At 55.2% G+C, this 56,677-nt stretch carries 54 protein-coding genes and 1 riboswitch (1 of these 55 cut by a window edge); of the genes, 29 read left to right on the forward strand and 25 right to left on the reverse strand.

All coding sequences use genetic code 11. From position 1 onward, the window contains the following. Window positions 1-18: 18 nt before the first annotated feature. Window positions 19-1,611 carry an ABC-F family ATPase gene (locus ACQ3G7_RS03755; protein WP_263097403.1) on the reverse strand — a complete coding sequence of 531 codons (1,593 nt, stop codon included), beginning with the start codon at window positions 1,609-1,611 and terminating at the stop codon, window positions 19-21. A gap of 207 nt (window positions 1,612-1,818) precedes the next feature. On the opposite strand from ACQ3G7_RS03755, the gene ldtB reads away from it, so the two are divergent. Further along, a complete protein-coding gene (gene ldtB / locus ACQ3G7_RS03760; RefSeq protein ID WP_263097404.1) occupies window positions 1,819-2,739 on the forward strand; it encodes a L,D-transpeptidase in 921 nt (306 codons plus the stop codon). Window positions 2,740-2,846: 107 nt separating this feature from the next. Here ldtB and ACQ3G7_RS03765 read toward each other — a convergent pair whose 3' ends face one another. From ACQ3G7_RS03765 to mntR, 9 genes are all read right to left on the reverse strand, one after another. Beyond that, on the reverse strand, window positions 2,847-3,563 hold the full coding sequence (locus ACQ3G7_RS03765; RefSeq protein ID WP_430888904.1) for a GntR family transcriptional regulator: 717 nt from the start codon (window positions 3,561-3,563) through the stop codon (window positions 2,847-2,849). Window positions 3,564-3,580: 17 nt separating this feature from the next. Beyond that, window positions 3,581-4,900 (reverse strand): PTS sugar transporter subunit IIC, encoded by a 1,320-nt coding sequence (locus ACQ3G7_RS03770; protein ID WP_430888905.1) that lies wholly within the window; start codon window positions 4,898-4,900, stop codon window positions 3,581-3,583. A gap of 27 nt (window positions 4,901-4,927) precedes the next feature. Then, window positions 4,928-6,304, reverse strand: coding sequence for a glycoside hydrolase family 1 protein (locus ACQ3G7_RS03775; protein ID WP_430888906.1), 1,377 nt, complete (start codon window positions 6,302-6,304; stop codon window positions 4,928-4,930). Window positions 6,305-6,500: 196 nt separating this feature from the next. Further along, the gene (locus ACQ3G7_RS03780; RefSeq protein ID WP_430888907.1) at window positions 6,501-7,541 is read right to left on the reverse strand and encodes an aldo/keto reductase; all 1,041 of its coding nucleotides are present in this window, start codon (window positions 7,539-7,541) and stop codon (window positions 6,501-6,503) included. 100 nt (window positions 7,542-7,641) lie between these two features. Continuing rightward, entirely contained in the window at window positions 7,642-9,162 is a 1,521-nt protein-coding gene (locus tag ACQ3G7_RS03785; protein ID WP_430888908.1) for an efflux transporter outer membrane subunit, read from the reverse strand. 2 nt (window positions 9,163-9,164) lie between these two features. Then, window positions 9,165-10,736 carry a DHA2 family efflux MFS transporter permease subunit gene (locus ACQ3G7_RS03790; protein WP_430888909.1) on the reverse strand — a complete coding sequence of 524 codons (1,572 nt, stop codon included), beginning with the start codon at window positions 10,734-10,736 and terminating at the stop codon, window positions 9,165-9,167. Then, on the reverse strand, window positions 10,733-11,836 hold the full coding sequence (locus ACQ3G7_RS03795) for an HlyD family secretion protein (protein ID WP_430888910.1): 1,104 nt from the start codon (window positions 11,834-11,836) through the stop codon (window positions 10,733-10,735). Before ACQ3G7_RS03795 ends, ACQ3G7_RS03790 begins: the two co-directional genes overlap by 4 nt. A 101-nt stretch (window positions 11,837-11,937) precedes the next feature. Continuing rightward, a complete protein-coding gene (locus tag ACQ3G7_RS03800) occupies window positions 11,938-13,047 on the reverse strand; it encodes an anion transporter (protein WP_430888911.1) in 1,110 nt (369 codons plus the stop codon). After that, window positions 13,044-13,514, reverse strand: a complete 471-nt coding sequence (mntR, locus tag ACQ3G7_RS03805) for a manganese-binding transcriptional regulator MntR (RefSeq protein WP_088237136.1) — start codon at window positions 13,512-13,514, stop codon at window positions 13,044-13,046. The genes ACQ3G7_RS03800 and mntR overlap by 4 nt, the downstream gene beginning before the upstream one ends. A gap of 187 nt (window positions 13,515-13,701) precedes the next feature. On the opposite strand from mntR, the gene mntS reads away from it, so the two are divergent. Next, a complete protein-coding gene (mntS, locus tag ACQ3G7_RS03810) occupies window positions 13,702-13,833 on the forward strand; it encodes a manganase accumulation protein MntS (RefSeq protein WP_263097413.1) in 132 nt (43 codons plus the stop codon). Window positions 13,834-14,113: 280 nt separating this feature from the next. Continuing rightward, on the forward strand, window positions 14,114-15,703 hold the full coding sequence (locus ACQ3G7_RS03815) for a phosphoethanolamine transferase (RefSeq protein ID WP_430888912.1): 1,590 nt from the start codon (window positions 14,114-14,116) through the stop codon (window positions 15,701-15,703). Between the two features lie 67 nt (window positions 15,704-15,770). Here the strand turns inward: ACQ3G7_RS03815 and ompX are convergent, their stop codons facing one another. Next, window positions 15,771-16,283: an outer membrane protein OmpX gene (gene ompX, locus ACQ3G7_RS03820; protein ID WP_263097415.1), complete on the reverse strand. Its 513-nt coding sequence runs from the start codon at window positions 16,281-16,283 to the stop codon at window positions 15,771-15,773. A 361-nt stretch (window positions 16,284-16,644) separates the two neighbouring features. Between ompX and rhtA the strand changes: the two genes are divergently transcribed. The 6 genes from rhtA (at window position 16,645) to ybiO (ending at window position 23,280) form a co-directional block, all read left to right on the forward strand. Next, a complete protein-coding gene (rhtA, locus tag ACQ3G7_RS03825) occupies window positions 16,645-17,532 on the forward strand; it encodes a threonine/homoserine exporter RhtA (protein ID WP_430888913.1) in 888 nt (295 codons plus the stop codon). Window positions 17,533-17,831: 299 nt separating this feature from the next. Further along, window positions 17,832-18,335 (forward strand): DNA starvation/stationary phase protection protein Dps, encoded by a 504-nt coding sequence (dps, locus tag ACQ3G7_RS03830; RefSeq protein WP_061494566.1) that lies wholly within the window; start codon window positions 17,832-17,834, stop codon window positions 18,333-18,335. Window positions 18,336-18,697: 362 nt separating this feature from the next. Further along, window positions 18,698-19,444, forward strand: a complete 747-nt coding sequence (gene glnH / locus ACQ3G7_RS03835) for a glutamine ABC transporter substrate-binding protein GlnH (RefSeq protein WP_430888914.1) — start codon at window positions 18,698-18,700, stop codon at window positions 19,442-19,444. 86 nt (window positions 19,445-19,530) lie between these two features. Then, window positions 19,531-20,190 (forward strand): glutamine ABC transporter permease GlnP, encoded by a 660-nt coding sequence (glnP, locus tag ACQ3G7_RS03840; RefSeq protein WP_061494564.1) that lies wholly within the window; start codon window positions 19,531-19,533, stop codon window positions 20,188-20,190. Continuing rightward, window positions 20,187-20,909 (forward strand): glutamine ABC transporter ATP-binding protein GlnQ, encoded by a 723-nt coding sequence (glnQ, locus tag ACQ3G7_RS03845; protein WP_263097418.1) that lies wholly within the window; start codon window positions 20,187-20,189, stop codon window positions 20,907-20,909. The genes glnP and glnQ overlap by 4 nt, the downstream gene beginning before the upstream one ends. Window positions 20,910-21,036: 127 nt before the next feature. Then, window positions 21,037-23,280: a mechanosensitive channel protein gene (ybiO, locus tag ACQ3G7_RS03850; protein ID WP_430888915.1), complete on the forward strand. Its 2,244-nt coding sequence runs from the start codon at window positions 21,037-21,039 to the stop codon at window positions 23,278-23,280. Here the strand turns inward: ybiO and rlmF are convergent. Continuing rightward, entirely contained in the window at window positions 23,270-24,205 is a 936-nt protein-coding gene (rlmF, locus tag ACQ3G7_RS03855; protein ID WP_430888916.1) for a 23S rRNA (adenine(1618)-N(6))-methyltransferase RlmF, read from the reverse strand. The two genes, ybiO and rlmF, sit on opposite strands and share 11 nt — an antisense overlap. Before the next feature lie 96 nt (window positions 24,206-24,301). On the opposite strand from rlmF, the gene ACQ3G7_RS03860 reads away from it, so the two are divergent. The 3 genes from ACQ3G7_RS03860 to ybiJ all read left to right on the forward strand — a co-directional run bounded on the left by ACQ3G7_RS03860 (window position 24,302) and on the right by ybiJ (window position 25,779). Continuing rightward, entirely contained in the window at window positions 24,302-24,916 is a 615-nt protein-coding gene (locus ACQ3G7_RS03860; protein WP_430888917.1) for a flavin reductase family protein, read from the forward strand. 50 nt (window positions 24,917-24,966) lie between these two features. Next, window positions 24,967-25,233 carry a DksA/TraR family C4-type zinc finger protein gene (locus ACQ3G7_RS03865; protein WP_430888918.1) on the forward strand — a complete coding sequence of 89 codons (267 nt, stop codon included), beginning with the start codon at window positions 24,967-24,969 and terminating at the stop codon, window positions 25,231-25,233. A 285-nt stretch (window positions 25,234-25,518) separates the two neighbouring features. Beyond that, a complete protein-coding gene (gene ybiJ, locus ACQ3G7_RS03870) occupies window positions 25,519-25,779 on the forward strand; it encodes a DUF1471 family protein YbiJ (RefSeq protein ID WP_061494558.1) in 261 nt (86 codons plus the stop codon). A 115-nt stretch (window positions 25,780-25,894) separates the two neighbouring features. Here ybiJ and ybiB read toward each other — a convergent pair whose 3' ends face one another. From ybiB to ACQ3G7_RS03885, 3 genes are read right to left on the reverse strand one after another with little or no spacing between them, the layout of a single operon-like run. Continuing rightward, complete coding sequence (ybiB, locus tag ACQ3G7_RS03875) at window positions 25,895-26,860, reverse strand: DNA-binding protein YbiB (protein WP_430888919.1); 966 nt, start codon at window positions 26,858-26,860, stop codon at window positions 25,895-25,897. 25 nt (window positions 26,861-26,885) lie between these two features. Then, window positions 26,886-29,027 (reverse strand): ATP-dependent DNA helicase DinG, encoded by a 2,142-nt coding sequence (dinG, locus tag ACQ3G7_RS03880; protein WP_430888920.1) that lies wholly within the window; start codon window positions 29,025-29,027, stop codon window positions 26,886-26,888. Between the two features lie 31 nt (window positions 29,028-29,058). Continuing rightward, window positions 29,059-29,400 carry a hypothetical protein gene (locus ACQ3G7_RS03885; protein WP_430888921.1) on the reverse strand — a complete coding sequence of 114 codons (342 nt, stop codon included), beginning with the start codon at window positions 29,398-29,400 and terminating at the stop codon, window positions 29,059-29,061. On the opposite strand from ACQ3G7_RS03885, the gene licT reads away from it, so the two are divergent. The 4 genes from licT (at window position 29,357) to ACQ3G7_RS03905 (ending at window position 35,042) form a co-directional block, all read left to right on the forward strand. After that, complete coding sequence (licT, locus tag ACQ3G7_RS03890) at window positions 29,357-30,196, forward strand: BglG family transcription antiterminator LicT (protein ID WP_430888922.1); 840 nt, start codon at window positions 29,357-29,359, stop codon at window positions 30,194-30,196. The two genes, ACQ3G7_RS03885 and licT, sit on opposite strands and share 44 nt — an antisense overlap. Before the next feature lie 122 nt (window positions 30,197-30,318). After that, window positions 30,319-32,157, forward strand: coding sequence for a beta-glucoside-specific PTS transporter subunit IIABC (locus ACQ3G7_RS03895; RefSeq protein ID WP_430888923.1), 1,839 nt, complete (start codon window positions 30,319-30,321; stop codon window positions 32,155-32,157). An 11-nt stretch (window positions 32,158-32,168) separates the two neighbouring features. Next, window positions 32,169-33,641, forward strand: a complete 1,473-nt coding sequence (locus tag ACQ3G7_RS03900; RefSeq protein ID WP_430888924.1) for a glycoside hydrolase family 1 protein — start codon at window positions 32,169-32,171, stop codon at window positions 33,639-33,641. 9 nt (window positions 33,642-33,650) lie between these two features. Continuing rightward, window positions 33,651-35,042 carry a glycoside hydrolase family 1 protein gene (locus ACQ3G7_RS03905; protein ID WP_430888925.1) on the forward strand — a complete coding sequence of 464 codons (1,392 nt, stop codon included), beginning with the start codon at window positions 33,651-33,653 and terminating at the stop codon, window positions 35,040-35,042. Between the two features lie 94 nt (window positions 35,043-35,136). Here the strand turns inward: ACQ3G7_RS03905 and rhlE are convergent, their stop codons facing one another. Further along, window positions 35,137-36,603: an ATP-dependent RNA helicase RhlE gene (gene rhlE / locus ACQ3G7_RS03910; RefSeq protein ID WP_430888926.1), complete on the reverse strand. Its 1,467-nt coding sequence runs from the start codon at window positions 36,601-36,603 to the stop codon at window positions 35,137-35,139. A 56-nt stretch (window positions 36,604-36,659) separates the two neighbouring features. On the opposite strand from rhlE, the gene ACQ3G7_RS03915 reads away from it, so the two are divergent. Genes ACQ3G7_RS03915 through ACQ3G7_RS03940 form a run of 6 tightly spaced genes read left to right on the forward strand, consistent with a single transcriptional unit; the run spans window position 36,660 to window position 42,475 of the window. Continuing rightward, complete coding sequence (locus ACQ3G7_RS03915) at window positions 36,660-36,869, forward strand: hypothetical protein (RefSeq protein ID WP_263097431.1); 210 nt, start codon at window positions 36,660-36,662, stop codon at window positions 36,867-36,869. Beyond that, on the forward strand, window positions 36,838-37,512 hold the full coding sequence (cecR, locus tag ACQ3G7_RS03920; protein WP_430888927.1) for a transcriptional regulator CecR: 675 nt from the start codon (window positions 36,838-36,840) through the stop codon (window positions 37,510-37,512). Before ACQ3G7_RS03915 ends, cecR begins: the two co-directional genes overlap by 32 nt. Beyond that, entirely contained in the window at window positions 37,512-38,504 is a 993-nt protein-coding gene (gene hlyD, locus ACQ3G7_RS03925) for a secretion protein HlyD (RefSeq protein WP_430888928.1), read from the forward strand. Before cecR ends, hlyD begins: the two co-directional genes overlap by 1 nt. Continuing rightward, the gene (locus tag ACQ3G7_RS03930; RefSeq protein ID WP_430888929.1) at window positions 38,497-40,236 is read left to right on the forward strand and encodes an ATP-binding cassette domain-containing protein; all 1,740 of its coding nucleotides are present in this window, start codon (window positions 38,497-38,499) and stop codon (window positions 40,234-40,236) included. Before hlyD ends, ACQ3G7_RS03930 begins: the two co-directional genes overlap by 8 nt. Continuing rightward, entirely contained in the window at window positions 40,226-41,359 is a 1,134-nt protein-coding gene (locus ACQ3G7_RS03935; RefSeq protein WP_430888930.1) for an ABC transporter permease, read from the forward strand. The genes ACQ3G7_RS03930 and ACQ3G7_RS03935 overlap by 11 nt, the downstream gene beginning before the upstream one ends. 9 nt (window positions 41,360-41,368) lie before the next feature. Continuing rightward, entirely contained in the window at window positions 41,369-42,475 is a 1,107-nt protein-coding gene (locus ACQ3G7_RS03940) for an ABC transporter permease (protein ID WP_263097436.1), read from the forward strand. Window positions 42,476-42,511: 36 nt separating this feature from the next. On the opposite strand, the gene ACQ3G7_RS03945 is transcribed toward ACQ3G7_RS03940, so the two are convergent. Further along, window positions 42,512-42,949 (reverse strand): YbhQ family protein, encoded by a 438-nt coding sequence (locus ACQ3G7_RS03945; RefSeq protein ID WP_430888931.1) that lies wholly within the window; start codon window positions 42,947-42,949, stop codon window positions 42,512-42,514. Between the two features lie 132 nt (window positions 42,950-43,081). On the opposite strand from ACQ3G7_RS03945, the gene ACQ3G7_RS03950 reads away from it, so the two are divergent. Genes ACQ3G7_RS03950 through ACQ3G7_RS03960 form a run of 3 tightly spaced genes read left to right on the forward strand, consistent with a single transcriptional unit; the run spans window position 43,082 to window position 46,043 of the window. Continuing rightward, entirely contained in the window at window positions 43,082-43,843 is a 762-nt protein-coding gene (locus tag ACQ3G7_RS03950; RefSeq protein WP_430888932.1) for an endonuclease/exonuclease/phosphatase family protein, read from the forward strand. Further along, on the forward strand, window positions 43,840-45,078 hold the full coding sequence (gene clsB / locus ACQ3G7_RS03955) for a cardiolipin synthase ClsB (protein WP_263097439.1): 1,239 nt from the start codon (window positions 43,840-43,842) through the stop codon (window positions 45,076-45,078). Before ACQ3G7_RS03950 ends, clsB begins: the two co-directional genes overlap by 4 nt. Next, window positions 45,078-46,043: a lysylphosphatidylglycerol synthase domain-containing protein gene (locus tag ACQ3G7_RS03960; protein WP_430888933.1), complete on the forward strand. Its 966-nt coding sequence runs from the start codon at window positions 45,078-45,080 to the stop codon at window positions 46,041-46,043. The genes clsB and ACQ3G7_RS03960 overlap by 1 nt, the downstream gene beginning before the upstream one ends. Window positions 46,044-46,047: 4 nt before the next feature. On the opposite strand, the gene ACQ3G7_RS03965 is transcribed toward ACQ3G7_RS03960, so the two are convergent. The 7 genes from ACQ3G7_RS03965 to moaA all read right to left on the reverse strand — a co-directional run bounded on the left by ACQ3G7_RS03965 (window position 46,048) and on the right by moaA (window position 50,344). Continuing rightward, the gene (locus ACQ3G7_RS03965; protein WP_430888934.1) at window positions 46,048-46,770 is read right to left on the reverse strand and encodes a Bax inhibitor-1 family protein; all 723 of its coding nucleotides are present in this window, start codon (window positions 46,768-46,770) and stop codon (window positions 46,048-46,050) included. A 104-nt stretch (window positions 46,771-46,874) separates the two neighbouring features. Further along, entirely contained in the window at window positions 46,875-47,582 is a 708-nt protein-coding gene (locus tag ACQ3G7_RS03970; RefSeq protein ID WP_430888935.1) for a Bax inhibitor-1/YccA family protein, read from the reverse strand. 59 nt (window positions 47,583-47,641) lie between these two features. After that, window positions 47,642-48,094: a molybdopterin synthase catalytic subunit MoaE gene (gene moaE, locus ACQ3G7_RS03975; RefSeq protein WP_263097443.1), complete on the reverse strand. Its 453-nt coding sequence runs from the start codon at window positions 48,092-48,094 to the stop codon at window positions 47,642-47,644. Window position 48,095: 1 nt separating this feature from the next. Next, window positions 48,096-48,341 (reverse strand): molybdopterin synthase sulfur carrier subunit, encoded by a 246-nt coding sequence (gene moaD, locus ACQ3G7_RS03980; protein ID WP_263097444.1) that lies wholly within the window; start codon window positions 48,339-48,341, stop codon window positions 48,096-48,098. Beyond that, on the reverse strand, window positions 48,334-48,819 hold the full coding sequence (gene moaC / locus ACQ3G7_RS03985) for a cyclic pyranopterin monophosphate synthase MoaC (RefSeq protein ID WP_430888936.1): 486 nt from the start codon (window positions 48,817-48,819) through the stop codon (window positions 48,334-48,336). The genes moaD and moaC overlap by 8 nt, the downstream gene beginning before the upstream one ends. Before the next feature lie 3 nt (window positions 48,820-48,822). Next, on the reverse strand, window positions 48,823-49,335 hold the full coding sequence (moaB, locus tag ACQ3G7_RS03990; protein WP_263097446.1) for a molybdenum cofactor biosynthesis protein B: 513 nt from the start codon (window positions 49,333-49,335) through the stop codon (window positions 48,823-48,825). 19 nt (window positions 49,336-49,354) lie between these two features. Then, a complete protein-coding gene (gene moaA / locus ACQ3G7_RS03995) occupies window positions 49,355-50,344 on the reverse strand; it encodes a GTP 3',8-cyclase MoaA (RefSeq protein WP_430888937.1) in 990 nt (329 codons plus the stop codon). Next, window positions 50,332-50,479: riboswitch (molybdenum cofactor riboswitch) on the reverse strand. Its footprint overlaps the gene before it by 13 nt. A 227-nt stretch (window positions 50,480-50,706) precedes the next feature. On the opposite strand from moaA, the gene yvcK reads away from it, so the two are divergent. The 4 genes from yvcK (at window position 50,707) to pmrB (ending at window position 55,123) form a co-directional block, all read left to right on the forward strand. Further along, window positions 50,707-51,615: a uridine diphosphate-N-acetylglucosamine-binding protein YvcK gene (yvcK, locus tag ACQ3G7_RS04000; protein WP_263097448.1), complete on the forward strand. Its 909-nt coding sequence runs from the start codon at window positions 50,707-50,709 to the stop codon at window positions 51,613-51,615. Between the two features lie 113 nt (window positions 51,616-51,728). Continuing rightward, window positions 51,729-53,366: a phosphoethanolamine transferase EptA gene (gene eptA, locus ACQ3G7_RS04005; RefSeq protein ID WP_430888938.1), complete on the forward strand. Its 1,638-nt coding sequence runs from the start codon at window positions 51,729-51,731 to the stop codon at window positions 53,364-53,366. Next, the gene (pmrA, locus tag ACQ3G7_RS04010) at window positions 53,363-54,034 is read left to right on the forward strand and encodes a two-component system response regulator PmrA (protein ID WP_263097450.1); all 672 of its coding nucleotides are present in this window, start codon (window positions 53,363-53,365) and stop codon (window positions 54,032-54,034) included. Before eptA ends, pmrA begins: the two co-directional genes overlap by 4 nt. 3 nt (window positions 54,035-54,037) lie before the next feature. After that, complete coding sequence (gene pmrB / locus ACQ3G7_RS04015) at window positions 54,038-55,123, forward strand: two-component system sensor histidine kinase PmrB (RefSeq protein ID WP_430888939.1); 1,086 nt, start codon at window positions 54,038-54,040, stop codon at window positions 55,121-55,123. A 194-nt stretch (window positions 55,124-55,317) separates the two neighbouring features. Here pmrB and uvrB read toward each other — a convergent pair whose 3' ends face one another. Then, on the reverse strand, window positions 55,318-56,677 hold the 3' portion of the coding sequence (uvrB, locus tag ACQ3G7_RS04020; RefSeq protein ID WP_263097452.1) for an excinuclease ABC subunit UvrB. The gene runs 662 nt beyond the window's last position; 1,360 of the gene's 2,022 nt are visible here — the last part of the coding sequence; its start codon lies off the right edge, out of view; it ends in the stop codon at window positions 55,318-55,320.

Raw genomic sequence — 56,677 nt, forward strand, 5'->3', positions numbered from 1 at the left:
CGGGGTGAGGGTAAAAAATTACTCAATCCCCTGACTACGCAGGTAATCTTCATAATTCCCGGAGAAATCCACCACGCGCTGCGGCGTAATCTCAATCACACGCGTTGCCAGTGAACTCACGAACTCGCGATCGTGAGAAACAAAGATCAACGTACCCTGATACATCTCCAGCGCCATGTTCAGCGACTCGATGGATTCCATATCCAGGTGGTTGGTCGGTTCATCCATCACCAGGATATTCGGTTTTTGCATCATCAGCTTACCGAACAGCATGCGACCTTTCTCGCCCCCGGAAAGCACCTTCGCCGGTTTTTTGATATCGTCCTGGCTGAACAGCAATCGACCGAGGATGCTGCGCACCGCTTGCTCGTCATCACCTTCCTGTTTCCACTGGCTCATCCAGTCAAACACGCTCAGATCGTTATCGAAATCTTCCGCGTGATCCTGCGCGTAGTAGCCAATCTGCGCATTTTCGGACCATTTCACCGTGCCGTTGTCGGCTGGCAGTTCGCCCACCAGCGTTTTCAGCAGGGTGGTTTTACCCACGCCGTTCGCCCCCAGAATGGCAATCTTCTCGCCCACTTCCAGCAGCAGATTGAAGTTTTTAAACAGCGGACCTTCATCAAAGCCTTTGGTCAGCGCTTCTACTTCCAGCGCATTACGGAACAGTTTCTTGTCCTGCTCGAAGCGGATGAACGGGTTTTGGCGGCTGGACGCTTTCACTTCTTCCAGTTTGATCTTATCAATCTGGCGAGCGCGAGAGGTGGCCTGACGCGATTTAGAGGCGTTAGCGCTAAAGCGGCTGACGAAAGATTGCAGGTCAGCAATCTGCGCCTTTTTCTTGGCGTTATCCGCCAGCAGACGTTCACGCGCCTGGGTCGCCGCGGTCATGTACTCGTCGTAGTTGCCCGGATAGACGCGCAGCTCACCGTAGTCGAGATCCGCCATATGCGTGCACACCATGTTGAGGAAGTGACGGTCGTGCGAAATGATGATCATGGTGCTGTCACGCTCGTTCAGCACTTGCTCCAGCCAGCGGATGGTGTCGATGTCCAGGTTGTTGGTCGGTTCATCGAGCAGCAGAATGTCCGGGTTGGCGAACAGCGCCTGCGCCAGCAGGACACGCAGTTTCCAGCCGGGCGCGACTTCGCTCATCGGGCCGTAATGCTGTTCAACCGGGATGCCAACGCCCAGCAGCAGTTCGCCCGCGCGCGCTTCGGCGGAGTAACCGTCCATTTCGCCATACTGCACTTCGAGATCGGCGACTTTGTAACCGTCCTCTTCGCTCATTTCCGCGAGGCCGTAAATACGGTCGCGTTCCTGCTTCACCGCCCACAGTTCAGCATGGCCCATGATGACTGTGTCGAGCACGCTGAACGCTTCAAAGGCAAACTGATCCTGACGCAGCTTACCAATGCGCTCGTTAGGATCGATAGAGACGTTACCCAGCGTCGGTTCTAAGTCGCCGCCGAGGATTTTCATAAAGGTGGATTTACCGCTCCCGTTGGCGCCGATCAGGCCGTAACGGTTGCCGCCGCCAAATTTGACGGAAATATTTTCAAACAGCGGCTTGCTGCCGAACTGCATGGTGACGTTGCTGGTGACTAACACGGAAGTATCCTGAAATATGTGACAAACACCCTATTATGTCACAAATTCGAGTGAGATTCCTGTTCACTGTCAGCCTGCTAAACTGCAACCAAAGGGAAAAAAGTGTGATTTCGTACACATCTGAATTCCCTGGACGGTGGAATGCACATATAATGCGCTTCCTGCATTCTCAACCCAATGGCCTGTGTGGCAAAAATCTCGCACAACATGAACATGAAATTAACAACCCTTTTCGCGGCGGCCTTTGCCGTCGTGGGATTTTGCAAAAGCGCGTCTGCTGTTACTTATCCGCTGCCGACTGATGGCAGCCGTCTGATTGGCCAGAACCAGATCGTGACTATCCCGGAGGGCAATACACAGCCTCTGGAATATTTTGCGGCGGAATACCAGATGGGTCTGTCCAACATGCTGGAAGCCAACCCGGGCATTGATGCTTACCTGCCGAAAGGTGGCACCGTCATGAACGTTCCGCAGCAGTTGATTCTGCCGGACACGGTTCACGAAGGGATTGTCATCAACAGCGCGGAAATGCGTCTCTACTACTATCCGCAAGGCACTCACACGGTGATCGTGCTGCCAATCGGTATCGGTCAGTTGGGCAAAGATACCCCGATTGCCTGGACCACCAAAGTTGAGCGTAAGAAGAACGGCCCAACCTGGACGCCGACCGCAAAAATGCACGCGGAATACGCAGCAATGGGTCAACCGCTGCCGCCTGTTGTCCCGGCTGGCCCGGATAACCCGATGGGTCTGTACGCGCTCTATATTGGCCGCCTGTACGCGATCCACGGTACCAACGCCAACTTTGGTATCGGTCTGCGCGTAAGCCACGGCTGTGTGCGTCTGCGTAACGACGACATTAAATTCCTGTTCGAAAACGTGCCGGTCGGTACGCGCGTACAGTTTATTGATGAGCCGGTAAAAGCCACTACCGAACCGGATGGCAGCCGCTACATCGAAGTACACAACCCGCTGTCCACCACCGACGCCCAATTCACTGGCGGCGAGATCGTGCCGATTGCGCTGACCAAAGCGGTACAAACTGTTACCGGTCAGTCTGATGTTGATCAGAACGTGGTTGACCAGGCGGTGCAGAACCGTTCCGGTATGCCGGTTCGTTTGAACTAATCCCGGTTTGCTGGCCTGCCAGGCGGGTGACGCGACGCGTATCCGGCCTGGAGAATAAGGCTCAGCTGACACCGGCAGAAAAAGCGGAGATGATTCTCCGCTTTTTTTTATCCGTTATTGACCACAATGACCCCGCCGTGATCGTAACGATAATGGCAGTGGGCGTACTCCAGCGGCGTGCCATCTTCCAGATAGATCACCTGCTCCACCTCCAGAACCGGATCGGTGTCATCGCAGTTAAGGTACTGCTTATCTTCCGCGCCGGGCTTCAAGGCCCGCACAATGCGATATGAGCCCATGATCTTCAGCGCCAGCGCTTCCTGCACGTAACGAAACACCGAGCTTTCCAGGTGCCCGCGATTGAGTCCCGGTACCAGATTGACCGGCATCAGGGTAAATTCCAGCGACACGGGCTCACCTTCCAATAAACGCAAGCGATTAAAGTCATAGACCGGGTCGTCCGGCCCTACCAGCAAAGAGGCCTGCTCTTTTTCCGTCGGGAAACGTAATTCAAAGCGGATAATTTTACTGGTGACTTCACCGACGTTTTCCCAGGTTTTGGTCGCCCCAAAGTAATCACTGCCCGGCAGGTCCCAGCGTGACAGTTGCAGGAAATTCTTGCGGATAAAGGTGCCCTGCCCCTGGCGGCTGTAGACCAGCCCCTCCACAATGAGCTGCCGCATCGCCTGCTGAATGGTCATCCGGCTGGTGGCAAACTCGGCCGCCAGTGCAAACTGATCCGGCAACGGCGCACTGGCGGAGTACTGCTGGCTGAGAATGCGGCGCTTCATTTCCCGCGCAATAGTGATGTATTTTGCCGCCATATCCCTTCCTGCTGTTTTTAGTCTATCCCGTTGTTTCTTAAGGCCACTCGCTCAGAGATTTTGAGGAAAGGCAGGTAGAAGAATACACCAAAGATGATGATCAGCAACTGCACCACCACCGCCCGCCAGTCCCCTGCCGTTGCCAGCCAGGCACTCAGCACCGGCGGCGTTGTCCAGGGGATCATCACCACGCAGCGCGACATCCAGCCGAGCGTGGTGCAGAGCCAGGCAAACCAGATGCCTATCGCCGGAAGTAGCACAAAGGGGATCATCAACGGCAGGTTGAACACAATCGGTAAACCGAAGATCACCGGTTCATTAATATTGAACAGACCTGGAGAAATAGCGAGCCGCGCCACCTGCTTCGACGATTTCTGTCGGGCGAAAATAAAGATCGCCAGCAGCAGCGAAATCGTACTGCCGGTACCGCCAATCATGCCGAATGTCGGCACGAAAATACTGTTGATGATGTGCGGGATAGGTTGCCCGTTGGCAAAGGCCAGCATGTTCTCATTGGTGTTGATCAATAAAAACGGTTCGAGGATCACCCCATTGACCACCGTCTGGTGGATCCCCAGCGTAAACAGGAAGTTGCCAAAACTGTAGATGAACAGCGTCCCCGGCAGGCTGGTGTTGATTTGCCGTAACGGTTGCTGAATCAGTGTGGTGATCAGGTGGATCAAATCCGTGTTCAGCAGGTTGGCCAGCAGCGCCGCCACAATGGCAAATACCGATAACGTAATGATGGTCGGAATTAGCGCCGAGAAGGATTTCCCCACCGCCGACGGCACATTATCCCCCAGAGAAATAGTGAATTTCTTCACACTGGCCACGCGGATAAACAACTCCGTTGACAGCAGACCGATAATCACCCCAGCGAAAATTCCGGTGGAACCAATATTGGTGAAAGAGAGCATCTGGCTGACAGTTACGCTGGCTTTACCGCCCACGGGTAACACGTCGAGGTGCATTGGCATCATCATGATAAAGCTGCACAGAGCAATGACCACGGCGGAGACCGGGTTATCAAAGTTCTTATTGCGCGCCAGTGACCAGGCCGTCATCGGTGCAATCAATAACGCCGCGATATTCAGCGTGCCATTGATCACCGCTTCGCCCCACACCTTAAAGCGCGCCAGCGTTTCCCCCTCGAATACCCAGGGAAAGATCACGTTATTGATCAGCACCGCCAGCCCGGCGAGGATAAAAATGGGCATCACAGCAGCAAAAGCGTCGCGCAGGGAACGCAAGTGCACCTGATTTGCCAGGCGGGCGGAGAAATCGACAAACTTATCGACAAACGACTGCATGTTGGGCGTGATTTTCGTATCAGACATCGCGATGCCTCCCTCAATCCGTCACGTTTACATATCGCGGCCGTTGCTGCGGATCACCTGTTGCAGCCAGCGGTAGCTCTTTTTCGGTACGCGTTGCATATCTTTCAGATCGTGATTTTCCCGGTTCACATACACCACGCCGTAGCGCTTACGCATATCGCCCTGCGAACTGAGAATGTCGATCAGCCCCCAACCGAGATAACCAATGACCTGAGCGCCGTCTTCAAAGATGGCGTCCTGCATCGCTTGCAGATGATCGCGGTGGTAGGCAATACGGTAGTCGTCATTAATCGGGTTTACGCCATCCCACTCTTCAATCACGCCGATACCGTTTTCAATGGGAAACACCGGCAGCCGCCAGTCGTTGTAATAGCGGGTGATAATGGCGCGGAAGCCCAGCGGATCGATTTGCCAGCCCCACTCCGTGGCCGCAAGATGCGGGTTGGCTTTATCACCCTGCTGCAGGTAGTCGTTCACTGACGTACCCGGCGCAATGGCGTCGCTGTCCAGTGTTTTGCTGGCGTAATAGCTAAAGGCCATAAAATCGTTTTTCACCCGCGCGATGTGCGCCAGGTCTTCGTCGCGATAGATATCGCGAAAACCTTCGCGATCCACCACCGCCAGCACGGCCGGGCTGTAACCCTGGCCGGCGTAAACCCGTAACAAATTTTGGTTTATAAACTCGTCATATTGCGTGGCGCAGAACACATCGCAGGGTTTGCAGGTCGCCGGATAGACTAACTGGTGCGCCAGCATACCGCCCATCAGCTTGCCGGGCTGCGTGTCGTGCAGATAATGGGTCAGCAGCACATGCGACATCATCACATGGTGTTGGATCTGGTACAGCTCGCGCAGGGTTTTCTCCCCCTTGAGGTAGCCGCCAACCTGAAACGCGCCCGGCATGTGGTAAATATTCTGCTCGTTAAACGTCAGCCAGTACTTCACCCGGCTGCCGAAGCAGTCAATCATCTTTTTGCCATAACGAACAAAAGCATCCTGCACACGTCGGTCGACAAAACCGTTGTACTGCTGCGCCAGCGCCAGCGGCATATCGAAGTGATAGAGGCAAACCATCGGCTCAATGCCGCGCGCCAACAGATCGTCGATAAAGCGGTCATAAAAAGCGATGCCCTCTTCATTAAACGCGCCATCGCCCTGCGGGCAGACACGGCTCCAGGAGATCTGAAAACGGTAGCAATTCATCCCGAGATCCTGCATCAGATCGAAATCTTCGCGATAACGGTGGTAAGAATCGGTGGCGACTTTCCAGTCGGAGGCAAATTCACTGGCTTCGCGAATATCGTAGACCGACATCCCTTTTCCGCCCTCATTCCATGCCCCTTCAGTCTGCATGCTGGAGACAGAGTTTCCCCATAAAAAACCGGTCGGTAATGTTTTGCTCATCGCGCTTTCTCCATGACTAGTCATTTAATACATATGACTAGTCATATAGGCGATGGCGAAAAAGCAGGCAAAAAAAGAGTGCAGTTTTGTGACGGTTTTCGAAAGAATTTGCGTTATGGCGGCGTTGTCGTATCTGGTGGCAGGATAAGCAGGCCCGGTGAGCGAAGTGCTACCGGGCAACTGTAGAAGGGATAACTTACTGTTGTTTCAATTGATTACGGCGGTATTCACCCTGACGCTCCAGCATCCAGCCGGGGTATTCGCGTGGCAGTGCGCTCACGGCATCCAGCTGTTGCAATTCGTCGTCGCTCAGGCGAACAGCGGTAGCGGCAATGTTGTCATCCAGTTGCGCGTCACGTTTCGCGCCAATGATCACGCTGCTCACCACCGGCTGGTGCAGCAACCAGGCGAGTGCGATTTGCGCCACCGATACCCCTTTGCTGTCGGCGATGGCGCGCATCACATCCACACAATCAAAAGCCCGGTCTTTATTCACCGGCGGGAAGTCAAACGTCAGGCGACGACTCCCCGCTTCGCCCTGGCCGTCACGACTGTATTTGCCGCTCAGCAAACCACCCGCCAGCGGGCTCCAGACCATCAGCCCCACGCCTTCGCTTTGCATCATCGGCACCAGTTCGCGCTCCAGATCGCGCCCGGCAATAGTGTAATAGGCCTGTAGCGAGGCAAAACGCGCCAGCCCCAGCCGCTCTGAAATACCCAGCGCTTTGGCGATTTGCCATGCCGCCCAGTTCGACACACCGATGTAGCGCACATAACCGTGCTGCACCAGATTGTCCAGCGCGGCGAGCGTTTCCTCCATCGGCGTGGCAGGGTCGAAACCGTGCAACTGATAGAGATCGATATGATCCAGTTGCATACGGCGCAGGCTCTCTTTCACGCTATGAATAATGTGATAACGGGAGCTGCCGCGCGAGTTCACCCCGGCTGTGCCCGTTTCACCGAACACTTTGGTAGCGACAATGACATTTTCACGTGGCACTTTCAGGTTCTTCAGCGCCTGGCCGGTGATCTCTTCCGAGCGCCCATTGGAGTACACGTTAGCGGTATCAATAAAGTTAATCCCGGCATCCAGCGCGCGGCCCAACAGCCTGTCGACTTCCGCTTGCTGCAACTGGCCGATTTGGCCCCACATGCCCTCTTCACCGCCAAAGGTCATGGTGCCGAGGCATAATTCAGAAACAAACAGTCCGGTATTGCCCAGTTTTTTGTAGCGCATGTTGGCGTCTCCTCATCTGTTAGTTGACGCAGACAGTTATACGCAATCCCCGGTGGCGGCGAATGTGAGGATCCTGCCTGTTTCTTGCCCAATTCTCTGATTATCCGCGAGGTGCGTCGCCAAACACTGGATAATCAGGGAGTTGCACGTTTTGATAAGGTTCCCAGCCGCCGCCTAATGCTTTGTAGAGCGCCACCAGATCAAGGCTGCTTTGCACCCGCGCCTGTTCGCGCTGTTGGCTGGCCTGCGCCAGTTGGCGCTGAGCGTCCAGCACATCAATAAAGCTGGCGAGCCCCTGCCGATAGCTGTCGCTGGCCAGTGAGAACGCGTTTTGCAACGCGCTGATGGTTTTATCCAGCCCGGCCTCACGCTGCTGATCGGTGCGATAGCTAACCAGCGCGTTTTCCACATCGCCCAACGCTGTCAGCACCGTTTGACGATAATTCAGCACCGCCGCGCCCTGCTGCGCCCGGGCCAGTTTGACGCTGGAGACCAGACGACCGCCCTGGAAAATAGGGATCGATACCTGCGGGCCAAAACTATAGAAGTGACTGCTCCAGTCGGTCAGCCAGTTGGTTTCGCTATTACGCAGGCCAAACTGGCCGCTCAGACTCAGGCTGGGGAACAACTGCGCAACCGACACTCCAATCTGCGCCGTTGCAGCATGCAGGCTGGCTTCCGCTTCCCGCACATCCGGGCGACGTCGCGCCAGCGTGGACGGAATACCGGTCGGCACGCTGTCCGGCAACACCGGTAAGGGCTGCGGATTACGCAATTCGCTATCCAGCGCACCGGGCGGTTTACCAAGCAGGATCGCCAGCGCATTCATCGCCTGACGTTCCTGCGCCTGGTATTGCGGAAGCTGCGCTTCAAGGTTGCCGACCTGGGCGCGGGCGTTTTCCACGTCCAGTTGCGGTGACAAGCCGCCTTTCTGCCGGTTATCGGTCAGCTCGAACGTTTGCTGCGCGCTGTCGATCTGGGTTTGCAGCGTGGCAATAATGCGTTGCGCGCCGCGCAGTTGCAGCCATGTGCGCGCCACTTCCGCCTCCAGCGAAACCAGCGCATCATTACGTTGTTCAATTGCTTGTTGCTGCAGCGCCTGCGCGCTTTCCACCTGGCGGCGCACTTTGCCCCACAGATCCAGTTCCCACTGCGCATCAAAACTGCCCTGATACAGATTCACCGGCTGCGTTAATGCACCCAACGCGCTGGCAATGGCCGGGTCCGCATCCTGCAATTGCCCTTCCACATCATGGGATTTCAGCTCCCCTTCAATGCCTAACTGCTGACGGGTGGCTTTCAGCGTACCGTTGACCGAGGGCAGAAACGCGCCGCCCGCCTGATTTGTTTGCTCCCGTGCGCCCGCAATACGCAGTACCGTCTGCTGTAGCGACAAATTCCCGGCGATAGCCCGTTCAATCAGGCTATTCAGTTGCGGCGAGCGGAACGTGGTCCACCAACGGGGATTGATCGCCTGCGTAGAGGATTGCGAGCCGACCGACGCATCCCCCGGATCGTTCCAGCGCGTCGGGGTTTGCGGCCTCGCGACCTGGTAATCCGGCCCTACAGCACAACCTGCAAGCCAGACAGAGAGAAAGATAACGCAAAGACGTCCCGGCATAGTTAATGTGCTCCTGCGCTGCCTTCGCTTTTGATCGGCGACAGCAATAAACAAAAGGGGATCAGTAACAGCGCCACCACACTCAGCAGCGTGAAGACATCGATATAGGCCAGAAACCGCGCCTGGGCGATCATGGCTTTGTACATCTGCCCGCTGGCCGTGGAGAGGGGATCCCCCGCCAGGGCAGTGAAATTGTGAATAGCCTGCGCCGACGCACGCAATGCCTGCTGGAAGGGTTCGCTAAACGACGAAGTATGTTCCGCTAAATGCGCACTGTGCGCCTGCGCACGTTCGGTGATCGCCGCCGTCGACAGCGAAATACCTACCGAACCCGCGACATTGCGGAACATGGTGAACAGCGCGGCGGCATCGGCATTGAGCTGGCGCGGGATAGTAATAAATGCAATGGTGGTGAGCGGCACGAACAAAAATCCCAGACCAATAGACTGCGCGCTGCGAAACAGCATCAGCGTTTCGAAGTCGATATCCGGCGTTAAGGTGCGCGACCACCAGAACGACGCCGCCAGGCAAAAGAAACCAAAAGCAATGATCCAGCGCGTTTGCACCACTGGCATCAGCTTCAGCACCAGCGGAATGGTCAACACAATCAACACCGCGCCAGGCGAAAGCACCAGCCCGGACCAGGTGGCGGTATAGCCGAGATCCTGCTGAGCCAGCTGCGGGATCACTACCGAACTGCCATAGAGGATCATCGCCATACCCGCCATCAGCAGGCTGGAGATCGCGAAGTTTTTATCCGCCATCGTGCGCAAATCCACCACCGGTTTTTTGGCATACAGCAACCAGTAAATGGCCCCGACAATACCGATTGCCGTCAGCACGGCAAAGATGCGGGTAAAGTCGGAATTGAACCAGTCTTCATCTTCACCGCGATCGAGCATCACTTGCAAACAGCCCAGTCCAAGGGCAATAAGCCCAATACCCGGCCAGTCGATGGTCAGTTTCTGCTTCGATTTTCGTTCCCACGGCGGATCTTCCAGTAACTGATAAATCGCCAGCACGGTCACAATGCCGACCGGAATATTGATAAAAAACACCCAGCGCCAGGAGTAATTGTCAGTGATCCAGCCGCCCAACGTTGGCCCCATCACCGGAGCGACAATAATGGCGATAGACGAGAGGCCGAAAGCTTTACCGCGATCCTCCGGTTTAAAATAATCCAGCAAGACCGACTGCTGCGTCGGTTGCAGCCCACCGCCGAAAAAGCCCTGCAGAATGCGAAACAGGATGATCTGCCACAGTTCCGTGGCAATCCCGCACAGAAATGAGCAGAGGGTAAACATCACAATACAGATCAGAAAGAACTGTTTGCGACCAAATACGCGGCTCAGAAAAGCCGAAATCGGCAATACGATACCGTTCGCCACCAGATAACTGGTGAGCACCCAGGTTGATTCGTCATAGCTGGCAGAGAGCGACCCGGCAACATGCGGCAGCGCCACGTTGACGATGGTGGTGTCGAGGATCTCCATAAACACCGCAAGGGTGACCACCCACGCCACCGCCCACGGATTGCTGGCTGGTCGCCAGTTATCGTGGCTGTGATCGGTCATTCCAGCGTCACCTTCGGTTCGACGGAGAGGCCCAGCGGCAGCGGTTTATTCGCATCCAGCCCTTTATCAATGACGATTTTCACCGGTACGCGCTGCACGATTTTGACAAAATTACCGGTGGCATTTTCCGACGGGAATGCAGCGAATTTCGACCCACTGCCCTGCTGGATGCTGTCGATATGCCCTTCCAGTTCCATATCCGGCCAGGCGTCCACTTTGACGCTCACTTTGTTGCCCGGACGCATACGCGCCAGTTGCGACTCTTTAAAATTCGCCACCACCCACACGTCTGGTGAAACCAGCGAAAACAGTGCGGTGCCTGCCTGCACCAGCGTACCGTTTTGCACATTGCGTTTGGTGATAAAGCCGTCGAACGGCGCGCGCACTTCCGTCCACGACAGATTAAGCGTGGCGGTTTCTAACTGCGCTTTGGCCTGTTCAACCTGCTGCTGGCGGGCTTCAACATTGGTTTCCTGCTGGCGGATCTGTAACTGCACCTGATCCGCCACTTCCAGTTGTGCCTGAGCGCTGGCGAGTTGCGCCTGAGCGCTGCGTAACTGGGCGTTGGCGCTATCGATGTTCTGTTGCGTGGTTGCCCGGGGATCGACGCCACGCTGGCGACGGTATGCGGCTTCGGCGTTCGCCAGGTCAGCTTTGGCTTTCAGCACTTGGGCGCGGGCTTCATCACGCTGCGCCGGGTACTGCACTTTTGACAGCGCCAGTTGCGCCTGTGATTGATGTAGCTGCGCCGTTGCCAGCCCCAGTTGCGCCTGCGCCTGATCGCGCTGGGCTTTTGCATCACGAGGATCGATGACCACCAGCAAGTCGCCCTTTTTCACCCGCTGATTATCTTTCACCCGCAGTTCGGTGACATAACCAGCGACTTTCGGTGCAACGGTTACCGCATCGCCATCGGTAAAGGCGTCGTCGGTCGTCTCTTCATTGCGGGTTAACAACCACCATACCAGCGCAACGATCACCATGACGCCAACCACGATGGCGAGAATGATCAAGGGCTTCTTTCCGGGGCGTTTACGTGCGTTGTTATCGTCTTTGTCATTGTCCTGAACAGCGTCAGGATGCGTTGTGTTTTCTGCCATAGTATCGCAACAGTCCTGTCAGGTAACGGCGCCAGGGGTGCGCCGTTACCTAAAGTTAGGCGGTTGCTATACATTTGCCAGGATAAACTGACAAATCAGCACTATCTGAATAAGAATAATCCGTAGCCGACCAGCGCGGCCCACAGCAGCATAGGAAGGGAATAGAGATGGAAGCGCCACCAGATACGGCGGTCATTTGCCATCCGCAAAGCAATCAGATTGGCCAGCGATCCGGGCAGTAAACCGAAACCACCGACGTTAACCGCCCAGGCCAGTAAGGTGTCTGGCGGCACATAGTTGAGCAGCAAAATGGTGGCCGGTACGTTACTGATAAATTGCGACAGACCAATCGCCGTCAGCCACAAGCCCGGGGGCGAAAGCTGACTGGCACTGGTGAGCACACTGTGTAGCGCGGGGAGCTGGATCAACAAATGCACATCAATAAACATGGCGATAAACACCAGCAGCAGGGTCCAGTCCACGCTCAGCACAACCCTGCGCGCCAGCAGCAAGAACCCTGCCGCTACCAGCACCAGCCCCCACAGCTCCTGCTTCAACTCCAGTGCGGTAATAAAGATGAGATAAAAACCGAGGCAGCTCCATACCAGTTTTGGCTGCCAGTCCGCCGTTTTGCTGCCGCTATGGTAGTTCAGCGCTTTTGCGGAAAAACAGAACCAGCACAGCGCCAGCAGGGTCACCATCATCGCCAGCGCCAAGGGTGTCATCTGCCAGATAAACGCCGGGAAAGAGAGTCCGGAACGGCCCCAGATGAGAATATTTTGCGGATTGCCAATCGGGGTTAACAACGATCCGGCGTTAACCGCCAGTGCTTCAAAAATGATCAGCCTGTTGACCGGGATCTCACACAGCTTTTTTAGCGTGATGGTCAGCGGTACGACGATAAACAGCGCGACGTCGTTGGTCAGAAAGGTAGAGAGCAGCGCGGCCGCCAGCACCATAAACATGGCCAGTCGCCGTTCCGTATGAAAACGGCGCACCATTCGCCGCCCAATCACATCAAAATAACCGCTCAGCTCCACCCCTTTGGTCAGCAACATTAAGCCGCTAAGGGTGATAATCGTGTGCCAGTCGATGGCACCTGGCCAGGTTTTTGGCGCAAAGGGAACGGCAAAACAGAGCACAATGCCGATGAGCAGTAAAAGGTGTAAAAAGCGGTCGTGCGCCAGGGCGCGGAAAAACGGCATGCTCATTCAGGAGATTGCTCATGTTGCAGCGTAAAGCGGCGGAAACAGTCGAGTGTTTCCTGGCTGACGTGATGTTCCATGCCTTCGGCATCGCGGCGGGCGATTTCCGGGCTGACCCCAAGCACCAGTAAAAAGCTCTCAACGATTTGGTGACGTTCGCGACTCTCCTGCGCCAGCTTTTCCCCTTCAGGTGTGAGGAACACGCCACGCCAGGGGATCTGCTCAATCAGACCCACCGTCGCCAGCCTTTTCAGCATCTTGGCAACGGTGGGCTGCGAGACGCCAAGACGCGCCGCCATATCGACCTGGCGGGCTTCGCCCACTTCGCGGATCAAATCAGAAATCAGTTCGACATAGTCGTCAATCAACTCACGACGATGCGCTTCGCGCACCTGGCGAAAGCCTTCAACATGCTCTTCAACATTTACCAGCGTCACTTTTTTTATTGTTTGCTTACCTGCGCGACGGTTCATTGTGCTTCCTCTGACAGTGTGACGCCTGTGCAGCATCATATAAGAGAAGCGCCATTGTAAACCATCCGTGAACCAGCACAAAAAATTAACGTGATAGCCATAGCTATACAACATAGCCTGTGCTATATCTGTATGTAATGTACTCACCTTTCACGGATGGAAAGGGGGCAAACGTAAGGAGGAGAAGATGAATGAGTTCAAGAGGTGTATGCGCGTGTTTAGTCACTCTCCCTTTAAAGTGCGTTTAATGCTGCTGAATATGCTGTGCGATATGATTAACGGCAAACCGCAGCAAAACCACGATAACCCTTCACACTAATGCGGCGTCGCGGTACGCCGCTTCATTTTTCTGTCACAATTCCCCGTCATACTGGCTAATTCATCTAAAAATCCGCCTGTTTTTGTTGGATTTGCAATCATTCTCTCAAAACAACCGCTTAGCGGGTGTTGACCTTCTTAGTGCCTCGCTTTATCTTTGCGCTGCCCTGCACAAATTGCGGCTCGCAGATGCGGACCCCCTCCCCTCTTCACACGCACTGTCCGGCAGGTTTTGACCCTTACGCCAGGGTGAGCACATGGCGTTTTCGCGATAGTCATCAATGAGCCTAATTCTTAAAGAATCCGTTGCGTTCCGCAGCCATACGATTAACCCGTGGACGGGTTTCTATTTTCTCCAGTCAATGGTGATCAATTCTGCTCTTGGTTACGAATTTAGCGTACTGTACGCCATCGTCTTTACCTGCGCCTTGCTGGTGCTGTGGCGTCATGCACCCCGCGCGCAAAAAATATTTATCGTTATAACCTCGCTGGTTGCCGCCTGCTATTTCCCGTTTGGCCGCGCGTATGGCGCGCCAAACTTTAATACCCTGCTGGCGCTGCACTCGACCAATATGGAAGAGTCGACGGAAATTCTGACTATCTTTCCGTGGTATCACTACGCGATTGGCGTGTTTATTTTCGCGCTCGGTATCGTATCGTTGCGCCGCCGGGTGACCACACCGTCAACACCGTGGCTGAAATGGGACACGATGGGCGTGATTTTTTGCGTCGGCTCCTACTTTATCGGCCCGGTGCAAAACCACTTTCGTGGCTTCGAGTTTCGCTTATACGATACCGGCGTTCCGGTATTGCGCTTTGTGCGCGATGTGGCGGTGAACAACTACGAAGTGGTGAAAGAGCAGGAGAACATGACGCAACTCTCGCGCATGAAAGACACCTGGAATGTGCTGGCGGTAAAACCGAAATACCATACCTATGTTGTGGTGATTGGCGAAAGCGTGCGCCGTGACGCCATGGGTTCTTTTGGCGGCCACTGGAACAACACCCCTTTCTCCAGTCAGGTGAACGGCAACCTGTTCACGGATTACATCTCCGCCAGCGGTTCAACGCAAAAATCCCTCGGTCTGACGTTAAACCGTGTGGTAAATGGTGAGCCCCAGTATCAGGATAACTTTGTCACACTGGCGAACCGCGCCGGTTTCCAGACCTGGTGGTTCTCGAATCAGGGTCAGATTGGCGAATATGACACCGCCATTGCCAGCATCGCGAAACGCGCCGATGAGGTGCAATTCCTGAAAAACGGTGATTTTGAAGCGAACAAAAACGCCCGCGATGAAGATCTGCTGAAGATGACCGCGCAGGTCTTTTCAACTGCCCGCAAACAACCGCAACTGATTGTGCTGCATTTGATGGGTTCGCATCCGCAAGCCTGCGACCGCACGGGCGGAAAATACAACGAGTTTGTGCAATCGAAAGAGACCTCCTGCTATCTCTACTCCATTACCCAGACCGATGATCTGCTCGGTAAACTGTACTCACAACTGGTGAATACCGGCGACAGCTTCTCTATGGTCTACTTCTCCGATCATGGACTGGCATTCAAAGAGCGCGGCAAAGAGGTGCAGTATCTGGCGCATGACGACCATTTTCAGCAAAACTTCCAGGTGCCATTTATGGTGCTGTCCAGCGATGATAAAACGCATCGGGTGATTAAAGCGCGTCGTTCGGCGAACGACTTTTTGAGTTTCTTCTCGCAGTGGACGGGGATCACCACCGAGCAGATTAAAAATTCTTACCGTTTTATTTCCGAGCAAAAAGCCAGCCCAGCCTACATTACCAACTTTAAGTTACAGAAAGTTGACTACAACCATCTGGGCACGGATATCTTCGAAACGCGCAGTCGCCGTTAAGCTTTTACGTTTACTGCAGACAAAAAAAATCCGCCCGATGGGCGGATTTTTTATATCGCCGAAGCGATTAGAAGCGGTAACCAACACCGGCAATCCAGGTGCCAACGTCAACGCTACGGATACGGCTCTGCTCGTAGGAGAAGTCCAGAGCAACGTTTTCCATCGGGTTGAACTGCAGACCAGCGCCGTAAGAGAAGCCGTAATCGCTGGTGTCAGAGGTTTTAGCCACTGCTTCAGTCTGCTGGAATTTACCGTAGCCAACACCGACAACACCGTAGATGCTTGCCCAGTCGTTGATGCGGTAAGCCGGACCCGCAGTGATGCCGTAGTACTGAGCTTTGTTGTAAACGCTGTCTTCGGTGCGGTCTTTTTCAGTGTACGTAAAGGAACCGATCACACCCAGCGGGCTGTTGTCTTGCTCGTAACGGTATTTCAGGTTGAAACCGTTAGTTTTGTTCGCGATGCCCTGCGCGTCGCTCTGAGCATAACCACCGGTTACGGTAGATGTAGCTGCAACTGCAGAACCTGCGGATACCGCCAGAAGTGCGGCCAGTGCTGAAAGACATGCAATTTTTTTCATAACCACCTCAAATGTGCTTCAAGTAAATCCTACGTCCTACGTTTTTAATATATCAAAAAATGTTAAGAAACTCTTTGCGCGAAACGATGTCTAAAGCGTCATTTCATGTAACAGAACGTTTCCGCTCTTGACCAACTCTTTCAAAAAACAGCCGTTTCTCCGCACAACGCACCATTATGATGACTTACAAACGGCACGTTCATCCGGATAATTCCTAAAATGACAGGTTAATTAACCACCAGACACGATCTATTCTACGGATATTCCGCCCGCTTTTTTCAACAAACGCTCAACCGGCCGGGGGTAATTCAAGTAGACTGACGGTTTTACTTTCAGTTGACATAAATTGACGGGAGAAAGGATGCCAGGGCTGTCTCGTAACATGCCGGTATGGCTACCGGTTATTGTGCTTCTTATTGCGATGATCTCCATTCAGGGCGGCGCATCGCTGGCGAAATCGCTGTTTCCTCTGGTGGGCGCGCCGGGTGTAACGGCGCTGCGACTGGCGCTGGGCACGTTCATCCTGGCGATCATTTTCAAACCCTGGCGACTGCGTTTCACGCCGGAACAGCGCCTGCCGCTGCTGTTTTATGGGCTGTCGTTGGGCGGCATGAACTATATGTTCTATCTCTCGATTCAGACCGTACCGTTAGGCGTTGCCGTTGCACTGGAGTTCACCGGCCCGCTGGCGGTGGCGTTATTCTCTTCCCGTCGCGCGGTGGACTTTATCTGGGTGGTGCTGGCGGTGCTCGGCTTGTGGTACTTATTGCCGCTGGGCGACAACGTCTCCCACGTAGATTTAACCGGCGCCGCATTGGCGCTGGGCGCGGGTGCTTGTTGGGCGGTGTACATTCTTTCCGGTCAGCGCGCAGGCGAAGAACATGGTCCGGCGACCGTGGCGCTGGGTTCATTGATTGCCGCGCTGATTTTTGTCCCCCTTGGCGCATTCCAGTCCGGTGAGTTGCTGTGGCACTGGTCAGTATTACCATTGGGTATCGCCGTGGCTATTTTATCGACAGCATTGCCCTACTCGCTTGAGATGATTGCCCTGACCCGTTTGCCGACCCGCACCTTCGGTACGCTCATGAGCATGGAACCGGCGCTGGCGGCAATATCAGGCATGATTTTCCTCGGCGAGACGCTCACCTTCCAGCAGGTACTGGCGCTGATGGCGATTGTCATTGCCTCGATGGGATCAACGCTCACGCTGCGACGGGAAGGTAAAATCAAAGAAGTGGATATCGGCTAAATAATTATTATTCAGCGTGGGATAATCCTCACGCTGAATAACGACATGGTTAAACAGACATTATTTCTTACCTTTATGTACATTTCTCATTAATTAGAGTTAATGAGAAACCACCGCCTACCAATTAATTTAATTACTCATAATATTCATAGAATTAACATTAAATTCTCACAAATCCATCCGTTATATAGCTTTTGCTATTGAACCGATAGGCATAGCCAAATCAGAAAACCTTAATCTGGTGCTATACTTAGTTTCGGTAATTACCTGGGACACAAACATCAAGAGGATATGAGATTATGAGTACCGCTAAACTGGTAAAAACGAAAGCGTCTAATCTGCTTTATACCCGTAACGATGTATCGGATAGCGATAAAAAAGCGACGGTTGAGTTGCTGAATCGCCAGGTGATCCAGTTCATTGACCTGTCGCTGATCACGAAACAGGCCCACTGGAATATGCGCGGTGCTAACTTTATTGCCGTTCATGAAATGCTGGATGGCTTCCGTACTGCGCTGGTCGATCACCTTGACACCATGGCGGAACGCGCCGTGCAGCTGGGCGGTGTAGCGCTCGGCACCACACAGGTGATCAACAGCAAAACGGCGCTGAAAAGCTACCCGCTGGATATTCACAGCGTGCAGGATCACCTGAAAGAGCTGGCTGACCGTTACGCCATTGTGGCGAATGATGTGCGTAAAGCCATCAGCGAAGCAAAAGACGAAGACACCGCAGATATCTTCACCGCGGCGTCACGCGATCTGGACAAATTCCTGTGGTTCATCGAATCCAACATTGAATAATCCATAAGCATTATCAATGACCCCCTCGCTTTCATACGAGGGGGTTTGCACTTTCATGGTGCACACTTTTCCCCTCCCCCTCGGCATAAGTTATTGTTACGTAATAATCACATCACAAAATTGTTAACAACAGATTGTTTTACGTGCGGATTGCGCGCTAAATAGAAGCTAAACAGGCCGCTTCGCTTAATTGCACCAAATTAGTGACTCAAAATGGTGCATAACAGCGATGTTGCTACACTTATTGTGCAACCGCGTAAAGCTTCGCCTTTACAAAACAATAGGTTGTAAACCTGGCATGATTTTTTCATACTGCGTTCATTCTCGCAGGGGTTCGCTCCCCGGATACAAAAGGAAAAACTATGAAGTCTGTATTGAAATTTTCCCTTGCTGCACTCGCTCTCGCCTTTGCCGTTTCTTCTCAGGCTGCTGACAAAAAACTGGTTGTTGCAACCGACACCGCTTTCGTTCCCTTCGAGTTCAAACAGGGCGATAAATACGTTGGTTTCGACGTGGACCTGTGGGCTGCTATCGCTAAAGAGCTGAAACTGGATTATGAACTGAAGCCAATGGACTTCAGCGGCATTATCCCTGCGCTGCAAACCAAAAATATCGACCTGGCGCTGGCAGGCATCACTATTACCGAAGAGCGTAAAAAAGCGATCGAATTCTCCGACGGCTACTATAAAAGCGGTCTGCTGGTGATGGTCAAAGCCAACAACAACGACGTAAAAAGCGTGAAAGATCTTGATGGCAAAGTACTGGCTGTGAAGGGCGGTACCGGTTCTGTTGATTACGCGAAAGCCAACATCAAAACCAAAGATCTGCGTCAGTTCCCGAACATCGATAACGCCTATATGGAGCTGGGTACCGGTCGCGCTGATGCAGTACTGCACGATACGCCGAATATCCTGTACTTCATCAAAACAGCGGGCAACGGTCAGTTCAAAGCGGTAGGCGAGTCTCTGGAAGCGCAGCAGTACGGTATCGCTTTCCCGAAAGGCAGTGATGCGCTGCGTGAAAAAGTGAACGGCGCACTGAAAACTCTGCGTGACAACGGTACGTACAACGAAATCTACAAAAAATGGTTCGGTACAGAACCTAAATAATTATTATAAAATTTAAAGCGTTACACCTCAGGGGCGGCTTTCGCCCCTGATACATTTGTTATAACCACGGTATACAGGAACACATCATGCAGTTTGACTGGAGCGCCATCTGGCCCGCCATTCCGCTTCTGATTGAAGGGGCGAAAATGACGTTGTGGATCTCGGTCCTCGGCTTAATTGGCGGGTTGATTATCGGCCTTGCGGCGGGTTTCGCACGCACCTTTGGCGGCTGGATCGCCAACCACATCGCACTGGTATTTATTGAAGTTATCCGCGGCACGCCCATTGTCGTGCAGGTCATGTTTATCTATTTTGCCCTGCCGATGGCGTTCAACGATTTGCGTATCGACCCGTTTAGCGCCGCGGTCGTGACCATCATGATCAACTCGGGCGCCTACATAGCGGAAATTACCCGCGGCGCCGTACTCTCGATCCATAAAGGCTTCCGTGAAGCGGGCCTGGCGCTGGGTTTATCGCGCGGTGAAACCATTCGCCACGTGATTCTGCCGCTGGCGCTGCGCCGTATGCTGCCACCGCTGGGTAACCAGTGGATCATCAGCATCAAAGATACGTCGCTGTTTATTGTTATCGGCGTCGCTGAACTGACCCGCCAGGGGCAAGAGATCATCGCCGGCAACTTCCGCGCACTGGAGATCTGGAGCGCCGTTGCGGTGGTTTATCTGATTATTACTCTGGTTCTGAGCTTTATTCTGCGTCGTCTTGAAAGAAGGATGAAAATCCTGTGATTGAATTTAAAAACGTTTCCAAGCACTTTGGTCAGACCCAGGTGCTGCACAACATTGATCTGAGCATTACCCAGGGTGAAGTGGTGGTGATTATCGGGCCTTCCGGCTCCGGTAAATCGACGCTGCTGCGCTGCATCAATAAGCTCGAAGAGATCACCAGCGGCGAACTGATTGTCGATGGCTTGAAAGTTAACGATCCGAAAGTGGATGAGCGCCTGATCCGCCAGGAAGCCGGCATGGTGTTCCAGCAGTTTTATCTGTTCCCGCACCTGACGGCGCTGGAAAACGTCATGTTCGGCCCGCTGCGCGTACGCGGCACGAAAAAACAGGACGCCGAAAAACTCGCTAAAGAGCTGCTGGCGAAAGTGGGTCTCGCAGAGCGCGCCCACCACTATCCGTCAGAGCTGTCCGGCGGCCAACAGCAGCGTGTGGCGATTGCCCGCGCGCTGGCGGTAAAACCGAAAATGATGCTGTTTGATGAGCCAACCTCTGCGCTCGACCCGGAACTGCGCCACGAAGTCCTGAAAGTAATGCAGGATCTGGCGGAAGAAGGCATGACCATGGTGATCGTCACTCACGAAATCGGCTTTGCCGAGAAAGTGGCTTCCCGTCTGATTTTCATTGATAAAGGCCGCATTGCCGAAGATGGCAACCCGCAGCAACTTATTGAAAATCCGCCGAGCCCGCGCCTGCAGGAGTTCCTGCAGCACGTCTCCTGATAGCACCGGCCCCTCTTCATGAGGGGCTTTTTTTTACCCCTCTCTCCTGGATTTATCCCAATTCCTCTGCGCGGCATTACGGCATCTATACTTATCATTTTGCGGGATTTTCTCACCGGAGGAGCCTATGCCGTGGATGTTATTACTGATTGGCCTGCTGTGCGCGCCGCTTCATGCGGCGACAATTCCCGGTATGACAACGGCGACAACCAGCACGCCATCAACCGCCCAGACGACTGAACCGAATATCGAGCAGAAAAAAGCGGCCTATGCTGCGCTGGCAGATGTGCTGGAAAATGACGACTCACGCAAAGAACTTATCGATCAGTTACGTAAAGTCGCCACAACGCCGCCGCAGGAGCCTGTGCCGGTCATCACCCCGCCCGAGGTGAAAGAGCAGAAAACCGTGCTGGAGAATGTCACCGACATTAGCCACTATTATGGTGATGCGCTGGCGTCGCGCTTTGCACAGCTCTACCGCAATATCACAGGCTCTCCGCATAAATCCTTCAACCCGCAGACCTTTACCCATGCAGCGACCTATTTCCTGCTGCTGGCGGCACTGGTGTTCGCGTTCTGGTTACTGGTACGCACCTGTGTCTCGCCGCTGTATCGCAAAATGGGCGCATGGGGACGCAAGAAGAACCGCGAGCGCAGCAACTGGCTGCAACTACCCGCGATGATCATCGGCGCGTTTATTATTGATTTGCTGTTGCTGGCGCTGACGCTGTTTATCGGGCAGTTACTCAGCGCCAGTCTCAATGCCGGCAACCGCACCATTGCTTTTCAGCAGAGCCTGTTCCTGAACGCCTTTGCCTTGATTGAGTTTTTTAAAGCTATATTACGGCTGGTGTTCTGCCCGCGCATTCCGGAGCTGCGCCCGTTTCGCATTGCCGATGAGACAGCCCGCTACTGGCATCTGCGCCTGAGCGCGCTAAGCAGCCTGATTGGTTACGGTTTACTGGTGGCCGTGCCGATTATTTCAAACCAGGTGAATGTGCAATTTGGCGCGCTGGCGAACGTGGTGATTATGCTGTGTATCACCGTCTGGGCGCTGTATCTGATTTTCCACAATAAAAAGACCATCCAGCACAATCTCACCGTGCTGGCCGATCACTCGCTGGCCTTTTTCAGCCTGTTTATTCGTGCGTTTGCGCTGATCTGGCACTGGCTGGCCAGCGCCTACTTTATTGTGCTGTTTTTCTTCTCGTTGTTCGATCCCGGCAATAGCCTGAAATTTATGATGGGCGCGACCGTTAACAGTCTCGCGATCCTCAGTATTGCCGCGTTTATCTCGGGCGTATTATCGCGCTGGCTGAATAAAACCATCACCCTCTCGCCGCAGGTGCACCGCAACTATCCGGAACTGCAAAAGCGGCTTAATGGTTGGTTATCCGCCACGTTGAAAACCGCGCGCTTTCTGGTGGTCTGCGCCACGATCATGCTGCTGCTCAATGCATGGGGATTGTTTGATGTCTGGCAATGGCTGACCTACGGCGCGGGGGAGAAAACGGTCGATATTCTGATCCGCATTGCGCTGATCCTCTTCTTCTCCGCAGTAGGCTGGACGCTGCTGGCAAGCCTGATAGAAAACCGTCTGGCTTCAGACATTCATGGTCGCCCGCTACCCAGCGCGCGTACCCGCACCCTGCTGACCCTGTTTCGCAACGCGCTGGCAGTGGTGATCAGCACCATTACGGTGATGATTGTGCTGTCGGAAATTGGCGTTAACATCGCGCCGCTACTGGCGGGTGCCGGGGCGCTGGGGCTGGCTATCTCATTTGGTTCGCAAACGCTGGTGAAAGATATTATTACCGGGATTTTTATCCAGTTCGAAAATGGCATGAACACCGGCGATCTGGTCACCATTGGCCCGCTCACTGGCACCGTGGAACGAATGTCGATTCGCTCCGTTGGCGTACGCCAGGATACCGGCGCGTACCATATTATTCCGTGGTCATCGATCACCACCTTCGCGAACTTCGTGCGCGGAATTGGTTCCGTGGTGGCGAATTATGATGTTGACCGCCATGAAGACGCAGACAAAGCGAACCAGGCGCTGAAAGAGGCTGTTGCCGAGTTGATGGAGAAAGAGGATATTCGCGGGCTGATTATCGGCGAGCCATCCTTTGCCGGGCTGGTCGGGCTGAGCAATACGGCCTTTACCCTGCGCGTGACCTTTACCACGCTGCCGCTGAAACAGTGGACGGTGCGTTTTGCCCTCGACACGATGGTGAAAAAACATTTCGATCTGGCGGATGTGCGCCCGCCGGTGCAGACCTATCAGGTACTGCCTGCGCCAGGCAGTACCCCACACCCGCAGCCAGCCGCACCCGCTGGCCCGCAACCGCCCGTCGAACCTACGCTTTAAAACGCGTCTGCGCCCAGCGTTGACGCTGGCTGTCATCGAGGAAGGTCCAGGCAATAAAGCGACTCTGCTTTTGCCCCTGGGCCATCTCTTTTTTCATCACTTTCACCGCACCAACCTGAGTCAGGGCGCGGTACAACTCAGGCAGGTTATCGCCACGCGACACCAGCGAGGTAAACCACAACACCTGGCGCGCGAACTGCGGGCTTTCAGCAATCATTGTACGGATAAAAGCCACTTCCCCGCCTTCGCACCAGAGTTCCTGCTGCTGACCACCGAAGTTGAGCGCGCCCTCAGCAGACTGCCCGAGGTTACGCCGTTTACGTTCGCTACCCGCCTGCGCGCTTTGCGCAGAGTCGTGGAACGGCGGGTTGCAGATAATGGCATCGTACTGCTCATTTTTATGAATGATACCGCTAAGGATCGCCGTCGGATCTTTCTGGCGGCGCAAACGCACCGCACGGCTGAGCCCCGGATTGGCGCTGATAATCGCCTGTGCGCTGGCAAGGGCGGCGTCATTGGTTTCGCTACCGGTAAAACGCCAGCCGTATTCATGCGCGCCAATCAGTGGATAGATGCAGTTTGCGCCCGTGCCGATATCCAGCACGCTGGCCTGGGTCGGAATCTGCCCCTGATGGCTTTCGGCAAGTACATCCGCCAGATGATGCAGGTAGTCGGCGCGCCCGGGAACGGGCGGGCAAAGAAAACCGTCCGGAATATCCCACTCACGCACACCATAAAATTGTGCCAGCAGCGCCTTATTTAAGGCTTTCACCGCCTGTGGCCGGGCAAAATCAATTGTCGCCTCGCCGTTGGGGTTGGCGATGATAAAGTCGCGCAATGACGGGGTTACGGCGCACAGCGCATCGAGATCGTAGCGACTGTGGTGGCGGTTACGCGGGTGCAGACCCGGCTTCTGGGCATTCATGGCATTCTCCTGTTAACAGCGGCGTAAGATACCCGTTGACGTTGGCCGGGTAAATAAGTGAGGCTGAAGAAACTTTTTCCATCACCCGGAAGTGCTATGTACTTTTATGAACCGGCGAAAGGCCACGGCCTGCCGCACGACCCGCTGAATGCAATTATTGGTCCCCGCCCTATTGGCTGGATTGCGTCTCTGGATGGCCAGGGCCGACGTAATCTTGCGCCATACAGTTTTTTTAACTGCTTCAATTATCGTCCGCCCATTATCGGCTTCGCCAGCAGCGGCTGGAAAGATAGCGTACGCAATATCACTGAAACCGGAGAGTTTGTCTGGAATCTGACCACCCGCGATTTAGCCGTGCGCATGAACGAAACATCCGCCTCGCTGCCGCATGGCGAAGATGAATTTGCCCGGGCAGGTCTGACGCCTGTAACAGGCCGTCTTGTCAGTGCTCCGCGCGTGGCAGAGAGCCCGGTTAACTTTGAATGTCGCCTGTCGCAGTGCATCCAACTAACCGCTGCCAACGGCACGGCACTGGATACCTGGCTGGTGCTGGGGGAGGTTGTCGCGGTGCATATCGATGAATCACTGCTGGAAGACGGTGTTTACCAGACGGCAAAAGCCCAGCCAGTACTGCGCGCAGGTGGCCCATCGGCCTATTACGGCATCAGTGAAGCGTTGCGCTTTGACCTGATTCGCCCGGATAACCGGTAAGCCGCTTCTCCGGCCTGAGTGACTATACTTACTCTACGGAGGGCAACATTATGGCTTCAGGTTGGGCAAACGACGATGCAGTACAGCAACAGATCGACAGCACCATTGATGACGCGGTCGCCCGCGCCCGTCGCGACATACCGACAGGCGAAAGCCTGACGGAGTGCGAGGAGTGCGGTGAACCGATCCCGGAAGCGCGTCGCAACGCGATCCCTGGGGTACGTTTATGCGTGGCCTGCCAGCAGAAGAAAGATTTACATAACTCTACATTTTCAGGATATAATCGTCGCGGATCGAAAGATAGCCAGCTTCGTTGACCTTTCCTGACGGTTGTAACCAGCGCAAGCGCTTGCTTTTACATCCACAGATTTTCCCCTGCCACGTAGCAAAATGTGCCGCAAAATTGTTCGCCACGCGCCTCAACCGCAAAACGCCGGTTTTTCATCAATAAATCTGTTTAAATTCAAAAGATTACTTCTTGTTCAATTTTTTAGAATAAGGCTGTCAATTCTCTTCGATTTTATCTCTTGCGAAAAACCGTGATACTTATCACATCGACGGAACATCGTCCCATACACAGAATAACCTGCGAGAGATTAACTATGAAAACCATCAAATATGCTGTTGCTGCCATCGCCCTGTCCACCCTCTCTTTTGGTGCGTTCGCTGCGCAATCCGTAAGCCCGGCTCAGGCCGAAAACCTGAACAAAATCGGCGTCGTGTCTGTCAACAACGCTGACACGCTGGACGGCCTGGAAGCCAAACTGGCTGAGAAAGCAAAAGCGGCTGGCGCATCCAGCTACAGCATTACGTCCGCTAACGGCAATAACAAAATGAGCGGCACTGCGGTTATCTACAAATAACCTCCCCTGTTCTACCCCCTGGCGAACTAACCCTCCGCCGGGGATGCTCCACCCTCATTGACCCTGTTGTTACCCTGTTGTTTGCCCGTCCAGGAATGTGACGGGCTTTTTTTTGTCAAAAACTTGCCGCCACTCGCGCAAGACCCGCTTCCAGCGTCTCCGCTTCACCCGTAGCGACCAGGCAGCAGGCCAACTGAATCTTCAATGATTCTGGCACCGCTTCACGCCCGGCAATGCAGCGCTCAATCCAGCGGGCGGTGCTCTCGGCGTCTTTCGCCACGCCTTCAGGCGACACCTGTTCAGGCGCATCATTGCGGGTAAACAGCACGCGCTCGCCCTGCGCATCGATCAGCGTAATCTGCGGGCAGCGCTGCGGATTCGCATAAACTTCCCCTTCCGTCCCGTGCATCAGCAAGCCACGCCCACCGATATCAGCAAAAAATTTGCCAACGCGGGTGATATATTCCGGGTGCGAAACGCTGGACAAACGCAACGCTGCTGCTTTTTCAAACGGTGTCGCCAGTTTCGCCAGCGTGTGCGCACTGTTGCGCACGCCCATACGCCAGCGCATCGCCAGCTGTTTTTCCAGCGGCGGACAGAGTGCGCTCACCGGAATATAGACTGGCTGATGCCCTTCCAGGCGCGCCTGCGCCTGACCTGCGTGCAGCGTGGGGTTAATGCCCAACAAAGTGAAAATCGTTTCAGTGACCACGCGGGTAGGATCTTCGCTCACACCGTGCACCAGCACCGGAAAGCCGAGCTTCGTCAACAGAATGGCCAGCAGCGGAGTTAAGTTGGCCTGTTTGCGCGCGCCGTTGTAGCTAGGAATCACAATCGGCATCGGTTTTGCCACCGGGGGCGTCAGTTTGATGGTGTGATGCTGCATTGCGTCGTAAAAGCCGCGCATTTCCGCCTCACCTTCCCCTTTAATGCGCAGGGCAATCAGGATACCGCCCATTTCCAGATCCGGCACATCGCCATTAAGCATGTGCGTGTACAAACCACGAGCGGTGTCAACATCGAGATCCCGGGCGTGATGCTTTCCCCGGCCGATCTCTTTAATGATGGTGCGGTAATCCATGGGAACTCCTTGCGTGCTCACATCGTTAACGGCGCCTGCGGCGCTTTTGTTCTGGTTTCTTCACTATAACGTCCGGCATCGCCGGTTGTGAAATAGGAAACACCGGCAGCGCATCGAGAAGGCGTTTACCATAGCTTTTGGTCAGCAGGCGCTTGTCGTAAATCACCACTTCACCATGGCAGCCGTGGCTACGGATCAGTCGCCCCACCTGCTGGATCAAATTGAATGACGCGCTGGGCAGGCTCTGGACCTCAAACGGGTAGCGATTCAGGCTTTTTAACCATTCGCCTTCGGTGATCACCACCGGGCTGTCGATGGGCGGAAAGGCAATTTTATGAATGTGCACCTGCGTCAGGTAATCGCCTTTTAAATCCAGCCCCTCGGCAAAAGATTGCAAACCGACCAGCACGCTACGTTCACCGCCATCAATGCGTTTACGGTGCAGCTCCACCAGTCGATAACGGGGTTGATCACCTTGCACCAGTAACAATAAACGCAGATCGGTCACGTAACTCAAAAAGAGCTGCATCGCCCGCTGACTGGCGAACAACACCAGCATCCCCGGATGGGCTTTACTTTCCACCTGCTGACGAAACCAGGTTGCCATTTCGGCAATATGCTGCTCTTCATTTTCGATCAGCGGCTCATAGCGCATCTGCGGGATGACAATTTTGCCCTGCTCCACATGGTTAAACGGCGAATCCAGCGTGACAAAACGGTCTCCGGCCTTCTCTTTCAGGCCGCTCATCTCCTGCAAACGATTAAAACTGTTCAGCGAACGCAGGGTGGCGGAGGTCACCACAATATGCGGTATGCTGCGCCACAGCAGCTTTTCCAGCTGATCACTCACGCGAATGCCAACGCAATGAAACAGCATATGCAATTGCCCATCGCGCACTTCCCGCGTGGCCCACTTAGACACTGGCGCGCCGGAAGCTTGCGCCATGGAAGCCAGCCGCCATAGCTTACTCTGGCTTTCAAACATGCCCAGTGCACGGTTCATTTGCAGGATCACGCGATGCAAGCGGACGATATCGTGGCTGCCGGTCTTCTCGCTTAAATCATTCAGGAAAAGCTCCGCCAGGCCGCGCAGCATCTCGGTCAGTTTCGCCAGCCGCTGGCAGATAGCCATCACCTCATCCGGCAGTTCGCCCATCGCAAAACGGTGTTCGGCTTCCTGGCCTGCAGGAAGATAGAGATTGAGTATGTTGTTCAGCGACGCGATCAGTTCATACAGCTCTTCGCAGTGGGCGTTAAGACGCTCCGGGGTTGCCAGCGGCGGTGTGGTTTTTGGCCGGAACTGCTCCAGACAGGTTGCCACCAGTTTGCAGAACAGATCGAGCTGGAGGCGGTACCAGGAGGCCGTAATTTCCGCGCTCATCTCCAGCGCGTCCCGCGCGACATCCGGCAAATGGTGGCCTTCATCCAACACCAGCAGCAGGTTTTTCGGCTCCGGCAATACCGCTTCGCTCTCCATGGCCGCCATCACCAGCGCATGGTTCGCTACCACCACTTCCGCTTCCTGAATTTCACGACGCGCGACAAAAAACGGGCATTCGCGGTAGTAGTGGCAGTTGCGGTTAAGGCAACTGGCTTTATCGGTGCTGAGACGCCGCCATAAATCATCACTGATGGCTTTGTCGGTATGATCGCGCAGGCCGTCCCATTTATAACTGTCGAGATCGGCTTTCAGCGCCGCGCAGTGCTTCTGTTCTTCCTGATTCCCCGGCGTCAGCTCATCATCCAGAAACGCCAGCAGATCCTGCTGATTCGGCTCAGAGCTGGCCAGCGCGGTGAGATTGCGTGGGCACACGTAGCGACCGCGACCGAAGGCGGCGGTAAAGCGCAAATCGGGGATAATTTTGCGCAGCAGCGGCAGATCTTTGCTGAAGATTTGATCCTGCAAGGCAACGTTAGCGGTGCTGACCACCAGCGTTTTTTGCTCTTCGCGGGCAATGGCGATGCCGGGAATCAAATAAGAGAGGGTTTTCCCGACGCCGGTTGGCGCTTCAATCGCCAGATGCCGCCCTTCATCGCCCGCCAGCGTTTTCGCCACATCGGCAATCATCTGCCGCTGCGGGGCGCGGGGAATAAAGTCCGGGATCTGTTGTTGCAACGCCTTATACCAGGCGGCAATCTGCGCTTTTAGCGCGGCGGTAAGGGCCATTCGACAACCTGAAATACTGTATAAACAGCCACTATTGTGGCATTTTTAGCGCCCCGGGGGTAACGGTTTTTGCAATGCCGGAAGCCGTCGCCAGAAAATATCCCTCCGGTTGCAAATACAGGATATTTTTCGCAGCGCCGATCACAATTTGGCATATCAGGTCATCAATGCCCTGAGTGACGCGTTGATCATTTATTCGGGCAATGCTAGTTTTTACCTGCATTACGCTTGTTACCGAATATCGGGCAAAACCTAAATGCAGACTATGAGGACAAATCCGTCCGCGGCTGTATTTACGTTTTGCCCGTTTTTGTTTGCAGGAGTTGGCGATGCTGGTCAAACAAATATTAAATAATAACGTTGTCAGCGCCATTGATGAGCGTGGGCTTGAGGTTATTCTTACCGGCCGCGGTCTTGGGTTTAATACCCACACCGGTGCCAGCGTGGATACCCAGGCCATCGAAAAAATATTCCGTCTGCAGGATTCGCAGGTCTCCGCCCGATTCAAAGATTTGATCAGCGAAGTGCCGGTAGAAATACTGCAACTGACCGATGATATCGTCGCCCTGGCGCGCGCAACGCTGCCGCATAAATTAAGTGAAGGCCTGTACGTTACTCTGGCCGATCATCTTCATTTCGCCCTACAACGCAGCCAGAACAGCGAAGTGCTGCCCAATCCGCTGGAGTGGGAAGTGCGCCATTTCTATACCGCAGAGTATGGCATCGGCCGGCAGGCGCTTGGCATGGTGGTAGCGCGTACCGGTACCTTATTACCCGATAGTGAAGCCTGTAGCATCGCCCTGCATATTGTGAACGCCGGGCTGAACGACACGATGGGTAAAACCACGCAGATTACGCGCCTTATTTACCAGTTGCAGAATATCGTTAAATATTTTTTCAGCCTGCCGCTCGATGAGCACAGTCTGAATTATCAACGCTTTATTACCCATTTAAAGTTTTTCGCCCAGCGGGTGATTGATGGTGTGGTGTTAAATAATGACGACGAGGAATTATTTGCCATGGTGCAGCGTCGTTATCAGACAACCCTGAAGTGCGTTGACGCCATTAATGAGTTTGTCGGTAAAAATTATCACCACACCATGAGCAACTCGGAAAAGCTCTACCTGACCGTGCATATCGAAAACGTCGTGCAACGGGCAGAGTCGTAAAAAATATTCTTTCCAGGCTTGTTACTGTTAAATCAGGCAAACCCCAGAAGAACAAAGCGCCGGTTTATCACCGGTAATTGTTATGACACCTGCAATGCAGGCGTCAGTCTGGAGGAATGACCATGAACTATCAGGATACCGCGCAGCAGATCATTACCCGGATCGGCGGCAAGGACAATATTCTGTCGCTGTTTCACTGCATCACCCGTCTGCGTTTTTTACTGAAAGATCACGACAAAGCTGACCGTGCGGCGCTGGAAGCCCTGGATGGCGTGATAGGCGTGAATATTTCAGGCGACCAGTATCAACTGATTATCGGCAACGACGTTGCCCCCTTGTGCGAAGCGCTGCTGGCAAAACTGCCGGGAGTCTCATCCGGCGGCGCGGTGCAGCATGGCAAACGCCGCAATCCGATTTCCGTGGTGCTGGAGGGACTATCCAGCATCTTTTCGCCCATCATTCCGGCCATTGCCGGGGCCGGTATTCTCAAAGGGGTGCTGGCGCTGCTGGTCGCCATGCACTGGCTGGAAACCAGTAATCAAACGTACCAGATCCTGCTGGCGATCAGCGACGGCGTTTTCTACTTTATGCCGCTGGCGCTGGCGTTCAGCGCCGCCAATAAATTCGGCGCTAACCCGTACGTTGCCGTCGCGCTGGCCGCCGCCCTCTTCCACCCCGCTATTCAGACACTGTTTAAGTCCGGTGCTCCGGTCAATTTCATGAGTTTGCCAGTGCCAACAGTGAACTATGCCTCTACCGTTATCCCGATTTTACTGGCGGTCTGGCTGCTCAGTCGGGTGGAGAAGCTGATTGATCGCATCATGCCAGGCGCGTTGAAAACCATGTTTGTCCCGCTGCTGAGCCTGGTGATTGTCACCCCCATCACGCTGATCGCCATTGGCCCGCTGGGCATTTTTGCCGGTAACGCGTTGTCTGGCGGCATTATCTGGCTGGTGGAAAATATGGGTCTCGTCGCGGGCGTGGTGGTGGGCGGCACGCTGTCGATGATCATCATCACCGGCATGCACTATGTGCTGGTGCCAATCATGATCAACAACATCAGCCAGATGGGTTTCGACCCGTTCAAGATCCTCTTTTATGTTGCCAACCTCGGCCAGGCTGGCGCGGCCTTTGGCGTATTTCTGCGCGCCAAAGACCGGAAGCTGAAGTCGCTGGCGCTGACCACCAGCTTTAGCGCCGCGATGGGCATTACCGAACCGGCGATGTACGGCATCAACATTCGCTATAAACGCCCCTTTGCCGCGGCCTTGATAGGCGGTGCTTGCGGCGGCGGTTTCGCCATGGCAATGGGAGTCAAAACCTACGCCTTTGCGCTCAGCGGCTTACCGGGTCTTCCGGCACTGGTCGGCCCCACCTTCCTGTGGGCGCTGATCAGTATCGCCATCTCGTTTACCTGCGCCGCCGTGGTCACGGTGATCCTTGGTTTTGAAGAAACGGTGGTCGCCGGCATCAGCCCGATGCCAGTGGCGCGCAGCGAAGAGAAGCTGTTTGCCCCCGTCAGTGGTGAACTGAAAGCACTGAGCACACTCAGCGACCCGGTCTTCGCCGATGAAATTTTTGGCAAAGGACTGGCGATTTACCCCACCAGCGGTGAGCTGCGTTCGCCGGTCAACGGCAAGGTGGAGTCGCTGTTTGAAACCCACCACGCGCTGGCGCTGCAAAGCGATACCGGTGCAGAGGTCCTGATCCATATCGGTATCGACACCGTCAAGCTGGGCGGGCGCCACTTCACCAGCCACACCACTGCCGGGCAGATAGTTGAGGTGGGCGATTTACTGGTGAGCTTTGACCTTGCGGCGCTGAAAGCCGAAGGCATCGACCCCAGCGTGATTGTGGTGGTCACCAACAGCGAACAGTACGGCGATATCAGCCCGGTGAAAGCAAATGGCGATGTCGCCAGCCGGGACGCATTTCTCACACTGACCGCGACAGCGGCGTAAGGAGCAGACGTATGGCATTTTCGAAAGCATTTCCGGACGGTTTTTTATGGGGCGGCGCCACAGCCGCTAACCAACTGGAAGGCGCATGGAACGTGGGAGGAAAAGGGCTATCGGTCTCTGATGTCTATACCTTCGACAACGACATGCCCCGCGAACGCTGGCTCGATCAGTGGCTGGGTATGACCCACGCGCAGGTACGTGAAGCGCAGGATCCGAACAGCAAAAAATACTACCCCAAACGCAAAGGCAACGACTTCTATCACCACTTTAAAGAGGATATCGCGCTGTTTGCCGGGATGGGCTTTAAATGCTTCCGCATGTCGATTGCCTGGACGCGCATCTTCCCGCGCGGTGACGAAACCACGCCCAACGAAGCCGGGCTGGCATTTTACGATGAGGTGTTCGACACATTACTGGCACACGGCATCGAGCCCATTGTCTCGCTGTCGCACTATGAGATGCCGCTGGCGCTGGTCACCGATTACGGCGGCTGGCCAAATCGTCAGGTGGTGGATTTTTACGTGCGCTTTGCCACCACGGTGTTCACCCGCTATCGCAAAAAAGTGAAGTACTGGATGACCTTTAACGAGATCAACTGCGTCAAGCATCATCCGTATGTCAGCGTTGGGGTTATCGAAGAGGACAACCCGCATCTTGAGCAGGATAAATACCAGGGCGCGCATCACCAGTTTGTTGCCAGCGCGCTGGCGACCAAAGCCTGCCACACCATCATTCCCGGCTCGCAAGTGGGCTGCATGATCAGCTACCAGATGCTCTATCCGCACACCTGCCACCCGGACGATTTGCAGGCCTGCGAAGAGATGCAGCGCGTGTCGCTGTTCTTTAGCGACGTACAGGCGCACGGCTACTACCCGGCGTATACCGATCGCATGCTGGCGGAGAAAGGCGTTACGCTGCAAAAAGTGGTCGGCGACGATGAGATCCTGCGCCAGCATCCGGTGGATTTTGTCTCCTTCAGTTACTACATGTCGAGCACCGTCAGCGCGCACCCGGAAAAACTGGAAGGCGCGGAAGGCAATATGATCACCGGCGGCATTCGCAACCCGCACCTGCCCACCAGCCAGTGGGGCTGGCAGATAGACCCGAAAGGGCTGCGTCTGGCGCTCAACCAGCTGTATGACCGCTACCAGAAACCGTTGTTTATTGCCGAAAACGGTCTGGGCGCAGTTGACACCGTCAACCCGGATGGCTCGATTGATGACGATTACCGTATTGATTACCTGCGCCAGCACGTGGAACAGATGCAGGAAGCCATCGGCGATGGCGTCGATCTGTTCGGTTATACCTGGTGGGGACCGATTGATGTGGTCAGCGCAGGCACGGCGCAAATCTCCAAACGCTATGGGTTTATCTATGTGGACCAGGATGATATGGGCAACGGCACACAGGCCCGCTCGCTGAAGAAAAGCTATCACTGGTATAAAAAACTGATCGCCTCCAACGGCGAAGATTTGACGGATTAAGGAGCAGAAATGGCTGTTTTCCCGAAAGATTTTTTATGGGGCGGCGCGATTGCCGCCAACCAGGCTGAAGGCGCATGGAATGAGGACGGCAAAGGGCCGTCGATCGCAGACGTGGTACGCGGCGGCATCGCCTCCGGCAAGCATGATGCGGTGATTGATCCCAATCTTTATTACGCCAGCCATCAGGCGATTGATTTTTATCACCATTACAAAGAGGACGTGGCGCTGTTTGCCGAAATGGGTTTCACCTGTTTCCGCACCTCGATTGCCTGGACGCGCATCTTCCCGCGCGGTGATGAAACCACGCCCAACGAAGCCGGGCTGGCTTTTTATGACAATCTGTTTGATGAGTTGCTGAAGTATGGCATCGAGCCGGTGATCACCCTTTCCCACTACGAAACGCCACTGGCACTGTATCAGGAGTACGGCGGTTGGAAGAACCGCCAGCTGATTGATTTTTTTGCCCGCTACTGCGAAACGGTATTCCACCGTTACAAAGGCAAGGTCAAATACTGGATGACCTTCAATGAGCTGAACAACATGAACCGCATGCCCTTCGCCACCGGTGCGGTGGATGCTGACGCCAGCGCACAGGCGATCTGGCAGGCCAACCATCACCAGTTTGTCGCCAACGCGCGGGCCAACAAGCTATGCCATGAGATTATCCCGGGGGCGAAAATTGGCTGCATGTTGTCGCTGAGCACCGTCTACCCGGCCACCTGTAATCCGGAGGATATCTTCTCCACCCTGCAGTTGCGCCGTCGCTCACTGTTTTTCTCTGATGTGATGATGTTCGGTCAGTACCCGGCATTCGCTCCGCGGCTGTTTCGCGAGCTGGGTGTTGAACTGGAGATTGCCGAGGGCGATCTGCAACTGCTGGCAGATTACCCTTCCGATTATCTTGGCTTTAGTTACTACCGCAGCGTGCTGCATCAGACTGGTGGGCAATTCCGCATTGATACCGGCGGAACGGCCGGGTTGGATAACCCATTCCTTGAGAAAACGGAATGGGGCTGGCCCATCGATCCGCAGGGCTTTCGCATTGTCTGTAACGAGCTGGCGGATCGCTACCGTAAGCCGCTGTTTATCGTGGAGAACGGTTATGGCGGCGTCGATGAAGTCGAAGCTGACGGGCAGATTAACGATTTGGCGCGCATGGATTATGGCCGCCGCCATATTCAGGCGATGGCGGAAGCCATTGAAGATGGCTGCGATATCATGGGCTATACGTGGTGGGGCCCCATCGACATTGTGAGCGCCGGTACTGGTGAAATGAAAAAACGTTACGGCTTTATCTATGTGGATAAAGACAATGACGGCAACGGTACCCTGAAGCGCAGTAAGAAGAAGAGTTTTGACTGGTATCAACAGGTTATCGCCAGTAACGGTGGGATTCTGTAGAGAGCGAAAACGAATTTGCAAGCCCGATAAAACAAAGACGCCACCCGGCAAATGAATGCCGGATGGCGCTTATCTGATCGGCAGAACCAGACGATTACTGTGCGGCGGACGGTTTGCGCGGACGACGACGGGATGCATTGCCTGCTGGTTTAGCGGCTCCGCCGTCAAGACGACGTCCGCCAGCTGGCTTAGCCGCACCACCATCAGGACGACGTCCACCTGTCCCACCTTCGCTACGGCGAACACCTTCCGGCTTAGCGGCCCCGCCTTCACTGCGGCGCGGTGTGCGCGGTTTTTGCGCTTCGCCATCGTTGCGACGCGGTGCTGCCTGACCACGACCGCCACCGCCCTGCCCGCGACCACCACCCTGACGACCGCCGCCCTGGCCGCGACCATTCTGAATGGGTTCGGCTTTGATTGACGGGTCCGGATCGTAGCCCGCTAATGCAATGCGCGGGATCTCTTTCTTCAGCAGGCGCTCGATATCGCGCAGCAGTTTATGCTCATCAACGCACACCAGCGACAGTGCTTCACCGGTTGCAGCCGCACGGCCGGTACGGCCAATACGGTGTACGTAATCTTCCGGCACGTTGGGCAGCTCATAGTTCACCACGTGAGGCAGCTCTTCAATATCCAGGCCACGGGCAGCAATATCGGTCGCCACCAGCACACGAATGTCGCCGGATTTGAAATCCGCCAGCGCACGGGTACGCGCGCCCTGGCTCTTGTTTCCGTGGATAGCGGCGCTGGTAATGCCGTCTTTGTTCAGCTGTTCAGCCAGATGGTTGGCGCCATGCTTGGTACGGGTGAAGACCAGCACCTGCTGCCAGTTACCCTCGCCGATCATCTGCGACAGCAGTTCACGCTTGCGTTTTTTATCGACGAAATGCACATGCTGCGTCACCTGTTCAGACGCGGTGTTGCGGCGCGCCACTTCGATTTCCAGCGGGTTGCGCAGCAGTTTTTCCGCCAGCTGTTTGATCTCATCAGAGAAGGTCGCGGAAAAGAGCAGGTTCTGGCGTTTAGCCGGCAGCTTCGCCAGTACGCGGCGAATATCGTGAATAAAGCCCATATCCAGCATGCGGTCGGCTTCATCCAGCACCAGGATTTCCACGCTATCGAGCTTCAGCGCATTTTGGTGTTCCAGATCCAGCAGACGCCCTGGCGTCGCCACCAGCACATCCACACCACCGCGCAGCTTCATCATCTGCGGGTTAATGCTGACCCCGCCAAACACCACCATCGAGCGGATATTCAGGTACTTGCTGTACTCGTGGACGTTTTCACCCACTTGCGCCGCCAGTTCACGGGTCGGCGTCAGGATCAGCGCGCGCACCGGACGGCGGCCTTTCGCGTGCGGCTCGCTCTGGATCAGGCGCTGCAACAGCGGCAGGGTAAAACCGGCAGTTTTGCCGGTACCCGTCTGGGCGCTGGCCATCAAATCGCGGCCTTGCAACACAGCCGGGATGGCCTGCTGCTGAATAGGGGTTGGCTGAAGGTAACCCTGCTCTGCGACCGCGCGCAGAATTTCCGGATTCAGGCCAAGGGCATCAAATGACATAACAACTCCGCACCGCCCCGACCTGTCACAGGTGTAGTTTTCGAGGAGATAATAATTTGATTGATGACAAAAACCACAATGCCATGAAGGGGCGGAGTGTATCAGCTTTTGTGATCACACGCATAAAATATCCCACAAAGAAAGCGCAGCGGGAGAATCGTTCAGCCCAGGCTGGACAAGAACAAAAACGCACCTTAAAGTTAATCAATCGATTGATTAATTATTATTGCGCCCATGAATACGACACCGACAACCAGCAAAGGTGAACAAGCCAGAAGCCAGCTAATTGCCGCCGCACTCGCGCAATTTGGCGAATATGGCTTACACGCCACCACCCGGGATATCGCCGCGCAAGCAGGGCAAAATATTGCCGCCATTACCTACTACTTTGGTTCCAAAGACGATCTCTACCTTGCCTGTGCACAGTGGATAGCCGACTTTATTCATGAAAACTTCCGCCCTCACGCGCAGGCGGCGGAAGCGTTGTTTGCCCACCCCGATCCGGATAAAGAGGCCATTCGCGAACTGATCCACCGGGCCTGCAAAAGTATGATCACCCTGCTGACGCATGATGAAACGCTCAACCTGAGTAAATTTATCTCCCGTGAGCAGCTCTCTCCCACCCGCGCGTACCAGCTGGTGCATGACCAGGTGATAGCACCGCTGCACAGCCACCTGACCCGCCTGCTTGCGGCCTACACCGGCCTCGACGCGGGCGATACGCAAACCATTATTCATACCCACGCGCTACTGGGTGAAATTCTCGCTTTTCGTCTCGGGCGGGAAACCTTTTTGCTGCGCGCCGGATGGACACAATTCGATGCCGAGAAATCATCGCTGATTTTTCAGGTCATCACCTGCCATATCGATTTGATTTTGAAAGGATTAACGCACAGGAGTCCCGAGTGATGAAAAAGCCCGTCGTGGTGTTAGTAGTTGCGATTATTGTGCTTGCCGTGCTGGGCGGCGGCTGGATGTGGTATCAAAGCAAACAGGAAAACAGCCTGACGCTGTATGGCAATGTTGATATCCGCACGGTCAATCTGAGCTTTCGCGTGGGCGGTCGACTGGCCTCGCTGGCGGTGGATGAAGGGGACGCCATTAAAAGCGGCCAGTTGCTCGGTGAATTAGACAAAGCGCCGTATGAAAATGCCCTGTTGCAGGCGCAGGCCAATGTCTCCACCGCGCAGGCGAAATACTCGCTGGCGACGGCGGGCTACCGCGATGAAGAGATAGCCCAGGCGGTTGCCGCCGTGAATCAGGCGCGTGCGGCCTATGATTATGCGCAGAACTACTATCAGCGCCAACTGGGGTTGATAAAAAGCCACGCGATTCCGGCCAATGACCTGGAAAACGCACGATCCTCACGGGATCAGGCGCAGGCCACGCTGAAATCCGCGCAGGATAAACTGAGCCAGTATCGCGCCGGGAATCGTCCGCAGGAAATCGCCCAGGCCAAAGCCGGCCTCGAACAGGCAGAAGCCGCACTGGCGCAGGCGCAACTGGATTTGCAGGACACCGCGCTTATCGCCCCGGCGAACGGCACGCTGCTGACCCGCGCCGTGGAACCCGGCAGTATGCTCAGCGCGGGCGGCACAGTGCTGACGCTCTCCTTAACCCGCCCGGTATGGGTACGCGCCTATGTGGATGAACGCAATTTGCAACAGGCGCAGCCCGGTCAGGAAGTGATGCTGTACACCGACGGTCGCCCGAACAAGCCGTATCGCGGCAAAATCGGGTTTGTCTCCCCGACCGCCGAATTCACGCCCAAAACCGTTGAAACCCCGGATTTACGTACCGACCTGGTTTATCGCCTGCGCATTATCGTTACCGATGCCGACGACACGTTGCGCCAGGGCATGCCGGTCACCATCCATTTTAACGAGGCGCGTCATGAGTGAGGCGACCATCCATCTGCACGGGCTGGTAAAACGCTTTCCCGGCATGGATAAACCCGCCGTGGCGCAACTCAACTGCACCATCAACGCCGGTTACGTGACCGGGCTGGTCGGGCCGGATGGCGCCGGGAAAACCACGCTGATGCGCATGCTTGCAGGCTTAATGAAAGCGGATGAAGGCAGTGCGCAGGTGATGGGTCTGGATCCGATACGCAACGACAGCGAACTGCATGCCATGCTGGGTTATATGCCGCAAAAATTTGGCCTGTATGAAGATTTGACGGTGATGGAAAACCTCAATCTGTACGCCGATTTGCGCAGCGTCACTGGCGAAAAGCGGCAGCAGACATTTTCGCGTTTGTTGGCGTTTACCGCACTGGCCCCGTTTACTGACAGGCTGGCGGGGAAACTCTCCGGCGGTATGAAACAGAAACTCGGGCTGGCCTGTACGCTGGTCGGCGAACCGAAAGTGCTGCTGCTGGATGAACCCGGCGTCGGCGTCGATCCGATCTCCCGTCGCGAACTGTGGCGAATGGTGCATGAACTGGCCGGTGAGGGGATGCTGATCCTCTGGAGCACCTCCTATCTTGATGAAGCCGAACAGTGCCGCGAAGTGCTGCTGATGAACGAAGGGGAATTGCTCTACCAGGGCGAACCGAAAGCGTTGACGCAGACCATGGCCGGGCGCAGTTTTCTGGTTTCCAGCCCGCAGGAGAATAACCGCCGGTTGCTACGTCGGCTGCTGAAACAGCCCCAGGTCAGCGACGGTATGATCCAGGGGCGCTCGGTACGCATGATCCTGAAAAAACAGGCGCAGGCGCAGCAGATCCAGGCCGCTGAAAATATGCCGCCTTTAGACATCGCGCCAACAGCGCCGCGCTTTGAAGATGCGTTTATCGATCTGCTTGGCGGCACGGGAACCGCAGAATCACCGCTCGGTTCAATTCTGCATACGGTAGAAGGCAATGCGCAGGAAACGGTGATTGAAGCCAAATCCCTGACCAAAAAATTTGGCGACTTTGCCGCCACCGACCATGTGAACTTTGCGGTAAAACGCGGGGAAATTTTTGGCCTGCTTGGCCCTAACGGCGCCGGGAAATCCACCACCTTTAAAATGATGTGCGGTCTGCTGGTGCCCACGGACGGCCAGGCGCTGGTGCTGAATATGGATCTGAAAGTCAGCTCCGGAAAAGCACGCCAGCACCTGGGTTATATGGCGCAGAAATTCTCCCTCTACGGCAACCTGACGGTGGAACAAAACCTGCGCTTTTTCTCCGGTGTTTATGGTCTGCGCGGGCGGGCGCAGAACGAGAAAATCGCCCGCATGAGCGAGGCATTCGGTTTAAAAAGTATTGCCGACCATGCCACAGATGAATTGCCGCTCGGTTTTAAACAGCGCCTGGCGCTGGCCTGCTCGTTAATGCATGAACCGGATATTTTGTTTCTCGACGAACCGACATCCGGAGTCGACCCGCTGACGCGCCGCGAGTTCTGGCTGCATATCAACAGCATGGTGGAAAAAGGGGTGACGGTGATGGTCACCACCCACTTTATGGATGAGGCGGAGTATTGCGACCGCATTGGGCTGGTCTATCGCGGAAAGCTGATCGCCAGCGGTACGCCGGACGCGCTAAAGGCGCAAACGGCCGACGCGGACACGCCCGATCCCACCATGGAACAGGCGTTTATCACGCTGATTCATAACTGGGATAAGGAGCATCATAATGAGACTTAACGCGTTATCCTGGCGGCGCGTACGCGCGCTGTGCGTGAAAGAGACACGGCAAATTGTGCGCGATCCCAGTAGCTGGTTGATAGCGGTCGTGATCCCGTTGTTGTTGCTGTTTATTTTTGGCTACGGCATCAACCTGGACTCCAGCAAGCTGCGCGTTGGTGTGCTGTTGGAGCAGCGCAGCGAAGAGGCGCTGGATTTCACCCATACGCTGACCGGCTCGCCGTTTATTGACGCCACCATCAGCGATAACCGCCAGCAACTGATCCAGATGATGCAGGCCGGGCGTATCCGCGGCCTGGTGGTGGTGCCGGTCAATTTTGACGCACAAATGGCGCGCCCCGGCGATACCGCGCCGATTCAGGTGATCACCGACGGCAGTGAACCCAACACCGCCAACTTTGTGCAGGGTTATCTGCAGGGGATCTGGCAACTCTGGCAGCAGCAACGGGCGGACGATCGCGGCGAAACCTTCGAATCGTTGATCGACATTCAGACGCGCTACTGGTTTAACCCGGCAGCCATCAGCCAGCATTTTATTATCCCGGGCGCAGTCACCATTATCATGACGGTGATAGGCGCGATCCTGACATCGCTGGTGGTGGCGCGCGAATGGGAGCGCGGCACTATGGAAGCGTTGCTGTCGACGGAAGTGACGCGGGCGGAACTGCTGCTGTGCAAACTGATCCCCTATTACTTTCTCGGCATGCTGGCGATGTTGCTGTGCATGCTGGTATCGGTCTTTATTCTCGGCGTGCCTTATCGCGGTTCGTTAGTGGTGCTGTTTTTTATCACCAGCCTGTTTCTGCTCAGTACGCTGGGGATGGGCCTGCTGATCTCGACCGTTACCCGTAATCAGTTTAACGCGGCGCAGGTGGCGCTGAATGCGGCATTTTTACCGTCGATTATGCTGTCCGGTTTTATTTTTCAGATCGACAGCATGCCGGCGGTGATCCGCGCGGTGACCTATATCATTCCGGCGCGCTATTTCGTCAGCACCCTGCAAAGCCTCTTTCTGGCGGGCAATATCCCGGTGGTGCTGATGGTGAATGTGCTGTTTTTGGTGGCCTCGGCAACGATGTTTATCGGCCTGACATGGCTGAAAACGAAACGCAGACTGGATTAAGGAAAAGCCATGTTTCACCGTTTATTGACGCTGATCCGCAAAGAGTTGCAGTCGCTGCTGCGCGAACCGCAAACCCGCGCCATTCTGGTGCTGCCGGTGCTGTTGCAGGTGCTGCTGTTCCCCTTCGCCGCCACGCTGGAAGTGACGAATGCCACCATCGCTATCTACAACGAAGACAACGGCAAACATGCAGTGGAGTTAACCCAGCGTTTTGCCCGTGCTAAAGCGTTTACCCATGTTCTGCTGCTGAAAAACCCGCAAGCAATCCGCCCGACGCTTGATACGCAACAAGCACTGCTGCTGGTGCGTTTCCCGGCGGATTTTTCGCGTAACCTGGATAGCGGCGTCACCGCGCCGATGCAGTTAATCCTCGACGGGCGCAACTCCAACAGTGCGCAAATTGCGGCCAACTATTTGCAGCAAATCGTCAAAGATTATCAGCAGGAGTTAATCCGCGGGCAGAAAAAGCCCAACAACAGTGAGCTGGTGGTGCGCAACTGGTATAACCCGAACCTCGACTATAAATGGTTTGTGGTGCCGTCGCTGATTGCCATGATCACCACCATCGGCGTGATGATTGTGACATCGCTGTCGGTGGCGCGCGAACGCGAACAGGGCACGCTGGACCAACTGCTGGTGTCGCCGCTGGCCACCTGGCAAATCTTTGTCGGCAAAGCCGTACCGGCGCTGATTGTCGCCACCTTTCAGGCCACCATCGTACTCAGCGTCGGTATTCTGGCGTATCACATCCCCTTCGCCGGTTCGCTGCTGTTGTTCTATTTCACGATGTTGATTTATGGCCTGTCGCTGGTCGGTTTCGGCCTGTTGATCTCGTCCCTCTGCGCCAACCAGCAGCAGGCATTTATCGGCGTGTTCGTCTTTATGATGCCGGCGATCCTGCTCTCGGGTTATGTCTCGCCGGTCGAGAATATGCCGGTCTGGTTGCAGGATTTAACCTGGGTCAACCCGATCCGGCATTTTACCGACATTACCAAGCAGATTTATTTGAAGGATGCCAGCTTCGCGATTGTCTGGCAGAGCGTCTGGCCGCTGCTGGTGATTGCAGCGACCACAGGGTCAGTCGCGTATGCGCTGTTCAGACGGAAAATTATGTAACCCGGCGCGCATCAGCATGGCCGTTATTGCTCAGCGTTACCGATGTTCGCGGGGATTGGCAGCATTGCCGCGTTGATGCAAACCGAACGATTTAGCGGGAAGTTTTCTCTCTTTCGTTAACAGCGAAACCACCGCCGGGCCGGCAAGGATAGCCATCCCGGCGAGGGCCAGCAGAACGTTGTTTTGCAGCACGCGGGAAAGCAACCAGATGACAATCAGCGACGCGCCAAAATACCAGGTGGTCGTCAGCTCTTCCAGCACATCGCCAGCCTCACGCCAGCGGGCGTCGTGGTGACGCTGTAAGAACAGCATCAGCAGCACGGTCACACCATACAGCACGCACAGGCCTAAGCCCACACGCACCAGGGCGCCGCTCATCCAGCCCATCACCAGCACCGCCACAATCAGCATGTGCAACATAATCTGCCAGCAACTCAGACCTGTCGCGACGCGAACGCGTTGTTGCCACTTCATGGCCACTCTCCTGAAGGATTTTTATCTGTTAGAAGAGTACTCGCATTTACGGAAAATTCCGTAACCCCGCCATTTTTTGTGACAGGGACTACAATTTATTTCATTGAGGAGAGTGACGCTGGCAGGAGATTTATGACCCAACAAGCGCGACATTTTTCATTGAAAGTGCTCACCATTAATACCCACAAAGGCTTTACCGCGTTTAACCGGCGCTTTATTTTGCCTGAGCTTCGCGATGCCGTGCGCACCGTCAGCGCCGATATCGTCTGCCTGCAAGAAGTGATGGGCGCACACGAAGTGCACCCGCTGCATGTGGAGAACTGGCCGGATACCACCCACTACGAATTTATCGCCGATACCATGTGGAGCGATTACGCCTACGGTCGCAATGCGGTCTATCCGGAAGGACATCACGGTAACGCCGTGCTGTCGCGCTTTCCGATTGAGCATTATGAAAACCGCGATGTCTCCATCGACGGCAGCGAAAAGCGCGGTCTGCTCTACTGCCGTATTGTGCCACCGGATTTCGGGCGGCCGGTGCACGTTATGTGTGTGCATCTGGGTCTGCGGGAAGCGCACCGCCAGTCGCAACTCACCATGCTGGCGGAATGGGTCAATGCCTTGCCGGAAAATGAGCCGGTCGTGGTGGCCGGTGACTTTAATGACTGGCGGCTTCGCGCCAACCATCCCCTGAAAATTCAGGCCGGGCTGGAAGAGATCTTCACCCGCGCCCATGGCCGCCCGGCGCGCACATTTCCGGTGCGCTTCCCGTTGCTGCGCCTCGACAGAATCTATGTCAAAAACGCCAATGCCAGCGCACCGACGGCGCTGCCGCTGCGCAACTGGCGGCATCTCTCCGATCATGCTCCCCTCAGCGCGGAGATCCATTTATGAAATGCAGCTGGCAGGAAGGAAACCGCATCCAGTTACTGGAGAATGGCGACAACTACTACCCGGCGCTGTATGAGGCGATCGCGCAGGCGCAGCAAAAGGTGATCCTCGAAACCTTTATCTGGTTTGAAGATGACGTTGGCCGGGCGTTGCAACAGGCATTGCTCCGCGCAGCACGGCGCGGCATCAGCATTGAAGTGCTGCTGGATGGATATGGATCGCCGGACTTAAGCGAACAGTTTGTCAGTGAGCTGACTTCCGCTGGCGTCGTTTTCCGCTATTACGATCCACGCCCGCGGCTGTTGGGTATGCGCACGAATCTCTTTCGCCGCATGCACCGCAAAATTGTGGTGATCGATAACACGGTGGCGTTTGTCGGCGGCATTAACTATTCCGCCGAACATGTGACCAGCTACGGCCCGGAAGCCAAGCAGGATTACGCGGTGCGTGTTGAAGGCCCGGTGGTGGAAGACATTTTGCAGTTTGAGCTGGAAAACCTGCCAGAGAACGCCCCGGCAAGACGCTGGTGGCGACGCCGTCGTCACCGCCCGGAAGAGAACCGCAAACCGGGCGAAGCGCAGGCGCTGTTTGTCTGGCGTGATAACGATGAGCACCGCGATGACATTGAGCGCCACTACCTGAAGATGCTGGCCAATGCCCGGCGGGAAGTGATTATCGCCAATGCCTACTTCTTTCCCGGTTATCGCCTGCTGCACGCCATGCGCAATGCCGCGCGGCGCGGTGCCTCGGTGAAGCTAATTGTTCAGGGCGAGCCGGATATGCCGATCGTCAAAGTCGGTGCCGAACTGCTCTACAACTACCTGCTAAAAGGCGGTGTGCAGGTCTATGAATACCGCCGTCGCCCGTTGCATGGCAAAGTCGCGCTGATGGACGATCACTGGGCTACGGTCGGCTCCAGCAATCTTGATCCGTTGAGCCTGTCGCTGAACCTGGAGGCCAATCTGATCATTCACGATCGCGAGTTTAACCAGACGCTGCGGGAGAACCTCCATACCATTATTGCCCAAGACTGCCTGCGGGTGGATGAGTCGATGGCGCCGAAACGCACCTGGTGGAATCTGGCCAAAAGTGTGGTGGTGTTCCATTTTTTGCGCCACTTCCCGGCGATGGTCGGCTGGTTGCCCGCGCACACACCGAAACTGGCGCAGGTGGCAGCGCCCGTGCAACCTGAAATGGAGACCCAGGATCGGGTCGAGAATTCGGAGGTGAAGCCCTGATGTCGACCTCTCATCCGCGCTGGCGGCTGGCGAAAAAAATGCTCACCGGCGTGTTCTTTATTGCCGTTGCGGTGTTGCTGGTGCTGTATGCGCAGAAAGTGAACTGGGATGATGTCTGGAAGGTGATCCGTGATTACAACCGCACGGCGCTACTCAGCGCCATCGCGCTGGTGATTGTCAGCTATCTGATCTACGGCTGTTATGACTTGATGGGTCGCGCCTGGTGCGGGCACAAACTGGCCAAACGCCAGGTCATGTTGGTGTCGTTTATCTGTTATGCCTTCAATCTGACGCTCAGTACCTGGGTGGGCGGTATCGGCATGCGTTACCGGCTCTACTCCCGGCTGGGGCTGCCGGGCAGCACCATCACACGCATTTTCTCATTAAGCATTACCACCAACTGGCTGGGTTATATTCTGCTCGGTGGGCTGATTTTTACCTTTGGTGTAGTGCAGATCCCGGCGCACTGGTATATCGATGCGCACACGCTGCGCATTATCGGCATCGTGTTACTACTGGTGATTGCGTTCTATGTGTGGAGCTGCGCGTTTGCCAAACGCCGACACATGACGGTGAAAGGGCACAAACTGGTGCTGCCATCGTGGCGGTTTGCCGTCGTGCAGATGGTGATTTCCAGCGTCAACTGGATGGCGATGGGCGCTATCATCTGGTTGCTGATGGGCATGCAGGCGGATTTCTTCTTTGTGCTCGGCGTGTTGCTGGTTAGCAGCATCGCCGGGGTGATTGTGCACATCCCGGCGGGTATCGGCGTGCTGGAGGCGGTTTTTATTGCGCTTCTGGCGGGTGAACACGTCTCCCAAGGGACGATTATTGCCGCCCTGCTCGCGTATCGCGTGCTTTACTACTTCCTGCCGCTGTTGCTGGCGCTGGTGTGCTATTTGCTGCTGGAGAGCCGGGCAAAAGCGCTGCGCAAGAAAAATGCGCAAACGCTGGCGAAACCGTAGTGAATTAACGGGAAGATCCACCGCTACCGGGAGACAGCGCGGTGAGGATCTCCGCCAATAGCCTGAGGATCTCAAACAGTGCCACACTCATTCCCAGGTACACCGCCAGCGCGCCGCGAATAGCGCAGCATTGTACGGTGGTAAAGTTGCGGTGATACAACTCGCGGGCAGATCCTGTGATACGCGGTGTTTGATACGCCGTCGTCAGGCTAAACAGCAACACCAGCGACATGCTACCGATCCACAACCAGACGCTACTGTGCAGTAAGCTGTTGACCAGCGCGGAGAGGCCAAGCCCGATCAGGACCATCACAAAACAGTACCCGCCGCCGCGAAGCATGGCCCCGGTAAAATGGGCCAGCGCCGCGCTGGTGAGGAACATCCCGCCAACCACGGCAAACGCCAGCGCCAGAGAGGACAACGTGAAGATGCTGGCAAACAGCAAGCCGGTAAGCAGGCTCATCACGCACAAGCAGCAGAACGCCAGCCGGGTGCCGAAACGCGCGAAAAACAGATTAAGGGTGAGACCGCACGCGAACCACAGGATCGTCAGTACGGCAATCAGCCAGCCATGAGCGGTGAACGCGCGAACCGGCATCACGTCCAGCACCCACCAGGCAGCGCCAAGGCTCAATGCCATGCCCGCCGCCAGCCACAGACACACGCCTGTTATCAGCTCTGTCGGGGCGATCTGCGGCGGCTGTATCCAGCCAAAGGGCTTCATCATTATCCTCCTTGATCCCCTGCCGCCTGGCAGGCAAAGAAATCCCGGCCGGAGCCGGGATTTGATCATATCATGACGTTTCGCCTGTCAGGCTTTCGACAAAAGCCTTAGCGACGGTTGCCGAAAATGCGCAACAGCATCAGGAACAGGTTGATAAAGTCGAGATACAGCGTCAATGCGCCGAGAATGGCGGTTTTACGCAGTTGCGAAGCGTCGTTGAGGTCGATCTGCTGGCCGATGTTTTTCAGCTTCTGCGTATCATAGGCTGTCAGGCCGACAAAGATCACCACGCCGATGTAGGTCACCGCCCACATCAGGGCTTCGCTCTTCAGCCAGAAGTTAACGAGTGAGGCGAGAACAATACCAATCAGCCCCATAAACAGCATATTGCCGAAGCCGCTTAAGTCACGTTTGGTGGTGTAACCATACAGGCTCATGGCACCAAACATCCCGGCGGTCACCACAAAGGTCGCGGCGATGGATTCAGCGGTGTAGATAAAGAGAATGCTGGAAAGCGTCAGCCCGGTTAACGCCGAATAGAGCATAAACAGCGAGGTTGCCACCCCGGCGCTCAGTTTATGAATAAGCCCGGAGAGGACAAACACCAGCGCCAGTTGCGCGATAATCAGGCCAAAAAAGGTAACCTGGCTGGAGAACACCAACGCCATGACAGCAGTGTTACCGGCAGCATACCAGGCAACGAATGCGGTCAGTAACAGACCGCAGGTCATCCAGCCGTACACCTGCGCCATGTAGGTTTGCAACCCGCTGCGGGTTTGCTGGACGATCGAGTCGGAACGAGGATAACGGTCCATAGTCACTCCTGAATAATGGGTTAACGCTTAATAAGATTAACACATCCCGGTTCAACGCATTACCAACGCTTTGCCGCCTGCTTGTCGCTGTCGCGGGCTTCAACCCAGCGCTCGCCTTCGGGGGTGGCTTCGCGCTTCCAGAAAGGCGCGCGGGTTTTCAGGTAATCCATAATAAACTGCCCGGCGTCAAACGCGCTGCTGCGATGGGCGCTGGCGACGCCGACAAAAACAATTTCATCGCCCGGCCATAGCTCGCCAACGCGGTGGTAGACCGTGACCCGCCCCAGCGGCCAACGGGCGCGCGCTTCACTGACTATTTCCGCCAGCGAGCGTTCCGTCATCCCCGGATAGTGTTCGAGCGTCAACGCGCTGACGCTGTCACCGAGATTGTGGTTACGCACTTTGCCGGTAAAGGTGACCACCGCGCCGTCCTCATCGCGCGCCGCCAGCCAGGTGTATTCATCGCCGACGTTGAAAGCGGCATGTTCGACGCAAATCCGTGTTTCACTCATTTCAGCCCCCGGTCACCGGTGGGAAAAAAGCCACTTCATCACCGCTGCTCAGCGGGTGATCAAACGTGACCAGCGTCTGGTTGACTGCCGCCAGCAATTTGCCCTCTTCCAGTGCCAGCGCCCAGCGTTCGCCTTGCGCCGCCAGATGCTGACGCAGCGCCTCGACGGTGGGAAAAACGGTGTCAGACGCCATGCTGTCACAGCCCACCAGCTCGCGCACCTGCGCGAAAAAAAGGATCTTAATCATCGCTGTCCCCCCTGAAATCCCCGGACTTGCCGCCGCTTTTCGCCAGCAGGCGCACCGGGCCAATCACCATATCTTTCTGCACGGCTTTGCACATGTCATAAATGGTCAGCGCCGCAACAGAGGCTGCGGTCAGCGCTTCCATTTCCACGCCGGTTTTCCCGGTCAGGCGGCACAGTGCTTCAATGCGTACACGGTTGTGTTCCGGCTGCGCCTGCAACTGCACTTCCACTTTGCTCAGCAGCAACGGGTGGCACAGCGGGATCAGCTCCCAGGTGCGTTTGGCCGCCTGGATCCCGGCAATGCGCGCGGTGGCGAACACATCACCTTTGTGATGGCTGCCGTCGATAATCATGGCCAGTGTTTGCGGTAACATGGTGACGAATGCTTCGGCGCGGGCTTCGCGTACGGTTTCCGCTTTCGCGGAGACATCGACCATATGCGCTTCGCCATCGGCATTAATATGGGTCAGTTGTGACATAACTTATTTCTTAAAATGGGGATGGAAATTACAGGGACGTGTACGCGCATCCAGCTGCGGCGCAATGATGTTTTCCCATGCGGTACGACAGGCTTTGGTCGACCCCGGCATGGCAAAAATCAGCGTTTTATTGGCAATGCCCGCCACCGCACGGGACTGCAGTGTTGCGGTGCCAATCTCCTCAAAAGAGAGCATGCGGAACACTTCGCCAAACCCCTGGATTTCACGGTCGAACAGCGGCAACAACGCTTCCGGTGCCTGATCGCCGTCGGTGAAGCCGGTGCCGCCGGTGATCAATACCACCTGCACGTCGTCGCGGGCGATCCACGCGGAAACCTGCGCGCGAATGGCATAACGGTTCTCTTTGACAATCGCCTTATCCACCATCTGGTGACCGGCATCGTGCGCGGCGTCGCGCAGCCAGTGGCCGGAGGTATCATCCTCTTCGCCGCGACGGTTAGACACCGTCAGAATAGCCAATTTCACCGGGATAAACTCAGCGCTGACCTGACTCATCTCATTCTCCTTGCGGCGATTACCCGCCAATGTATGAAAGGTTTTGCGTAATACCTGTATTGCCCTGATGCAGGAAATGCGTCTGCTTTTTGTGCGTGAGCGCGGCGGCAATACGCTGTTCCAGCATCGCTTGCTGTGCGTCGTCCTGTAGCAGGTCGCGTAAATTCACGCCGCCATCGCCAAACAGGCATAAATGCAGTTTGCCGGTCGACGACACGCGCAGGCGATTGCAACTGGCGCAGAAGTCTTTTTCATAAGGCATGATAAGACCGATTTCCCCGGCGTAATCCGGGTGGCAAAACACCTGCGCCGGGCCGTCGCTACGCTGGCGCAATTGATGGATCCAACCGCGTTGTAGCAGTTGATCGCGCAGCACCATGCCGGAGATATGATGGTTGCGAAACAGCTCGCTGCCCTCTCCGGTCTCCATCAGTTCAATAAAGCGTAGCTGGACAGGACGTGATTTGATCCACGCCAGAAAGGTGTCGAGCTGGTGATGGTTAACGTCGCGCATCAGTACCGTGTTGACTTTGACTTTAGCAAAGCCCGCAGCGAAAGCGGCATCGATACCGTCCATCACCTGCTGAAACTTATCCTGGCCAGTAATGGCATGAAACTGGCGGGCATCGAGACTGTCGAGGCTGACGTTAATGGCCGTGAGCCCGGCGTCGCGCCACAGGGCGACATCACGAGCAAGCCGGTAACCGTTGGTGGTGACGGCAATCTGGCGGATAGCGCTGTTTTCGCGCACCGCGGCGATAATATCGGGGAAATCGCGTCGCAGCGACGGCTCACCGCCTGTCAGGCGTACTTTTTCCGTGCCCATGGCGCTGAAGGCGCGTGTTACCCGACGAATTTCATCGACGCCGAGAAAGCCGTTGTTGTTGATGCCGCCCGGCTTGTAACCGTCCGGCAGGCAGTAGGTGCAACGAAAATTGCACACATCAGTGATCGACAAACGCAAGTAATAGAACTTACGCGCGAACGCATCGGTAAGTTGTGAAGTCATTTACACCTTTCCAAATACGGGAGATGCAGTCATTTCTTCCTGCACCCTGGCGACAGGAACCGTTGCGGGTTCCGTCACGGCCAGTGCCCCGTATCTTTCGACTTAGGCGCAAAGGCTTGAGTGTATATTTTGTTAGTCACGCTAACATTGCTTATGGCGATAGTAGCGCGATAGTCGGGCTTTCGCTATCACGATAATCGTTATATAAAGACATATATAGCGACATGATCGTGCACTTTCAGTACAGAGTACGTGAAAATCGCGTTTTTGCCTTGATATGTGTCATTTTCCACTCTGCGCGGCATCGTCTTTTGGTGGTATTTGCGCTAACGTATCGGGATAATTCTTCATAAGGAATCACTATGCGTAATCGCACACTTGCAGACCTGGATCGTGTTGTCGCGCTGGGCGGCGGGCATGGTCTCGGGCGTGTGATGTCTTCGCTCTCTTCGCTGGGATCGCGGCTTACCGGCATTGTCACCACCACGGATAACGGCGGATCAACCGGGCGTATTCGACGTTCCGAAGGCGGGATCGCCTGGGGGGATATGCGCAACTGTCTGAACCAGTTGATCACCGAACCCAGCGTTGCGTCGGCCATGTTTGAGTATCGTTTTAGCGGTAATGGCGAACTTTCCGGGCATAACCTCGGAAATCTGATGTTAAAGGCGCTGGACCACCTGAGCGTGCGGCCTCTGGAAGCCATCAATTTAATTCGCAATTTATTAAAGGTGGACGCGTTTTTAATTCCGATGTCGGAACAGCCTGTCGATTTAATGGCCACCGACAGCGAAGGGCATCATGTTTATGGCGAAGTGAACGTCGATCAATTGCACGCGCCGATTCAGGAATTGATGCTGTTTCCAAAAGTGCATGCCACTCGTGAAGCGGTGCAGGCCATTGCCGAAGCGGATTTAATTTTAATCGGTCCGGGCAGTTTTTATACCAGTTTGCTGCCGCTGCTGCTGCTTGAGGATCTGTCGCAGGCATTGCGCCGCACGCCAGCGCCGGTGGTCTATATTGCGAACCTGGGTAAAGAGTTAAGCCCGGCGGCCGCCAGCCTGAAACTGAGCGATAAACTGACCATTATGGAGCAGTATGTCGGCAGAAAAATAATTGATGCCGCCATTGTCGGGCCAAAAGTGGATGTCAGCAACGTCAGCGATCGCCTGATCATTCAGGATGTTCTGGAAGCCAGCGATATCCCCTATCGCCACGATCGCCATCTCCTGCGCGCCGCGCTGGAAAAAGCAGTACAGCAACTCGGTTAAACCTCCGGCAGGTTATTTTTGTGACCTGCCGATACCTTTCTTAATTTCTTAAGGTTGTCTTAAAAAAAAACTGTCATCCTCGTGTCACATTCTTTGCAGGATCCAGGTACGCTATGTTTCACTTTCGTCGGCCAACCTTAAGCCGCCTCACGTTTATTATCCTCTTTGCGCTTTATATCGCTCTGGCCCTGAATGTCGTTTTTTATCATCAGGTTTTCACTCTGCTACCGGTTAACTCATTGCGTAACTGGCTGGTGTTTCTTTCCATGCCAGTGGTGGCGTTCAGCGTTATTAATATTGTGCTGTCGCTGGCGTCATTTGTTTTTCTCGATCGCCTGATCATTACCCTCTTTGTCCTGGTCAGCGCCGCCGCGCAATATTTTATTTCGACATTCGGCATCATTATTGACCGCTCAATGATCACCAATATTCTCGACACCACCCCGGCGGAAAGTTTCGCCCTGCTGTCGACAAAAATGGTGCTGACGTTGTTATTAACCGCCGTACTGGCGATTGTCATCGCCTGGTGGATCAAAATTAAGCCCGCGCGCTCCGCCCTGCGCAGTATCGCATTGCGCATTATCAGCGTGGTCATTTCCGCGCTGCTCATCGTGCTGGTGGCACTGCTGTTTTATAAAGATTACGCCTCGCTGTTTCGCAATAATAAAGAGCTGGTGAAATCACTGAGTCCGTCAAACTCTATTACCGCCTCGCTGTCATGGTATTCCCATAATCAAACCGCAAACCTGCCGCTGGTGAAAATAGGCGAAGATGCGCGTCAGCGTCCGGAAATGCAAAACGGCCCACGGAAAAACCTCACCATTCTGGTACTCGGGGAAACATCCCGTGCGGCGGACTTCTCTCTCGGCGGTTATGAGCGCGAAACTAACCCGCTGTTAAAACAGGACAATGTCGCCTATTTCCCGAATACCGCCTCGTGCGGAACGGCGACGGCAATTTCCGTACCTTGCATGTTTTCCGGTATGGGACGCGCCCATTACGACGATCAACTTGCCGCGCATCAGGAAGGGTTGCTGGATATTATTCAGCGCGCCGGGATTAAGGTGCTGTGGAATGAAAATGACGGTGGCTGCAAAGGCGCATGCACCCGCGTACCGACCCAGGATATGACGCAATTAAACCTGCCCGACCTCTGTATTGAAGGGGAGTGCCAGGATGAGATCTTATTCCGCGGTCTTGCTGACTATATTGATGCCTTGCAAGGCGATGGGATAATCGTATTGCACACCATTGGTAGCCACGGGCCGACCTATTACAACCGCTACCCGCCGCAGTTCCGTAAATTTACGCCAACCTGCGACACCAATGAAATTCAGACCTGCTCACAGCAACAACTGGTCAATACTTACGATAATACTATTCTGTACGTCGACTACATTGTTGATAAAGCGATTAAATTGCTGCAATCAAAACAGGATAGATTTACCACCAGCCTGGTCTACCTCTCAGACCACGGGGAATCACTGGGTGAAAATGGCGTTTATTTGCACGGTCTGCCGTATTCCATTGCACCGGAAACGCAGAAACATGTGCCGATGTTGATCTGGCTGTCTGATGACTATCAACAGCGTTACGGCGTCAATAATCAGTGTCTGCAAAAGAATGCGCGGGAGCGGGAAGTCTCGCAGGATAATCTCTTCCCGACCATGTTGGGTATACTGGGCGTCAGCACGAAAGAGTACCGTGCCCAGGACGATCTGTTAACGTCATGCCGGGAGCAGGCTAAATGAAAATTCTGGTAATTGAAGACGATGCCCTGCTGCTGCAGGGGTTGATTCTGGCCATGCAGAGTGAAGGATACGCCTGCGATGGCGTCTCGACAGCGCATGAAGCCACGCTGTGTCTGGCTAACGGGCATTACAGTTTAATCGTGCTCGATTTAGGGCTGCCGGATGAAGACGGTTTACATTTGCTCACCCGGCTGCGTCGGGAAAAGTTCACCCAGCCGGTACTGATCCTGACCGCACGCGATACGCTGGAGGACCGTGTTACCGGGCTGGATACCGGCGCGGACGATTATCTGGTCAAACCCTTCGCCCTGGATGAGCTGAATGCCCGCATCCGTGCGCTGCTGCGCCGCCGCCATAATGAAGGCGACAACGAAATCACGCACGGCAACCTGACGCTGAATGTCACCCGCCGCCAGGCATGGCGGGACGGCCAGTTGCTGGACTTAACGCCGAAAGAGTACGCTCTGTTGTCGCGCCTGATGCTAAAAGCCGACAGCCCGGTACACAGAGAAATCCTCTACAACGATATCTACAACTGGGACAACGAGCCCTCGACCAACACGCTGGAAGTCCATATTCATAACCTGCGGGATAAAATCGGGAAGTCCCGTATCCGCACCGTCAGAGGGTTTGGCTATATGCTGGTGCATGCCGGGGACCGGGACTGAGTTATGGCGATCTTCGATTTCAGGCGCTGGAGCATGCGCCGCCGGTTGTTGCTAACCATTGGCGGTATTCTGGTGTTTTGCCAGTTGATTAGCGTCTTCTGGCTATGGCATGAAAGCGAGGAGCAAATCCAGTTGCTGGTGCAAAGCGCCATGCATAACCACAACAATCACAAACAGGTTGAGCATGAAGTCCGTGAAGCGGTCGCCAGCCTGTTGGTGCCCAGTCTGCTGATTGTCGGCCTCGCGTTGCTGATCTGCATGCAGGCGGTCAAAAACATCACCAGCCCGTTATCAGAGCTCCAGCAGGAACTGAATAAACGCACCCCTGATAATCTGCAACCCATTACGCTCAATAACAGCGTCAGTGAAGTGGAAGCCGTGACCTCATCGATCAACGAGCTGGTGTCGCGTCTGACGCTGACGCTGGAACGGGAACGTCTGTTTACCGCCGATGTCGCTCACGAATTGCGCACCCCGCTGGCCGGGTTACGTCTGCATCTTGAGCTGATGGCAAAAACCAGCGGCATCACTGTCGATCCGCTGGTGCAGCGCCTTGACCAGATGACCGAGAACATTGCGCAACTCCTGCAACTGGCGCGGGTCGGGCAATCTTTTTCAGCGGGCAGTTATCAGCAGGTGATGCTGCTGGAAGACGTGGTGATGCCGATTCAAAGCGAACTGGAAACGATGCTTGCCGGGCGGCAACAGAAATTAGCGTTACCCGACAATGCGCAGACCATTCCGGTTTCCGGAGATGTGACGCTGTTGCGGGTACTGGTGAGAAACCTGGTGGAGAATGCGCACCGCTACAGTCCTGCCGGCTCAACTATCACTATCCACATCGAGCGCGCGGTAACGCCGGTTCTGGCCGTTGAGGATGAAGGTCCGGGAATAGACGAGAGTCGCAGCGGCGAGCTAAGCAAAGCTTTTGTGCGCATGGATAGCCGCTATGGCGGCACCGGGCTGGGCCTGAGCATCGTGTCACGCATTGCGCAACTGCACGATGCACAGTTCTTTTTGCACAACCGGAAAACACAGTCGGGCGTGCGGGCCTGGGTTAAGTTTCACCCGATAGCCCGCGGAGTATGATCAATACGTCAGCACCCACAGATGGCTGAAACCAATGATTAACGCCAGTGCAAACGCGACGGCGAAAAACTCACGAAGATTAATTTGTTGCATCACACTCTCCTCAGTAAAGCGGAGGTTAGTGTGTCAGCGCAGTATTAAGTCAACATTAAGGCGAGTCAGGCAGATCGCCTTAATGTGTGACGAAACGCAAATTATGACGCTGCAATAAACAAATCCCGCAGTTGATGTAACTGATCGCGCACTTTCGCCGCCTCCTCGAACTCGAGGTTTTGCGCGTGCTGCATCATCTGCCCTTCCAGCTCGTGAATTTTCTGCTGCAGCGCTTTCGGCGTCAGCGCCAGCTCAGCCGCTTCCACCTGGGCAGGCGTTCTGGATTTCCCACGCCCCTTCGCCCGGGTTTTCGCCAGCCCCTCGCCCATCGCCAGAATATCCACCACTTTCTTGTTCAGGCCCTGCGGCGTAATGCCGTGCTCTTCGTTGTAGTGCTGCTGTTTCTCGCGGCGGCGTTCGGTTTCACCTATCGCCTTCGCCATCGACGGCGTGATTTTATCGCCGTACAGAATCGCCTTACCGTTAATGTTACGCGCCGCACGTCCGATGGTCTGAATAAGCGAACGTTCAGAACGCAGGAAGCCCTCTTTGTCGGCATCCAGAATCGCCACCAGCGACACTTCCGGCATATCCAGCCCCTCACGCAGTAAGTTAATGCCCACCAGCACATCAAACTCACCCAGACGCAGGTCGCGGATAATCTCCATACGCTCGACGGTATCTATATCGGAGTGCAGATAGCGCACCTTCTCGCCATGTTCTTCAAGGTATTCGGTGAGGTCTTCCGCCATTCGTTTGGTCAGGGTCGTGACCAGCACGCGTTCGTTAATTGCCGAACGTTTACGAATTTCAGACAGTAAATCGTCAACCTGTGTCGCCACCGGGCGCACTTCAATTACCGGATCAAGCAGACCGGTTGGGCGCACCACCTGGTCAATCACTTCGTTGCCCGATTTTTCCAGTTCGTAGTTGCCCGGCGTCGCCGAGACATAGATAGACTGCGGCGCCAGCGCTTCAAACTCTTCGAACTTCAGCGGGCGGTTATCCAGCGCGGAAGGCAGGCGGAAGCCATACTCGACCAGCGTCTCTTTACGCGCCCGGTCACCACGGTACATACCGCCGATTTGCGGAATGGTAACGTGAGACTCATCGATAACCAGCAACCCGTCGGCCGGCAGGTAGTCGAACAACGTCGGCGGCGGTTCGCCCGGCCCGCGACCGGAGAGAAAGCGGGAGTAGTTTTCAATACCGGAGCAATAACCCAGTTCGTTCATCATCTCCAGATCGAACTGCGTGCGCTGGCTGAGTCGCTGCTCTTCCAGCAGCTTATTGTTCGCGAGTAGCGATTTGCGCCGCTCGGCGAGCTCCTCTTTAATCTCTTCCATCGCCTGCACGATGCGCTCACGCGGTGTCACGTAGTGCGTCTTCGGATAGATGGTGAAACGCTGCACCGTCGATTCCACATGCCCGGTAAGCGGGTCAAACAGCGACAGACGCTCA

The organism is Kosakonia sp. N21 (assembly GCF_050587465.1).
Classification (GTDB): Bacteria; Pseudomonadota; Gammaproteobacteria; order Enterobacterales; family Enterobacteriaceae.

What these genes read in the sequence shown, in the direction of transcription:
- ldtB (WP_263097404.1), top strand. Translation starts at nt 1,819, where the DNA reads ATGAACATGAAATTAACAACCCTTTTCGCGGCGGCCTTTGCCGTCGTG.
- ACQ3G7_RS03765 (WP_430888904.1), bottom strand. Translation starts at nt 3,563, where the DNA reads ATGGCGGCAAAATACATCACTATTGCGCGGGAAATGAAGCGCCGCATT.
- ACQ3G7_RS03770 (WP_430888905.1), bottom strand. Translation starts at nt 4,900, where the DNA reads ATGTCTGATACGAAAATCACGCCCAACATGCAGTCGTTTGTCGATAAG.
- ACQ3G7_RS03775 (WP_430888906.1), bottom strand. Translation starts at nt 6,304, where the DNA reads ATGAGCAAAACATTACCGACCGGTTTTTTATGGGGAAACTCTGTCTCC.
- ACQ3G7_RS03780 (WP_430888907.1), bottom strand. Translation starts at nt 7,541, where the DNA reads ATGCGCTACAAAAAACTGGGCAATACCGGACTGTTTGTTTCTGAATTA.
- ACQ3G7_RS03785 (WP_430888908.1), bottom strand. Translation starts at nt 9,162, where the DNA reads ATGCCGGGACGTCTTTGCGTTATCTTTCTCTCTGTCTGGCTTGCAGGT.
- ACQ3G7_RS03790 (WP_430888909.1), bottom strand. Translation starts at nt 10,736, where the DNA reads ATGACCGATCACAGCCACGATAACTGGCGACCAGCCAGCAATCCGTGG.
- ACQ3G7_RS03795 (WP_430888910.1), bottom strand. Translation starts at nt 11,836, where the DNA reads ATGGCAGAAAACACAACGCATCCTGACGCTGTTCAGGACAATGACAAA.
- ACQ3G7_RS03800 (WP_430888911.1), bottom strand. Translation starts at nt 13,047, where the DNA reads ATGAGCATGCCGTTTTTCCGCGCCCTGGCGCACGACCGCTTTTTACAC.
- mntR (WP_088237136.1), bottom strand. Translation starts at nt 13,514, where the DNA reads ATGAACCGTCGCGCAGGTAAGCAAACAATAAAAAAAGTGACGCTGGTA.
- mntS (WP_263097413.1), top strand. Translation starts at nt 13,702, where the DNA reads ATGAATGAGTTCAAGAGGTGTATGCGCGTGTTTAGTCACTCTCCCTTT.
- ACQ3G7_RS03815 (WP_430888912.1), top strand. Translation starts at nt 14,114, where the DNA reads ATGAGCCTAATTCTTAAAGAATCCGTTGCGTTCCGCAGCCATACGATT.
- ompX (WP_263097415.1), bottom strand. Translation starts at nt 16,283, where the DNA reads ATGAAAAAAATTGCATGTCTTTCAGCACTGGCCGCACTTCTGGCGGTA.
- rhtA (WP_430888913.1), top strand. Translation starts at nt 16,645, where the DNA reads ATGCCAGGGCTGTCTCGTAACATGCCGGTATGGCTACCGGTTATTGTG.
- dps (WP_061494566.1), top strand. Translation starts at nt 17,832, where the DNA reads ATGAGTACCGCTAAACTGGTAAAAACGAAAGCGTCTAATCTGCTTTAT.
- glnH (WP_430888914.1), top strand. Translation starts at nt 18,698, where the DNA reads ATGAAGTCTGTATTGAAATTTTCCCTTGCTGCACTCGCTCTCGCCTTT.
- glnP (WP_061494564.1), top strand. Translation starts at nt 19,531, where the DNA reads ATGCAGTTTGACTGGAGCGCCATCTGGCCCGCCATTCCGCTTCTGATT.
- ybiO (WP_430888915.1), top strand. Translation starts at nt 21,037, where the DNA reads ATGCCGTGGATGTTATTACTGATTGGCCTGCTGTGCGCGCCGCTTCAT.
- rlmF (WP_430888916.1), bottom strand. Translation starts at nt 24,205, where the DNA reads ATGAATGCCCAGAAGCCGGGTCTGCACCCGCGTAACCGCCACCACAGT.
- ACQ3G7_RS03860 (WP_430888917.1), top strand. Translation starts at nt 24,302, where the DNA reads ATGTACTTTTATGAACCGGCGAAAGGCCACGGCCTGCCGCACGACCCG.
- ACQ3G7_RS03865 (WP_430888918.1), top strand. Translation starts at nt 24,967, where the DNA reads ATGGCTTCAGGTTGGGCAAACGACGATGCAGTACAGCAACAGATCGAC.
- ybiJ (WP_061494558.1), top strand. Translation starts at nt 25,519, where the DNA reads ATGAAAACCATCAAATATGCTGTTGCTGCCATCGCCCTGTCCACCCTC.
- ybiB (WP_430888919.1), bottom strand. Translation starts at nt 26,860, where the DNA reads ATGGATTACCGCACCATCATTAAAGAGATCGGCCGGGGAAAGCATCAC.
- dinG (WP_430888920.1), bottom strand. Translation starts at nt 29,027, where the DNA reads ATGGCCCTTACCGCCGCGCTAAAAGCGCAGATTGCCGCCTGGTATAAG.
- licT (WP_430888922.1), top strand. Translation starts at nt 29,357, where the DNA reads ATGCTGGTCAAACAAATATTAAATAATAACGTTGTCAGCGCCATTGAT.
- ACQ3G7_RS03885 (WP_430888921.1), bottom strand. Translation starts at nt 29,400, where the DNA reads ATGGCGCTGACAACGTTATTATTTAATATTTGTTTGACCAGCATCGCC.
- ACQ3G7_RS03895 (WP_430888923.1), top strand. Translation starts at nt 30,319, where the DNA reads ATGAACTATCAGGATACCGCGCAGCAGATCATTACCCGGATCGGCGGC.
- ACQ3G7_RS03900 (WP_430888924.1), top strand. Translation starts at nt 32,169, where the DNA reads ATGGCATTTTCGAAAGCATTTCCGGACGGTTTTTTATGGGGCGGCGCC.
- ACQ3G7_RS03905 (WP_430888925.1), top strand. Translation starts at nt 33,651, where the DNA reads ATGGCTGTTTTCCCGAAAGATTTTTTATGGGGCGGCGCGATTGCCGCC.
- rhlE (WP_430888926.1), bottom strand. Translation starts at nt 36,603, where the DNA reads ATGTCATTTGATGCCCTTGGCCTGAATCCGGAAATTCTGCGCGCGGTC.
- cecR (WP_430888927.1), top strand. Translation starts at nt 36,838, where the DNA reads ATGAATACGACACCGACAACCAGCAAAGGTGAACAAGCCAGAAGCCAG.
- hlyD (WP_430888928.1), top strand. Translation starts at nt 37,512, where the DNA reads ATGAAAAAGCCCGTCGTGGTGTTAGTAGTTGCGATTATTGTGCTTGCC.
- ACQ3G7_RS03930 (WP_430888929.1), top strand. Translation starts at nt 38,497, where the DNA reads ATGAGTGAGGCGACCATCCATCTGCACGGGCTGGTAAAACGCTTTCCC.
- ACQ3G7_RS03935 (WP_430888930.1), top strand. Translation starts at nt 40,226, where the DNA reads ATGAGACTTAACGCGTTATCCTGGCGGCGCGTACGCGCGCTGTGCGTG.
- ACQ3G7_RS03940 (WP_263097436.1), top strand. Translation starts at nt 41,369, where the DNA reads ATGTTTCACCGTTTATTGACGCTGATCCGCAAAGAGTTGCAGTCGCTG.
- ACQ3G7_RS03945 (WP_430888931.1), bottom strand. Translation starts at nt 42,949, where the DNA reads ATGAAGTGGCAACAACGCGTTCGCGTCGCGACAGGTCTGAGTTGCTGG.
- ACQ3G7_RS03950 (WP_430888932.1), top strand. Translation starts at nt 43,082, where the DNA reads ATGACCCAACAAGCGCGACATTTTTCATTGAAAGTGCTCACCATTAAT.
- clsB (WP_263097439.1), top strand. Translation starts at nt 43,840, where the DNA reads ATGAAATGCAGCTGGCAGGAAGGAAACCGCATCCAGTTACTGGAGAAT.
- ACQ3G7_RS03960 (WP_430888933.1), top strand. Translation starts at nt 45,078, where the DNA reads ATGTCGACCTCTCATCCGCGCTGGCGGCTGGCGAAAAAAATGCTCACC.
- ACQ3G7_RS03965 (WP_430888934.1), bottom strand. Translation starts at nt 46,770, where the DNA reads ATGATGAAGCCCTTTGGCTGGATACAGCCGCCGCAGATCGCCCCGACA.
- ACQ3G7_RS03970 (WP_430888935.1), bottom strand. Translation starts at nt 47,582, where the DNA reads ATGGACCGTTATCCTCGTTCCGACTCGATCGTCCAGCAAACCCGCAGC.
- moaE (WP_263097443.1), bottom strand. Translation starts at nt 48,094, where the DNA reads ATGAGTGAAACACGGATTTGCGTCGAACATGCCGCTTTCAACGTCGGC.
- moaD (WP_263097444.1), bottom strand. Translation starts at nt 48,341, where the DNA reads ATGATTAAGATCCTTTTTTTCGCGCAGGTGCGCGAGCTGGTGGGCTGT.
- moaC (WP_430888936.1), bottom strand. Translation starts at nt 48,819, where the DNA reads ATGTCACAACTGACCCATATTAATGCCGATGGCGAAGCGCATATGGTC.
- moaB (WP_263097446.1), bottom strand. Translation starts at nt 49,335, where the DNA reads ATGAGTCAGGTCAGCGCTGAGTTTATCCCGGTGAAATTGGCTATTCTG.
- moaA (WP_430888937.1), bottom strand. Translation starts at nt 50,344, where the DNA reads ATGACTTCACAACTTACCGATGCGTTCGCGCGTAAGTTCTATTACTTG.
- yvcK (WP_263097448.1), top strand. Translation starts at nt 50,707, where the DNA reads ATGCGTAATCGCACACTTGCAGACCTGGATCGTGTTGTCGCGCTGGGC.
- eptA (WP_430888938.1), top strand. Translation starts at nt 51,729, where the DNA reads ATGTTTCACTTTCGTCGGCCAACCTTAAGCCGCCTCACGTTTATTATC.
- pmrA (WP_263097450.1), top strand. Translation starts at nt 53,363, where the DNA reads ATGAAAATTCTGGTAATTGAAGACGATGCCCTGCTGCTGCAGGGGTTG.
- pmrB (WP_430888939.1), top strand. Translation starts at nt 54,038, where the DNA reads ATGGCGATCTTCGATTTCAGGCGCTGGAGCATGCGCCGCCGGTTGTTG.